General features: G+C 35.0%; 60 protein-coding genes (2 of these 60 running past the window's edge). 50 read left to right on the forward strand and 10 right to left on the reverse strand.

Annotated features, from left to right (window positions below):
* From ACFSTA_RS11720 to ACFSTA_RS11805, 18 genes are all read left to right on the forward strand, one after another.
* Nucleotides 1–801, forward strand: partial view of an AAA family ATPase gene (locus tag ACFSTA_RS11720; RefSeq protein ID WP_377556887.1) — the 3' portion only. Its footprint begins 330 nt before the window's first position; the window shows 801 of its 1,131 coding nt (coding positions 331–1,131); its start codon lies off the left edge, out of view; it ends in the stop codon at nt 799–801.
* Nucleotides 802–850: 49 nt separating this feature from the next.
* Nucleotides 851–2,026: a CpaF family protein gene (locus ACFSTA_RS11725; RefSeq protein ID WP_377557375.1), complete on the forward strand. Its 1,176-nt coding sequence runs from the start codon at nt 851–853 to the stop codon at nt 2,024–2,026.
* An 11-nt stretch (nt 2,027–2,037) separates the two neighbouring features.
* On the forward strand, nt 2,038–2,994 hold the full coding sequence (locus tag ACFSTA_RS11730) for a type II secretion system F family protein (protein WP_377556888.1): 957 nt from the start codon (nt 2,038–2,040) through the stop codon (nt 2,992–2,994).
* Nucleotides 2,995–3,001: 7 nt separating this feature from the next.
* Nucleotides 3,002–3,865, forward strand: a complete 864-nt coding sequence (locus ACFSTA_RS11735) for a type II secretion system F family protein (RefSeq protein WP_377556890.1) — start codon at nt 3,002–3,004, stop codon at nt 3,863–3,865.
* A gap of 48 nt (nt 3,866–3,913) precedes the next feature.
* Nucleotides 3,914–4,105, forward strand: a complete 192-nt coding sequence (locus ACFSTA_RS11740) for a Flp1 family type IVb pilin (protein WP_377556891.1) — start codon at nt 3,914–3,916, stop codon at nt 4,103–4,105.
* 27 nt (nt 4,106–4,132) lie between these two features.
* The gene (locus tag ACFSTA_RS11745; protein ID WP_377556892.1) at nt 4,133–4,744 is read left to right on the forward strand and encodes a TadE/TadG family type IV pilus assembly protein; all 612 of its coding nucleotides are present in this window, start codon (nt 4,133–4,135) and stop codon (nt 4,742–4,744) included.
* Between the two features lie 33 nt (nt 4,745–4,777).
* Nucleotides 4,778–7,018, forward strand: a complete 2,241-nt coding sequence (locus ACFSTA_RS11750) for a DUF5702 domain-containing protein (RefSeq protein WP_377556893.1) — start codon at nt 4,778–4,780, stop codon at nt 7,016–7,018.
* 33 nt (nt 7,019–7,051) lie between these two features.
* On the forward strand, nt 7,052–7,696 hold the full coding sequence (locus ACFSTA_RS11755; protein WP_377556894.1) for a DUF4352 domain-containing protein: 645 nt from the start codon (nt 7,052–7,054) through the stop codon (nt 7,694–7,696).
* A gap of 139 nt (nt 7,697–7,835) precedes the next feature.
* Complete coding sequence (locus tag ACFSTA_RS11760; protein WP_377556895.1) at nt 7,836–8,447, forward strand: hypothetical protein; 612 nt, start codon at nt 7,836–7,838, stop codon at nt 8,445–8,447.
* A 23-nt stretch (nt 8,448–8,470) separates the two neighbouring features.
* On the forward strand, nt 8,471–9,067 hold the full coding sequence (locus ACFSTA_RS11765) for a hypothetical protein (RefSeq protein WP_377556896.1): 597 nt from the start codon (nt 8,471–8,473) through the stop codon (nt 9,065–9,067).
* A gap of 43 nt (nt 9,068–9,110) precedes the next feature.
* Nucleotides 9,111–9,638, forward strand: a complete 528-nt coding sequence (locus tag ACFSTA_RS11770) for an A24 family peptidase (RefSeq protein WP_377556897.1) — start codon at nt 9,111–9,113, stop codon at nt 9,636–9,638.
* A 48-nt stretch (nt 9,639–9,686) separates the two neighbouring features.
* Entirely contained in the window at nt 9,687–11,270 is a 1,584-nt protein-coding gene (locus ACFSTA_RS11775) for a DUF6382 domain-containing protein (protein WP_377556898.1), read from the forward strand.
* Nucleotides 11,267–12,187: a PP2C family protein-serine/threonine phosphatase gene (locus ACFSTA_RS11780; RefSeq protein WP_377556899.1), complete on the forward strand. Its 921-nt coding sequence runs from the start codon at nt 11,267–11,269 to the stop codon at nt 12,185–12,187. Before ACFSTA_RS11775 ends, ACFSTA_RS11780 begins: the two co-directional genes overlap by 4 nt.
* A gap of 19 nt (nt 12,188–12,206) precedes the next feature.
* Entirely contained in the window at nt 12,207–13,100 is an 894-nt protein-coding gene (locus tag ACFSTA_RS11785) for a serine/threonine protein kinase (RefSeq protein WP_377556900.1), read from the forward strand.
* A gap of 25 nt (nt 13,101–13,125) precedes the next feature.
* Nucleotides 13,126–14,508 carry a type VII secretion protein EssB/YukC gene (locus tag ACFSTA_RS11790; RefSeq protein WP_377556901.1) on the forward strand — a complete coding sequence of 461 codons (1,383 nt, stop codon included), beginning with the start codon at nt 13,126–13,128 and terminating at the stop codon, nt 14,506–14,508.
* 611 nt (nt 14,509–15,119) lie between these two features.
* Nucleotides 15,120–15,803, forward strand: coding sequence for a YrrS family protein (locus tag ACFSTA_RS11795; RefSeq protein WP_377556902.1), 684 nt, complete (start codon nt 15,120–15,122; stop codon nt 15,801–15,803).
* Nucleotides 15,804–15,826: 23 nt separating this feature from the next.
* Entirely contained in the window at nt 15,827–16,516 is a 690-nt protein-coding gene (mtnN, locus tag ACFSTA_RS11800; RefSeq protein ID WP_377556903.1) for a 5'-methylthioadenosine/S-adenosylhomocysteine nucleosidase, read from the forward strand.
* Between the two features lie 79 nt (nt 16,517–16,595).
* Nucleotides 16,596–16,832 (forward strand): YrhC family protein, encoded by a 237-nt coding sequence (locus tag ACFSTA_RS11805; RefSeq protein ID WP_377556904.1) that lies wholly within the window; start codon nt 16,596–16,598, stop codon nt 16,830–16,832.
* 55 nt (nt 16,833–16,887) lie between these two features.
* On the opposite strand, the gene sigK is transcribed toward ACFSTA_RS11805, so the two are convergent.
* Nucleotides 16,888–17,592, reverse strand: coding sequence for an RNA polymerase sporulation sigma factor SigK (gene sigK, locus ACFSTA_RS11810; protein ID WP_377556905.1), 705 nt, complete (start codon nt 17,590–17,592; stop codon nt 16,888–16,890).
* A 903-nt stretch (nt 17,593–18,495) separates the two neighbouring features.
* On the opposite strand from sigK, the gene ACFSTA_RS11815 reads away from it, so the two are divergent.
* From ACFSTA_RS11815 to ACFSTA_RS11830, 4 genes are all read left to right on the forward strand, one after another.
* Entirely contained in the window at nt 18,496–19,038 is a 543-nt protein-coding gene (locus ACFSTA_RS11815) for a dihydrofolate reductase family protein (RefSeq protein ID WP_377556907.1), read from the forward strand.
* Nucleotides 19,039–19,508: 470 nt separating this feature from the next.
* Nucleotides 19,509–20,501, forward strand: coding sequence for a S66 family peptidase (locus ACFSTA_RS11820; RefSeq protein WP_377556909.1), 993 nt, complete (start codon nt 19,509–19,511; stop codon nt 20,499–20,501).
* A gap of 141 nt (nt 20,502–20,642) precedes the next feature.
* The gene (locus ACFSTA_RS11825) at nt 20,643–21,164 is read left to right on the forward strand and encodes a hypothetical protein (RefSeq protein ID WP_377556911.1); all 522 of its coding nucleotides are present in this window, start codon (nt 20,643–20,645) and stop codon (nt 21,162–21,164) included.
* A gap of 135 nt (nt 21,165–21,299) precedes the next feature.
* Nucleotides 21,300–22,019 carry a GNAT family N-acetyltransferase gene (locus tag ACFSTA_RS11830; RefSeq protein ID WP_377556912.1) on the forward strand — a complete coding sequence of 240 codons (720 nt, stop codon included), beginning with the start codon at nt 21,300–21,302 and terminating at the stop codon, nt 22,017–22,019.
* Nucleotides 22,020–22,411: 392 nt separating this feature from the next.
* Here the strand turns inward: ACFSTA_RS11830 and mnhG are convergent, their stop codons facing one another.
* The 7 genes from mnhG to sda all read right to left on the reverse strand — a co-directional run bounded on the left by mnhG (nt 22,412) and on the right by sda (nt 28,153).
* On the reverse strand, nt 22,412–22,780 hold the full coding sequence (mnhG, locus tag ACFSTA_RS11835) for a monovalent cation/H(+) antiporter subunit G (RefSeq protein WP_377556913.1): 369 nt from the start codon (nt 22,778–22,780) through the stop codon (nt 22,412–22,414).
* Nucleotides 22,761–23,075, reverse strand: a complete 315-nt coding sequence (locus ACFSTA_RS11840; protein ID WP_377556914.1) for a Na(+)/H(+) antiporter subunit F1 — start codon at nt 23,073–23,075, stop codon at nt 22,761–22,763. Before ACFSTA_RS11840 ends, mnhG begins: the two co-directional genes overlap by 20 nt.
* Complete coding sequence (locus ACFSTA_RS11845) at nt 23,072–23,548, reverse strand: Na+/H+ antiporter subunit E (protein ID WP_377556915.1); 477 nt, start codon at nt 23,546–23,548, stop codon at nt 23,072–23,074. The genes ACFSTA_RS11840 and ACFSTA_RS11845 overlap by 4 nt, the downstream gene beginning before the upstream one ends.
* 6 nt (nt 23,549–23,554) lie before the next feature.
* Nucleotides 23,555–25,039, reverse strand: coding sequence for a Na+/H+ antiporter subunit D (locus ACFSTA_RS11850; protein ID WP_377556916.1), 1,485 nt, complete (start codon nt 25,037–25,039; stop codon nt 23,555–23,557).
* On the reverse strand, nt 25,032–25,370 hold the full coding sequence (locus ACFSTA_RS11855; protein ID WP_377556917.1) for a Na(+)/H(+) antiporter subunit C: 339 nt from the start codon (nt 25,368–25,370) through the stop codon (nt 25,032–25,034). Before ACFSTA_RS11855 ends, ACFSTA_RS11850 begins: the two co-directional genes overlap by 8 nt.
* The gene (locus tag ACFSTA_RS11860) at nt 25,371–27,707 is read right to left on the reverse strand and encodes a Na+/H+ antiporter subunit A (protein ID WP_377556918.1); all 2,337 of its coding nucleotides are present in this window, start codon (nt 27,705–27,707) and stop codon (nt 25,371–25,373) included.
* A gap of 305 nt (nt 27,708–28,012) precedes the next feature.
* Nucleotides 28,013–28,153, reverse strand: coding sequence for a sporulation histidine kinase inhibitor Sda (gene sda / locus ACFSTA_RS11865; protein WP_377556919.1), 141 nt, complete (start codon nt 28,151–28,153; stop codon nt 28,013–28,015).
* Between the two features lie 391 nt (nt 28,154–28,544).
* On the opposite strand from sda, the gene ACFSTA_RS11870 reads away from it, so the two are divergent.
* The 11 genes from ACFSTA_RS11870 to ACFSTA_RS11920 all read left to right on the forward strand — a co-directional run bounded on the left by ACFSTA_RS11870 (nt 28,545) and on the right by ACFSTA_RS11920 (nt 37,869).
* A complete protein-coding gene (locus ACFSTA_RS11870) occupies nt 28,545–29,063 on the forward strand; it encodes a YqeG family HAD IIIA-type phosphatase (RefSeq protein ID WP_377556920.1) in 519 nt (172 codons plus the stop codon).
* Nucleotides 29,063–30,160 carry a ribosome biogenesis GTPase YqeH gene (gene yqeH / locus ACFSTA_RS11875; protein WP_377556921.1) on the forward strand — a complete coding sequence of 366 codons (1,098 nt, stop codon included), beginning with the start codon at nt 29,063–29,065 and terminating at the stop codon, nt 30,158–30,160. Before ACFSTA_RS11870 ends, yqeH begins: the two co-directional genes overlap by 1 nt.
* 12 nt (nt 30,161–30,172) lie before the next feature.
* The gene (gene aroE, locus ACFSTA_RS11880) at nt 30,173–31,030 is read left to right on the forward strand and encodes a shikimate dehydrogenase (RefSeq protein WP_377556922.1); all 858 of its coding nucleotides are present in this window, start codon (nt 30,173–30,175) and stop codon (nt 31,028–31,030) included.
* Nucleotides 31,017–31,307, forward strand: a complete 291-nt coding sequence (yhbY, locus tag ACFSTA_RS11885; RefSeq protein WP_377556924.1) for a ribosome assembly RNA-binding protein YhbY — start codon at nt 31,017–31,019, stop codon at nt 31,305–31,307. Before aroE ends, yhbY begins: the two co-directional genes overlap by 14 nt.
* A 21-nt stretch (nt 31,308–31,328) precedes the next feature.
* A complete protein-coding gene (locus tag ACFSTA_RS11890; protein WP_377556925.1) occupies nt 31,329–31,892 on the forward strand; it encodes a nicotinate-nucleotide adenylyltransferase in 564 nt (187 codons plus the stop codon).
* Nucleotides 31,885–32,457: a bis(5'-nucleosyl)-tetraphosphatase (symmetrical) YqeK gene (yqeK, locus tag ACFSTA_RS11895; protein ID WP_377556926.1), complete on the forward strand. Its 573-nt coding sequence runs from the start codon at nt 31,885–31,887 to the stop codon at nt 32,455–32,457. Before ACFSTA_RS11890 ends, yqeK begins: the two co-directional genes overlap by 8 nt.
* A gap of 4 nt (nt 32,458–32,461) precedes the next feature.
* The gene (gene rsfS / locus ACFSTA_RS11900; protein ID WP_377556927.1) at nt 32,462–32,815 is read left to right on the forward strand and encodes a ribosome silencing factor; all 354 of its coding nucleotides are present in this window, start codon (nt 32,462–32,464) and stop codon (nt 32,813–32,815) included.
* Nucleotides 32,816–32,817: 2 nt separating this feature from the next.
* Entirely contained in the window at nt 32,818–33,576 is a 759-nt protein-coding gene (locus ACFSTA_RS11905) for a class I SAM-dependent DNA methyltransferase (protein WP_377556928.1), read from the forward strand.
* Between the two features lie 140 nt (nt 33,577–33,716).
* Complete coding sequence (locus tag ACFSTA_RS11910; RefSeq protein WP_377556930.1) at nt 33,717–34,289, forward strand: helix-hairpin-helix domain-containing protein; 573 nt, start codon at nt 33,717–33,719, stop codon at nt 34,287–34,289.
* A 712-nt stretch (nt 34,290–35,001) separates the two neighbouring features.
* Complete coding sequence (locus ACFSTA_RS11915; RefSeq protein WP_377556931.1) at nt 35,002–35,568, forward strand: ComE operon protein 2; 567 nt, start codon at nt 35,002–35,004, stop codon at nt 35,566–35,568.
* Between the two features lie 18 nt (nt 35,569–35,586).
* Nucleotides 35,587–37,869, forward strand: coding sequence for a DNA internalization-related competence protein ComEC/Rec2 (locus tag ACFSTA_RS11920; RefSeq protein ID WP_377556932.1), 2,283 nt, complete (start codon nt 35,587–35,589; stop codon nt 37,867–37,869).
* A 140-nt stretch (nt 37,870–38,009) separates the two neighbouring features.
* Here ACFSTA_RS11920 and ACFSTA_RS11925 read toward each other — a convergent pair whose 3' ends face one another.
* Complete coding sequence (locus tag ACFSTA_RS11925) at nt 38,010–38,144, reverse strand: YqzM family protein (protein ID WP_377556933.1); 135 nt, start codon at nt 38,142–38,144, stop codon at nt 38,010–38,012.
* A gap of 309 nt (nt 38,145–38,453) precedes the next feature.
* On the opposite strand from ACFSTA_RS11925, the gene holA reads away from it, so the two are divergent.
* Complete coding sequence (gene holA / locus ACFSTA_RS11930) at nt 38,454–39,464, forward strand: DNA polymerase III subunit delta (protein WP_377556934.1); 1,011 nt, start codon at nt 38,454–38,456, stop codon at nt 39,462–39,464.
* A 59-nt stretch (nt 39,465–39,523) separates the two neighbouring features.
* Here holA and rpsT read toward each other — a convergent pair whose 3' ends face one another.
* Nucleotides 39,524–39,790 (reverse strand): 30S ribosomal protein S20, encoded by a 267-nt coding sequence (rpsT, locus tag ACFSTA_RS11935; protein WP_377556935.1) that lies wholly within the window; start codon nt 39,788–39,790, stop codon nt 39,524–39,526.
* Nucleotides 39,791–39,968: 178 nt separating this feature from the next.
* On the opposite strand from rpsT, the gene gpr reads away from it, so the two are divergent.
* The 16 genes from gpr to ACFSTA_RS12015 form a co-directional block, all read left to right on the forward strand.
* Nucleotides 39,969–41,069, forward strand: coding sequence for a GPR endopeptidase (gene gpr, locus ACFSTA_RS11940; RefSeq protein WP_377556936.1), 1,101 nt, complete (start codon nt 39,969–39,971; stop codon nt 41,067–41,069).
* Between the two features lie 117 nt (nt 41,070–41,186).
* The gene (gene spoIIP, locus ACFSTA_RS11945) at nt 41,187–42,347 is read left to right on the forward strand and encodes a stage II sporulation protein P (RefSeq protein ID WP_377556937.1); all 1,161 of its coding nucleotides are present in this window, start codon (nt 41,187–41,189) and stop codon (nt 42,345–42,347) included.
* Between the two features lie 12 nt (nt 42,348–42,359).
* Nucleotides 42,360–42,689, forward strand: coding sequence for a hypothetical protein (locus ACFSTA_RS11950; RefSeq protein ID WP_377556938.1), 330 nt, complete (start codon nt 42,360–42,362; stop codon nt 42,687–42,689).
* A gap of 752 nt (nt 42,690–43,441) precedes the next feature.
* The gene (gene lepA, locus ACFSTA_RS11955) at nt 43,442–45,250 is read left to right on the forward strand and encodes a translation elongation factor 4 (RefSeq protein ID WP_377556939.1); all 1,809 of its coding nucleotides are present in this window, start codon (nt 43,442–43,444) and stop codon (nt 45,248–45,250) included.
* Between the two features lie 66 nt (nt 45,251–45,316).
* Nucleotides 45,317–46,477 carry a radical SAM family heme chaperone HemW gene (hemW, locus tag ACFSTA_RS11960; protein WP_377556940.1) on the forward strand — a complete coding sequence of 387 codons (1,161 nt, stop codon included), beginning with the start codon at nt 45,317–45,319 and terminating at the stop codon, nt 46,475–46,477.
* A gap of 76 nt (nt 46,478–46,553) precedes the next feature.
* Nucleotides 46,554–47,585: a heat-inducible transcriptional repressor HrcA gene (gene hrcA / locus ACFSTA_RS11965; protein WP_377556941.1), complete on the forward strand. Its 1,032-nt coding sequence runs from the start codon at nt 46,554–46,556 to the stop codon at nt 47,583–47,585.
* Nucleotides 47,586–47,648: 63 nt separating this feature from the next.
* A complete protein-coding gene (gene grpE, locus ACFSTA_RS11970) occupies nt 47,649–48,212 on the forward strand; it encodes a nucleotide exchange factor GrpE (protein WP_377556942.1) in 564 nt (187 codons plus the stop codon).
* A gap of 32 nt (nt 48,213–48,244) precedes the next feature.
* The gene (gene dnaK / locus ACFSTA_RS11975; protein WP_377556943.1) at nt 48,245–50,074 is read left to right on the forward strand and encodes a molecular chaperone DnaK; all 1,830 of its coding nucleotides are present in this window, start codon (nt 48,245–48,247) and stop codon (nt 50,072–50,074) included.
* 147 nt (nt 50,075–50,221) lie between these two features.
* Nucleotides 50,222–51,349 (forward strand): molecular chaperone DnaJ, encoded by a 1,128-nt coding sequence (gene dnaJ / locus ACFSTA_RS11980; RefSeq protein ID WP_377556945.1) that lies wholly within the window; start codon nt 50,222–50,224, stop codon nt 51,347–51,349.
* Between the two features lie 57 nt (nt 51,350–51,406).
* On the forward strand, nt 51,407–52,345 hold the full coding sequence (prmA, locus tag ACFSTA_RS11985) for a 50S ribosomal protein L11 methyltransferase (RefSeq protein ID WP_377556946.1): 939 nt from the start codon (nt 51,407–51,409) through the stop codon (nt 52,343–52,345).
* Between the two features lie 9 nt (nt 52,346–52,354).
* A complete protein-coding gene (locus tag ACFSTA_RS11990; RefSeq protein ID WP_377556947.1) occupies nt 52,355–53,110 on the forward strand; it encodes a 16S rRNA (uracil(1498)-N(3))-methyltransferase in 756 nt (251 codons plus the stop codon).
* Between the two features lie 3 nt (nt 53,111–53,113).
* Nucleotides 53,114–54,469 carry a tRNA (N(6)-L-threonylcarbamoyladenosine(37)-C(2))-methylthiotransferase MtaB gene (gene mtaB, locus ACFSTA_RS11995; RefSeq protein ID WP_377556948.1) on the forward strand — a complete coding sequence of 452 codons (1,356 nt, stop codon included), beginning with the start codon at nt 53,114–53,116 and terminating at the stop codon, nt 54,467–54,469.
* Nucleotides 54,470–54,572: 103 nt separating this feature from the next.
* Nucleotides 54,573–55,244 (forward strand): deoxyribose-phosphate aldolase, encoded by a 672-nt coding sequence (gene deoC, locus ACFSTA_RS12000; protein ID WP_377556949.1) that lies wholly within the window; start codon nt 54,573–54,575, stop codon nt 55,242–55,244.
* 135 nt (nt 55,245–55,379) lie between these two features.
* Nucleotides 55,380–55,556, forward strand: coding sequence for a 30S ribosomal protein S21 (gene rpsU / locus ACFSTA_RS12005; RefSeq protein WP_019377991.1), 177 nt, complete (start codon nt 55,380–55,382; stop codon nt 55,554–55,556).
* Between the two features lie 14 nt (nt 55,557–55,570).
* On the forward strand, nt 55,571–56,017 hold the full coding sequence (locus ACFSTA_RS12010; RefSeq protein WP_377556950.1) for a GatB/YqeY domain-containing protein: 447 nt from the start codon (nt 55,571–55,573) through the stop codon (nt 56,015–56,017).
* A gap of 365 nt (nt 56,018–56,382) precedes the next feature.
* Nucleotides 56,383–57,671, forward strand: partial view of an NfeD family protein gene (locus ACFSTA_RS12015; RefSeq protein WP_377556951.1) — the 5' portion only. The gene runs 37 nt beyond the window's last position; 1,289 of the gene's 1,326 nt are visible here — the first part of the coding sequence; it begins with the start codon at nt 56,383–56,385; the stop codon falls past the right edge of the window.

The following is a 57,671-nucleotide window of genomic DNA, read 5'->3' on the forward strand; positions in this document are numbered from 1 at the left end:
TATGAGAACAATGAAGAGGCAGGAAAATTATTAGATCGAACGAATCAAACGACGATCATTTCCGTATATTCTCCAAATGGAGGTACTGGAAAAACAACGGTTGCTGTTAATTTGTGTAAGCAATTAGCTTTGCATGAATCGAAGGTTTTTTATTTGAATTTTGAAACATTTAATTCAACCAAGCTATTTTTAGCAAATGAGGAAGGAAATCCATCCTTGCAAATATATTACTATGTTAAAACGGCTTCGAATCAATTGCTCTCCAAAATTGAGCTATTAAAAAAACATGATCCTTATGCCATGGTAGACTATTTTGATATTGAAATAAATGCGGAGGAAATGCTCGAACTAACAAAATTAGATGTTAAAAACTTGATAAACGGTCTATTAGAAACAGGTGTTTACGATTATATTGTAATTGATTTGGATAGTACATTACATGTAAGGAATCGAACGGCGATGAATGAAAGTGATATGATCTTCTGGATTGTAGCGAATGACAATGTTGGCATTCTAAAAACGAGGTCCTTATTAGATGAGGAAGAAAAGCTTTTTGGAAGAGAAAACGTTATTAAGGATAAGATGTCAATGATTCTAAACAAGTTCAGCGGCAACCTCATAGGTGATTTCAACGAAATGGATCTAACGATAGATGGATATTTACCGTTCATCCATAGCTGGATGGAGCAGCAATCAAAAACAGATCTATTAGGTAATGATGCATTTAATCAAGAAGTTCAATCGATCATTAGAAGGCTAATTGTTACAGAGCGGGAAGGAATGAACAATAGTGGATTATGACAAGATTGTTAAAACATTAATCAAACAATTACGCGAAACGCTTGATTTAATGCACTCCATTTCTAACGATGAATTGATTGAATATGTTGAAGCTGCTGTTTTTGATTATGCAAAAGAAGAAAAGTTAAAATCCAATGAAATAAAGTATTTAGTGGAAAGAATTTTCAATGCTTTTAGAGGGTACGATGTTCTACAGCCTTTAATTGATGATAAGTCAATAACGGAAATTATGGTGAATAATCATAAAGAAGTGTTCATCGAACGTAATGGAGAGACAACAAAAGTCGGAATTGAGTTTGATAATGAACAAAAATTAGAAGATATCATCCAAGCGATTGTTTCTAGAGTAAATCGGGTTGTCAATGAGTCTTCACCAATTGTCGATGCGAGACTAAGTGATGGCTCTAGGGTTAATGTTGTTTTGCCACCTATTGCATTGAAGGGGCCAGTTATGACGATACGTAAATTCCCAGCTAACCCTCTAACAATAGAAGATTTAATTACGTATAAATCTATTTCACGAGAGGCTGCGAACTTCTTACAAAAACTTGTTGTTTCTAAATATAACATTTTTATTAGTGGTGGAACCGGTTCGGGTAAAACAACATTCTTAAATGTACTTTCCAACTTTGTTCCAACTGATGAACGAATCATTACTATTGAAGACTCAGCTGAATTACAAATTAAAAGTGTTCCTAACTTAGTTAGCATGGAAACAAGAAATGCGAACACAGAAGGAAAAGGAGAAATTACGATTCGTGATTTAATACGGACATCATTACGTATGCGGCCTGATCGAATTATCGTTGGTGAAGTTCGTGGCGCGGAAGCATTAGATATGCTACAAGCTATGAATACAGGTCATGACGGTTCCTTATCAACTGGTCACGCAAACTCAACAAAGGATATGTTAAGTAGGCTTGAGACGATGGTATTAAACGGAGCAGAGCTTCCGGTGAGCGTAATTCGAAATCAAATTAGCTCAGCAGTTGATATTATGATTCATCTTATGAGATTACGAGATAATACGAGAAAAGTTGTTGGCATTAGCGAGGTATTAGATGTTGAGGGTGGAGAGATTGTTCTTAACCCTATTTTTGAATTTGTTGAGGAAGGTGAGACCGAAGAAGGTGAAGTAATTGGTGAGTTACGAACGACCGGAAACTCTATCCTTAATAAATCAAAAGCACAGTTGGCAGGTATAACGGTAGGTAGTAGAGAATAGGCGGGGATAAAATGACTGATATAGTTATCTTAATTATATTAATTGGATTAATTATTACTTATATCTATGTTGTTGCGAAACGAAAAAAGAAAGAGAAGCAAATGCAATTAGAGCCTGCCGGATTAGAGAATATTAAACCAGATACTGAACTGGAGCTATTAAAGAAACAACATTTTATGGAAAAAGTAAAAGAGAAATCAAATAGAGAGATTGAAGCACATCTTGTTGACTATTCTGTATATAAGTTAACTATAAAAGAATTTTTATTTTATGCTATTTTGGCAGCTGTCGTTTTCTTTTTTATCGGTTATTTATTTTATGAGAGTTTCATTGTTGCTTTTATTTTTGCAAGTTTAGGATTTTTATATCCTAAGATTCAAAAGAAGAAACTTCTTGACCAACGAAAGGAAAAACTTAAAGTACAGTTTAAGGAAGCCATTGCATCCTTGTCTTCATCATTAGCTGCAGGAAGATCCATTGAGAATAGTTTTAAAGAAGTTGTAGCAGATTTATATTTACTGTATCCAGACCCTAACACGTATATAATTCGTGAATTTGAAATTATAAATCGTAGAATTGAAAACGGTGAAACGGTTGAAAATGCAATTCGTGATTTTAGTGTTCGCTCAGATATAGAAGACATTATTAACTTTGCTAATGTGTTTATCACCTGTAAACGTACAGGAGGAAATCTTGTAGAAGTTATTCGTAGAACCTCAGATATTATTGGAGAAAAAATTGATATACAGCAAGAGGTTTCTGTTATGATCGCTCAGAAAAAGTTTGAATCAAGAATTTTAAGTGTTGCACCATTAGGCATGATTTTACTTCTTAAATATAGTGCTGGCGATTATTTAGCACCTATGTATGAATGGTCTAGCAGTGGACCAATTATTATGACAGTTTGTTTAGCGATATTAGTTTTTGCTTTTTGGTTAAGCCAAAAAATAATGAATATTAAGGTGTGATTCAGTAATGGTCTTTTATATGATTCCAGCTTTAATAATACTAATTGTTATTTTTATCATTTCCTTACGTGTAGGAAAGCGCTATGAAGTAGTTATTGAACAATTTAAAGGGCAATACCCGTTACTTTTTTTGGCTCCAGTATCATTGTTTATCATGGATAAGTTCAAGATTATGGAAACACTTTATGGACAAATCGTAAAAGTTCAACAGAAGATGATCAGTTTATATGGAAATCGAACTGCGTTACAGCACACTAGAATGTATTTGGCACAATTAATATCAATTGTTCTATTGTGCGCTGTTGGTACATTGCTTTTTACGGCTTTGGCAGAAGGAGATATGGCTATCCTAATAGTCGGTTTGTTTTTCACATTGATTATGCCTTATGCCATGGTTAATAAGCTCTCCAGTCAAGAGAAAGATCGTAAAGATAAAATCTTAATGGAGCTTCCAGAAGTAGTTAATAAATTAATTTTGTTAATCAATGCTGGTGAAACCGTTCAGCAAGCACTTGTTAGATGTGTTACAACAGCTAATAATCCTAACTCCCCTTTAATTGTTGAGTTAACAGAAGCAGTAAACAAAATGGTAAGTAATGAACCATTTCACCAAGTACTCAATGATTTCAGTAAAAAATGTGGTATACAGGAAATCTCTATTTTTACAACTACGATCTTACTCAATTATCGCAAAGGTGGAAATGACTTAATTCTTGCTTTAAGAGAGCTTTCTCGTGAATTGTGGGAAAAGAGAAAGAACATCTCGAAAACAAAAGGGGAAGAAGCATCTTCAAAATTGGTGTTCCCTCTAATTTTAATTTTTGTAGCAGTAATGATTATCGTTGGTTATCCTGCAATTACCATTATGTAAAAGCAGGTTATCATATATTTTAATAAAAAGTACCCGGGAGGAAATAGAATGGCGAAACTTAATAATTTTATGTCGGAATTTTGGAATGATGAAGAGGGTTTGCAAACACTCGAAATATTATTAATTATTGCTGTAGTTGTCTTTATTGCACTACTATTTAGAGAAACCATCATTGATTGGGTAAATACGTTAATTGGATTTGGAAATGACAATATAAATGACTTTGATCCAGGTAATTAATCTTTACAAAATAGGAAGGTTATGACTATGAGAAAATTAATGAAACAATTTAGGATGGATAATCAAGGAAGCTTCACACTGGAAGCGACACTTATTTTTCCTATTCTTCTCATTTTAGTCCTGTTATTTGTATTTTTTAGTCTAGTAATCTATGAAAAAGTAACTCTACAATATAAAGCCAATCAAATCGCTACAAGAATGGCGCATACTTGGAGCAGTAGCACGATGAATATCGAAACTGGAGAACTCAATGAGTCGGATTATGTTATTAATAACGGGGATGGATTATATTGGCGCATTACTTCTAATAATGGTTTTAATAAGTTTGGCTTAAATTTAAGTGATAACGGAGTAGTGTCAAAGAAAAAAGATCGTGTCGGACAGTATGCGGCAAACGTTACGTTTGATAACGGGCTCTTTGTGCAAGAAATTGTAGTGTCACTAGATAAAAACCTTGCCCTTCCCAGTGTGATAGCAGATATATTAGGTGTAAATAAAGTGGGTGCAACTGCAAAGCATCCCGTTGTAGATCAAACGGAAGTCATTCGAAATACCGATTTTATGATTTATGGTTTTCAGAAGTTTACAGAATATGCAGCTCAATATATTCCTTTTTTCAATAGAGAAGATGAGAATTAAAGAAATATTGGAAAAGGGGAGGGGGAGGTATGGTTGAAATCTATAATAAAAAAGTTTTGGCATAAATTTTTTATTAATGAGCATGGAGCTGTTTCCATCTATTTAATTATCATAGCATTAATGTTGTTATTGTTTAATGCGGTTTTGATTGACTATGCACGAATATTAGTTGCAGAACGTCAAACAGAAGAAGCAGCGAAAACAGCATTACGGTCAACGATGTCCTCATATAATACTTCACTACAAAATAAAGGACTATTTGCTTTTGATGGTGATCAAGGTGGAGCAGAAAGTATTTTTGCTGATGTATTTCAAAAAAACCTATCTACAGGTGAAGGAGAACAATTTAATTTTTTAGGTTTGAGTCCAGTGGAGGTTGAAATTTCTTTAGATATACATTTAGAAAGAAGTTTAGCTAATAAAGATATTTTAAGATATCAAATTTTAGAAGAAATGAAGTATAAAGCACCAGTTGAGGTAGGTGAAGCGTTAATAAAAAATTTTTTATCGGTTTCTGAACAAGTAGAGCAGGCTTCTGATTACGCCAAAATCTCAAAGGAATTAAACGATGACGCAAAGGAACGAGAAGAAACTCTGGATGAAGCAGAAGAATTGATTAAGGAAGCAAAGAATTTATTAGACAGTATACATGGAGAGATACACAATTCTACTACTTCTACTTATCCAAATGTTCAAGTGATTGAAGACATTCTAGAGCATCATGTGAAATATACGGATGATTTGGAAGACATAGAAAATGCAGAGGAAGATTCAGGATCTGATGATGGTGATGGCGAATCGGGAGGAGATGAAGCAGAAGAGATAGATGTAGAGGAATTAAAAGAGCGTACACAAACATTTAAAAATCAATCCCTTAGCCTGTTAGATGACTTAATTGCAACATCTCGTGATGCTGTAGAGAAATTAGAAGAAGCGTTGGAATTGATTGAGGAAGCTGAAGAAACAAATTCAGACATGCAAGATAAACTGGATGATCATATCAATAATGGCTCAAGTGGTGATTATGACAACGCTAAGGATATAAGTGAAGACTTAAATGAAAGTACCGTGGGTGAAAACACGGAGGGAAGCTTAGATGACTATGTATATGATGAAGAATTATTTACAAATGTAAAGGATGCTGTTGAATCAGCAATTCGATCTTTAAAGGTTGAAAGTGGTCCAAGAACGGATGCATTAATTCCGAAACTAGAGAATGACTTTCGGCCAGCCATAGCAGACAATTTTGATCGTAATAAAGGAAGGATTATTAGGGATGTTGGTTTTTCCAGAGAATATCATAGCACCACAACAACTAAAGTCGAGGAAGCACTAGAACTCTTAGAAAATGGCCGATCAGAATATAAGGAAAATGAGGAAGAGATTGCAGAAAAGGAAGATGAAGCTGATGAAGGTATGGATGAGAGTAAAAGTCAGCTTGATGAAATAGAGGATGCTATTAATAACGCGGCTGGAGCTGCCGGAGACAACCAAAAATTAGCTGAACTTGGTCAAAAGGCTAATGAATATGGGGAAGCAATTGAAGCGAATAATAGTGAATTTTCCATGGAAGACAGGGATGACACTGCAGATGAGGCAATGTCATTTATTGATACATTGTTTAACAACTTGGGTGACCTGCTTCTAACTGCAAGGGATGAGGTATATATAAACGAATATATCTTAATGCGGTTTAACAGTCATGATTTTGATAAAAGCGGTTTTGAAGCAAATGCATTCGAAAATAACCAAGTGGAATATATTATTTATGGGAAAGAGCTTCATGGAATGAATTACTTTGCTGCGTTATCCGAAATCTTTGCTGTTCGATTTGCTATTAATTTGGCAGCAGGGTTTATGCAACCTGAAGCGCGCGGATTTGGTCCTTTTATTTGGGCTTATGCCCTATCCTACGCTTTTGGTGCGACAGCAAATGATATGCGAATTCTCACAAATGGTGATCCAATTGAAGTTTTCCCTATTCGTGGAAGAGGTAGCGAGATTTTGACAATGGATTATAAAGATCATTTAAGGTTATTTTTATTTGCCCACCCAGAAGGTGGTAAATTTCAAAGGTTAATGGCGGTGTTAGATAGTGAAACAGGTGAAAATCTGATAGAAAATCCAACGTATATTAGTGCACAAGCAACTTCTTCTATGAAATTATGGTTTCTTCCACAAATAATTGACCTTATAGAAAGCGCAAACGCAATTAGTGGTCGAATTGAAGGTAATACATTTTTTATAGAGAAAGAAGTAAATTTTTCATACTGAAATAACAACAATTTTGATAATGAGGTGTAATAAATGAAAAAAAATATGATATTAATTTCTATATTTCTTCTATGTTTTTTATTACTAGTTGCATGTAATGATGAAAATGATGCTGAAACTGAAACACAGGAACCAAATAACTCAAACGATGAAAATATAGAAGAAAATGAACCTGAAGAGACTGACGATGAGGAAGAAAAAACTGATAGCTCCGAAGGACCTAACGATATTGAAGCAGAAGATCAACTTGATTTGAATGTTGGAGACACAGGAACATTTGATACAACACTAGGAACCTATAATATGACAGTAAATACTGCTTCTTTAGTTGATGAAATTGATGAAAAAGCACCTGAATTTGATGCTTTTATTATCATTGACCTAACTATTAAGAATACTAGTGATCACTCTCTTGATCTAGATGATTTAATGGTTTCGATGGAAGTATCAAATCAAGTAGATGGTTCGGGCTTTACTGATACATCAGGAGGGTATGATAGTGTTGAAATGATTACTGGATCTATTGAACCTGGTGAAGAAGTAACAGGTCAATTTGTTACTGAAGTATATGATGTTGATGAATCTGAAGAATACTACTATAAAAAGAATGCTGGAAACGTTGCAGGCGGAAGTAGTAACCAAGTTATATGGACGATAAAAACAGACGAGGCAAGATAAGTATATTTTCATTGGAGTGCGGATCAACTCGATAAAATCCGATGAGTTAAATAAATAATCCATGTTGTATTGTCACTTTTAAGTGGCAATACAACACATACATACCCATATTTTATATATGAAGGGGATTTAGATAGCTATGAAAAGAAATTTTTCAATCTTTTACATATTATTAATTATCTTATGTTTGCTTGTTTCATGTAGTGGTGGGGGAGCAGTGCCAAAAGAACTGATAGAAGATGCAGAATCTGATCCCATTGAAATTAAAGATCAATATGAATTAAAAATAGGAGAAAGTGGCTTTACGGTAGATCGAAGAAATAGAAACGTATTGGAATTCACCTTAAATTCAGTAAAAGTTGCGGATGAAATTAACGGAAAACAAGCAGCTTCTGATAAAGATCCTGAGCGAGTGTATGTGATAGCTAATTTTACTGCTAAAAATCATGGAGAAATTGGAATTTCAACACAAGGCATTGAATACCCGGTCTTAGTGGATGGTTCCGATTTAGGTAATATTAAAAATGATGCCGTTACCCATAGAAATGATTTACTGGGGATTGGGGATCGAATTACACAATTTGATAGCTCGTTTAATGAGGTTGGACCATTAGAACCTGGTGATGAAAGAACGGGAGATGTCCTTATAGCTGCAGATCATCGTTCCGATAGTTATATTATTTATTTCGGCTATGATATGGAGTATAGGAATAAATTAACTTGGCATTTTGATGCGGAGGAAGCAAATTAATCCAATATATAACTTGGAAAGAGGTGATTAAAATAAAACATCTCATTCGAAAAGAAAATGGAAGCATTACATTAGAGGCGGCAATGATTCTACCATTCTTCTTGTTTTTCATACTATTTTTAACAATGATTATTCGATTAGCAGTTGCCGATATGGCTTTATATAAAGCAGCCTCCGAGACTAGTGAATTAGTAGTTGCTTACGCATATCCAGTTGCGGTAACCAAACAGGGTGCTACAGATTTTATTGATAATAAGATTAAATCGATTGAGAGCGAGACAGATGTCGATATAACAGGGGCTATTGAATGGACAAAACAGGGGCTGGATTTTTTTGGGGTAGATATACAAGGTTCGATAGAAAATCTATTTGAGGATGGCTTAAGAGATTTAATCGAACCGACTGTTCAAAACAAATTTAAGGAAGCAACGGGAGGTTGGAATTTTTTTAAGGAGGATAATTTAGAAGTAACCAATGTAGAAATCCCAAGTTTAGTTGGCGGTAGTGACGATTATCTGGAAATTAATGTTCAGTATACGTTTGATTTGTCTCTTCCTTTTGTAAATGAGGAAATTGTATTAAAGAAAACTTCCTATGAAAGGATTTGGAATGGATCGTAGAATCGGACGATAGATAAATAAAGAATTAGAACGGAGGGTGAGGATGTTCCAATTACATGACTATATCTTGTTTTTATTTTTAATCGTTGCATTCATTATTGATGTAAGATCTCATAAAATCCCTAATTGGTTGTCCGCTGGAGGTATGGTTATTGGTGTTTTATACCATTTAATCAGCGATGGTATCGAAGGATTAATCTTTTCTTTTTTAGGATTATTGATTGCCGGTGGAATTTTTCTTATTCTATACGTTTTTAAAGCATTAGGTGCAGGAGATGTAAAATTGTTTGCAGCAATAGGAGCGATCGTTGGGGTGCAAATGGTCTTATATATGATGATGTACGCTATCATTGTTGCGGGTTTAATTGCAATTATCATTTTATTATTCACGAAGACATTCTTGCGAAAAATGACTAGTGTTTTTTTTCATATTTTAGGTTCAATATTCTCAAAAGATTTTCGTCGTTTAGAAGAATTTAAAACGACGAAAAGTACTCGATTTCCATTTATGTATGCGGTCATACCAGCAGTTATGTTGACTTACTATTACGTTTACTTTGCTTACAGTTAATGCATGATCATGTAGTTTATTAAATCTCATGACAATAGGAGGAAAAAAATGGGGACTATTTATAACTTAGGATACGAACATGTACATCAAAATGGCCAATCTATTGTGTTTAAGGAAAAAGATGGTCAAAAGCTTACTGTAAATGATTTACATACGGTTCAATTAAAAATGATGCAATCAAATCGGATACCACACTTACTAGCGCTGACCGTTGAAAATATAGATCTTGCTACGAAGTTACACTACAATATTAACTCGAAAAATAGAGTGAGTACGTATTTTAGAAGCAACAGTACATCGATGAATGATTACTATCAATTATTTCTTTCAATAATAAAGGTGCTAGAAGATAGTAGTTCCTATATGTTGAATCAACAAAATTTCATCTTAAGATCTGATTTTATTTTTATTGGAGAGAATGCAAGTGATGTTTATCTTGCATATTTACCTGTAAAAGATTTAAAAAAGGACAGCTCAGTAACAGCGGACATGAAACAGTTATTGACTGATATTGCTGGTGAAGTTGAAGGCTTACAGGGTAATGAATTTAAGAGTATCTTAAACTATATAAAAAATCCTTCCTTTAGTCTTTCTGGATTAAAAAAGCTATTTTTAGATTTGATCTCATTAAGGTCGAATGTAAATCAGTTTCAATCATACGATCCGTACGGTTCTTCTAACAATGAAGGAGAAATGGATTATTCACAGCAAACACCACATCATTCTAGTGCTCATGTAACTAAAAACAGTGAACAAAAAAGACCGACTTCAACCAATATTGATGAAGTCGTTCCAAAAAGCCAAAAAACAAAAAACAAAAAAGCGAAAAAGCAGTTACCCGCATTAACATCAAGAGAAAAAGTGTATATGTTTGCTGGTGCATTCCTTGCGATTGGGTTAACTTGGAAATTGTATGATATGAATCCTACAACAGTTATTCTTGTAACATGTACTGGAATTTCTGTTCTTATATTGACTTGTTTAATTGTGTATGCAAAATTTTGGCGACCAGGTACTCCTGCAATTGAGATCCCAATCCAGGAAGAACCTGTAGAAGAGAAAAAACAACAACATGCACAAAAATATCAAGCACCACAAAGAAATCCCCAATCGGCTGTAGGGGAAAGACAAAATGTATACCATCAAGTTCCACCACAGCAAGAAAGACCTACATTTACACCTAATATTCCAAACTTTTCAACTCACCAATCTGTTGCAGCTTCAACTATGGACACACCATTACTTACACCAGAGTCGGATGACACGGTCTTATTAGAAGAAGAGGCGAATTTGGAACTTAACCAGACTGATAATGGTTTTCTAGCTTTACTACATAGAAGTAGTGAAGATGGTAAAGTGAATACCATTGTCATAAATAGTAATAACTTTTTAATTGGAAGAAATGCAGATTCTGTCCATTTTGCTGAAGAAGCAACTGGGGTTTCCAGAATTCATGCAGAAATAATAAAAATTGATCCTACAAGTTATGGCCTAAAAGATTTAGGATCAAAAAATGGAACAAAATTAAACGGAAATACATTGGTACCTTATAAAGTTTATGCATTAAATGAAAATGATGAATTTGTTCTAGGAAAAGCAAACTATATCTTTAAGTGGAGTTCAACTGAATGAATAAAAATTGGCATACAGGTATAGCCTCACATCAAGGTACCAAAAAAGCAAAAAATGAAGATTCCTATTTAACGAAAATGACCAAAGACAGCGTAGGTAATGAAATTGCGTTATTTGTAGTAGCAGACGGCATGGGAGGATATCAGGTTGGTGATACTGCCAGCCGTCTTGCCATTGAAGCAGTAGAACAATGGTGGGAGAAAAGAATTGATCGGATAGTAAAGAAAAAGAATGCTATCGCACAATTTATGAAAGAGGCAGATAAAGTATTCTCTCAAATTAATAAGACGATAATAACTACGAGTAATCATACTGGTAAGAGAATGGGGACGACCCTTACTTTACTGATATTATATATGGGCGAATATGGGATCATTCATATTGGGGATAGTAGAGTATATCTTATGAATGGGTTGAATCAAGGATTAGAACAGTATTTTCAACAATTACCGAAAGATATGCTTTATCATCAACAAACTGAAATTCTAGAAATTGAACCCGAATTATTTCAACTAACGGAAGACCATTCTTGGGTCGAAAAACAAGTATTGGAAGGAAAACTATCAAAAGAAGAAGCTAGAAACCACCCAAAACGAAATGTTCTCCTACAATGTCTTGGAATAGAAAAAGAGATTTCTCCTTACATTACAGTTGGTAAATATCAATCCAATGACATGTTTTTATTATGTAGTGATGGCTTTTATTCCTTATTCTCTAATAAGGAAATTAAGCATATGTTGTTAAATTTAGAGAAGGAGTATGGTAATTTGCAAGCAATCTGTGATTATCTAATTAATTTCTCTAATTTTTCAAATGCACATGACAATATTACGTTGATGCTTGTACGCCATTTATTTGTTGAAAATACTCGGTCCAAAAAGAGTATTTCGTGGTTGCCAATATTACGTAATGATTGATGGAATAAGGAGTTATTGTATGAATAAACACGGTATCCGTATTAAAAGTGAAGATGTGTTGGCTGAAAAGTACAGCGTATTAGATCATATTGCTTCTGGTGGGATGTCAGAAGTTTATTTCATTGAGGAGATGGATAAGTCAAGCCCGCAGCAGTGGGCTGTTAAGGTAGCAAACAAGGAAAACAAATTATCTCAAAAATTAGTGGATGAAACAAAAATATTAAGTGAACTGGATCATCCAAATATCCCCAAAATGATCGATTTTTTCACAACAGATGAGTATATCTTCCTTGTTATGGAATTCGCTGAAGGTGAAGTTTTATCAGAGTATATAAATAATCAAGAGCATAAACTCCCATTAGATAAAGTGATAGATATAGGGATACAGCTGAGTGATATATTAGATTACTTACACAACCATCCAGAAACAATTATTTATCGGGATATTAAACCAGGTAATATTATTTTAAATGAATCGGGAGAAATGAAATTAATTGATTTTGGGATAGCTAGAAAGTTCCAAGAAGATAAGCTTCGGGATACAGTGTTAGTTGGGACGGTTGGCTTTGCAGCACCGGAGCAATTTGAACAAAAGCAAACAGATCGTCGAACAGATTTATTTTCCTTGGGGGCGTTATTATATTACCTACTCTCAGAAGGAAAATATGTTTACGTAGCCCAAAAGCCAATTACTCATTTTGCAAAAAAATTGCCGAAAAGCCTGAAAAGGTGTGTGAATAAATTAGTTGAAATGGATCCTGAAAAACGTATACAGAATGCAAGTGAGGCAAAAGAACTCTTAATCAAAGCCAAAGAAGAAATAGATCGACGTGGTATGTCAACGAGGCTTAAATACATGATTGGAGTTTTTATCCTACTCATTTTCGTTGGAGTTCTCATTTTATTAGTTTAACTTTACTATGTAAGGAGGTTTAGGCATGCGGAATGAACATTATACTCTACCATTCGGTCGTTTAGTGGATAATGAAGAAGTAATCGTATACGAAATCACGAATGAACAAACAAATTTAAAAGAAGCGGAGCAACTAGATGAACTGAAAAGACTGGATGATTTATTTTTTCCATGTCAACATTCCATCGTAGATACCGAATGGCTAAAAATCTATTATAAAAGAGATAAAACTTATAAACCTTTACATGACATACTTCAGGAATCTGTACAAAGGAAACTTATTATTGTTGAGAATATATTAAAGATTCATAGGTTAGTAGGTACACAATACACGACTATGATCCATCCAGAAAATATATATGTAAATAATACTGGTGAAATTAAGTTTGTTCACCGCGGGATCCGAAACGTACTTCCTCCGATTGAATTCACTACTGATCAAAGCCTAAAAGACATGAAAGAACTTATTATTCTATTATTTACAGGAAAATGGTCTTTTGAATGGAGTGAATCCTTACATAGTGATCAAGGCTCATTTGCTGCTCAAATCAATAAAGCACGTACATTAAAGGAACTACACGAAATGACCATTGAGTATCAATCTCTTCCGCCGAAAGAAGAATCGAAATTTAAAGAAAAGTATGTTCAAGATGAGGTAACGAAGAAACCGAAACAAAAAATATCTATATTATCTGGAATGCTTATTGGTTTTTTATGTGGTTTAACAGTATTATATGTAACCCAAGTCTTGCCATTAAGTAAGGCGGCTTCGAATATGGATTCTTCTAATAAAGCAGAACAACAGTCTTTGGAAAATGACAAGATGGAGTTAGTAGAAACCCTTGAATACAATGAATCTGTTATCCAGGCGTATGAGTTTGCATTAAAAGATGAACCCGAAGAAGCCATACGTATTTTAGAATCCTTGGAAAAACTGGAATTGAATGAACGAGATTTATTAGTGTCACAATATATGAGATCTGGTTCAATTGAACATCTTTCTAACGCAGCTCAATTAAGCGATGCCAATCATCCAGCAATAGTGGATAAATTAGTGTCGCTTCAAACGGAAGAGGCAAATGATCTTATTTTACAACTTGATTCGAATGTTCCAGAAGTGGGGATTGAACAGGCATGGCTAAATGAATCCTATGAAGAAGTTATTGCACGATACGAACAAACGCCAGACAATAATCGAGCTAAATTACTGGCCGCAAGAAGTTATATTGAATTAGATGAGCCAAATGAAGCATTACAGTTAGGAGAAGAATTACAGGATGTTTCCGTACAAATCGCAAGTATTGAAAAACAAATGGAATTAGTTGAGTCGAATAATGATCTTAATGAAGATGAACGAGAGGAAAGATTAGAAGAACTGGAACAAGAATTAGAAGATAGAGCAAGATAGTAGAAATGCTATATTCACATCGTTTGTTGCACGATATATAAATTCGTAGCAAAACTAGAAGACACCGGGATATCACTAATAGGTGGAGTCTCATTGACTTCGCGTGAAGTTGGGCACTGGAAAAAACTTCGATAGAGGAATAAAAGGATGAGAGTTTTTAGGGTATAATGGAACGGACATGGAGTTCGTTATTGTATAAAATACCTTCATTTGTGACATTAAATAAGTTAATTGCTCTAACTCGTATAAGTTTGTTCGGTTAATATCGGAATAAATGTCATGTAGTTCCAATATTAACCGAATTTAAATAATGGATTGATCCATTTCTTTTCTACGCCCATCTCTTATTCGTTCTTGACCACTTACTTTCTCCAAGAAAAGCGACTGTTCGAAGCGGATAACAAGTTATTATTTGTTGTAAAATATCTATCAATTACTAGTTAAGATTAAGATAAATAGAAAAGACATTATATCATTTTTGGTTATGGTGTCTTTTTTTGTTTGGATTTATAAATTGTAAAAATGAGTTGGAAAATCGATAAAAAGTAATATATTTGTTTGCATATAAAATATGGTACTATAATAAAGTATAGATAGGGGAGGGAGATATCATGAGCAACTTTGATAGATATACAAGAGTTAATAAATTTGAAAAAAGAAGAAAAAATACCAAAGCTATTTCTGTCCTTCTATTATTAGGTGGGTTATTAATAGTCGTATTAGTAGGTTTCTGGATCTTCGGCGGTAACGATGAAGAGGAAGCTAGTAATGATGAAAATAATAATGAAGAAACGGAAAGCTCTATAATAGAAGAGGATAATGAAGAGGAAGATAGTGATTCTTCAGAGGACAATAACGCTACCGAAGACGGAGCAGATGAAGAGCAAACAGAAAATACCTATGAATCAAACACAGAGACTAATGAAGAAAATACCCATGAAGAAGATATTGAGACAGAGGAAGCAGACCCAGTATCTGATGATGAAAATGTAATAGATGCTTATACGGGTAATTGGCAACCAGTTGGAACAGAACAGGAAGGTCCACATACTACACAGTTTGTTGTGGATTCACAGGATTGGATGGAGATGGAAAAGGCGATAAGATTAGCCACAGGTTTAGTAGAGGAAAACATGATTACATGGTTTATCGGCAATGGTGGGGAACAAAAAGCAATAGGAACTGTTTCAAACAGTGCTAATACTGAATATTATCGCGTTTATCTCACTTGGGTAGATCATGAAGGATGGAAACCTACTCTAGTTGAGGTATTACAGGAAAATGACAAGGATTAATCTTAATCAGGAGGTACAGCATCATGACGTACGGTATTATTGGAGCTATGGATCAAGAAGTAGCAATTCTTAAAGAGAACATGACGGATATACAAGAAGAGACGATTGCGAATTGTTTATTTATGAAGGGGAAACTTTATGATAAAGATATCGTTTTACTAAAATCAGGAATTGGGAAAGTAAATGCTGCGATGGCAACGACAATATTACTAGAACGATATACGCCATCTCGCATTATTAACACTGGTTCTGCAGGAGGCTTTTCTAATGTTTTAGAAGTAGGAGATATTGTCATTTCTAATCGTGTTGTACATCATGATGTTGATGTTACTGCATTTGATTATGTTTATGGACAAGTTCCAGGGATGCCTGCAGCATTTGAAGCAGACCAAGCGTTAATCGATAAAGCAATGAATGCTGTCTCTGAACTAGAGGTACAAGCACAAGAAGGAATTATTGCAACAGGAGATTCATTTATGGATGATCCTGAGCGTGTTAAATTTGTAAGAGAAAAATTTCCGGAGATGATCGCTGCTGAAATGGAAGCAGCTGCTGTAGCACAGGTTTGTCACCAATATGATATACCGTTTGTTGTCATACGAGCATTATCTGACATAGCGGGTAAAGAATCTTCGGTGTCCTTTGAGGAATTTTTAGATATGGCCGCACGAAATGCTTCGGAGATCATTATATCCATGATCAAAAATAAGTAAAACGACGGCCATTGCCATCAATTACCTTCCTTTCCCTATTAAATAATGTGTTATGATGCGTTATAAGGGGGAAGGTAACTTGAATAGCAAGACGAAATTACAATCAAAATTAAAAGACTATCAGCGATTTATCATAACGTTAATCTTACTCAGTACGTACCTTTTTCTTGGTGGTGTAAATAATGTTTTTGTTTACCCTTCAGAAAATGGAGAAAAGTTATTATACCTTTCCGGAACGTTATTAATCGTGGGATTGGTATTTTCTATTCAATATGTGAAAATAAAGAGAATTATAACGGAAAATGAGCGTACGTAACATATACGCTCATTTTTTTATTATATATTCCATTCGTACACTACCTATTTGATTATTATGCTCTTCTTTCGTTACGGAAATATTCATGAAAAACTTTCATTAATGCTCTTTTCTCAATACGAGAAACATAGCTTCTGGAGATATTAAGTTTTTTGGCAATTTCTCTTTGGGTCATTTCCTTGTGGTCATTTAATCCATATCTATAGACGATGACTTCTTTTTCACGTTTATCAAGAATGGAAAAATAGTCCTGCATTTTTTCAATTTCCATATTTAATTGAATATACTCGATAACATTTTCATTCTCAGCTTCAAGAATATCGATTAAACTAATTTCGTTCCCTTCTTTATCCTGACCAATAGGGTCATGAAGGGAAACATCTTTCTTTACCTTCTTAAGCGCACGTAGATGCATCAAAATTTCATTTTCTATACACCTTGCTGCATAGGTTGCAAGTTTGGTTCCTTTTCCAACAGAGAAGCTCTCAATTCCCTTAATTAAGCCAATAGTTCCGATGGAGATGAGATCCTCCATATCTTCTCCCGTGTTTTCGAATTTCTTTACAATATGGGCGACCAACCGCAAGTTATGTTCAATAAGTTTATTTCTGGCAGTTTCACTTCCGTTTTGCATCTCTTCAATATATTTCGCTTCTTCTTCTGATGAAAGAGGTTGTGGAAAAGCATGATTCTTAACATAAGAAACAAAAAAAAGCGCTTCTTTTATTAATAATGCAAGGACACTTAATATTCCGGACAAACACTACACCTCCTAAAGCGTCAGTTGGGCTTATGCCTATATATCCACACTATGAAGCGAAAGTGGTATTTGTGTCTGTCCCATAAAACTATACGAGCAATTATTTATAATTATTTTTGCATGAATATAAAAAGGATCTTTCGCATATTTTGCTGCAGTATTTATATAAACTGCGACATAACTTTAGCGTTATTTACTTTCACACTTTTATTCAATCGAGTGTTAGAAAGCCGCTCCGTCAGAATACTTGAGCTTTCACTTCTAGCATATGTACGACATCTGTTCTAGCTTAGGTCGCTTTTACAGTGTCTACTTTGCCGTGGGCGCGGCCAGAAAAACCACTTCTTCCGAGGTCTTGGGACACATGCTCTTCCCACAGGACAAATGTTTTCGGTGGGCCGAGTAATCGCTGGCCCAAGGAATGCCTTGGCAGCAATACATCGCACGTAGAACATTGGTTTGTAATTTCGAGGATTCTTCGTATTCTACATCCGGTGATGATTATCTTCTAATTATGAATGGCGTTAGCCCATGCCTAAAAAACGGTATTCCTAAGAAGCGGATTCGGATACGGGAGGAAAAATAGTTAATAACGAAATAAATATTCTCTATAATCGCGCTAAAATATTCCACAGAAACACAATTAAATCACGTAGAATTGGTGTAAGGATAGAAAACCTTATACCAACTTTTCTTTTGCTTGTTTCTGAATATTGTATAAATATGATATGGTAAATAGAGCTTGTGAATATATGTACTGAAATTAACGAAGTAGTTCAATAAGAAGGGTTTTTTGGGTTTGGCGTGGAATAAGTTAATATATGTAAATTATTGATTAATAAGTTTGAGAGTACTGTTAAATTTATGTTGCGAACACAAATAAAGGATGAGGGAGGTAGTAAAATGGCGAAAGTTATTATTCATGCGACCATAACACTTGATGGCTTTATGGCCGATACTAACGGAGGCATTGATTGGATGTTCGGCTTTTCGTCTGTGGACGAAGATGAAGCGGTCGTTAGTAAAGTTATGAAAGAATTAGGCGCCGTAGTCGGTGGCGCTAACAAGACGCAGACCATCGAGGAAGGTGAGATACCGTACGGTGGTATGTTGAAGGTTCCGGTATTCGAAATGACTCATGAGGCTCATGAACCGGTCGAAAGGGACGGGACAACCTATACTTTTGTCGTAAATGACATTACGCATGCAGTCGAAGCGGCCAAAGCCGCCGCCGGTGATAAGAGTGTAGCGCTTTTGGGAGGTAGCATCTCCCGGCAGTGCCTAAAGCTTGGCCTAGTGGATGAAATCCAATTACATGTAGTACCCCTGCTGCTGGGTGACGGCATTTCATTATTTGGCGGGCTCGGACAGCGTATTAAGTTGGAGCGGATAGAAACAGATGCCTTTGCGAGCGAAACCCACCTACGGTACCGTGTCGTTAAGTAATTGCAACTTCATATTTTCTGTTTTATTATACCAAAACAGGTTATAAAGTTTGGTTTAAAAGGTTTAAGTTGGTATTTCTAACTCCGAAAGTTGAGTTAATTATTATAATTACTTTAATTGGTTTTTCTATGCTGTTCTATTAATCAAAAACCCTGTAATTGGATCTACTACTGAAAACATTCAAGTGATGAGCAAGGGTAAATCTTCTGAAGAACATTGGATAGTACTTTTCAGTAATAAGAAAATCTATATAGAAGATTTTAGTATATGGGCTTAAATCGAAGAAAATCCAAATTATGCAATAACATATGACTTATGGAATAGTCTTCATCTAACAGGTGCGGAGTTCTAAGAATGATTAACTCGCTTTTGTTGAACTTATTGTACTAACGGAGCAAATTGTTTAAAAAGTTAATGGACTATTAAGATACTTCATGAAAATAAATCTGTCGTGGAAAGGTTGTTATTCTTTGTTGAAACCTAAATCTTTGAAAAGAGGAGATACTGTTGGCATTATTACTCCATCGTCTCCAGCACCAGTTCTATATAAGGAAAGATATCAAAGAGGATTAATTCAGTTAGAGAAATTGGGATTTAATATAGTAGAGGGTTCTTGTACGAGGGAAATACAATCTTATCGTTCAAGTTCAATTAGAGCAAGAGCCGAAGAAATAAATGAGTTAATTTATAATGACGATGTAAAAGCAATTTTAAGCACAGATGGAGGGCTAAATTCTAATTCCTTACTACCTTATATTGACTACGAATATTTAAAAAACAAACCTAAAGTTGTAATGGGATACAGTGATGTAACTGCTCTTATATTAGGTATATATGCTAAAACAGGATTAACTACTTTTTATGGTCCTGCTATTATCCCTTCATTCGGTGAATTTCCTGAAATGGTACCAAAGGGAAAAGAGTATTTTGAAGATATAGTGAAATTAAAGAAGAGAGCTCCGTTCTCGCTAGAAGTACCGTTGGAAAGGTTAGATTGGAACTCACAAGATAGAGAAAAAGAAATGTTCAACAATGAAAGTTGGATTCCGCTGCGTGAAGGGATTGCCACAGGAAAATTGATTGGTGGAAATTTAAATACGATGACTGGATTCTTTGGTTCAGAATACTTTCCAAAATTAAAAGGAGCGATACTCTTTATTGAAGACGGCTATAAGGATATGGCTATTCAAGAACGTTCACTAAGTATGTTAAAGGTTGCTGGAGTTTTTGATGAAATTGCAGGTTTGGTAATTGGGAAACATGACCATTTCAATGATTTAGGTTCACCATTTTCACTCGATGAATTACTTATTGAAATAATTGGAGATACGAATATACCTATACTTTCTAATTTTGACATTGGACACACCTTCCCATCGCATGTATTTCCAATTGGGATTGAAGTGGTTCTAGATACTACTCAGGGAACAATTACATTCCTTGAAGATGGTGTCTTCGAATAATACAGCCTATTCAAGTAAAGGATGCAATAATTAGCTCAGAAAGAACAATCGGTTATTGAACTATAGAGGCAGATTAACTTAAAAAGAAATTTACATTAAACATTTAAACGTTAAATATTCGTAAAGGGGGGGATATATTTTATGACAGATAAGTATTCAGATAGACGTTTAAGCCCAATAATCATTTGGATATTATCTATAATCTTATTAGTTATCTCTATTCTTTATTTTGCCGAGCGAGAAAAGTATGCAAATGAGAAAGAAAAATTAGATAATAAAAACATGTACTTTTATCAATTAGAGGTTGAAAGTCCTTTGAGAGGTTTTTTGATCTATTTTGGACTACGAGAAGCAGAAGAAGTAGACTGGGATGAACAAATAATCCAAGAAATCGCGTCAAAATTTCGTGAACTAGAGGAAGGAATAGACCGTATAAGCGCTCCTAATATAGAAGGAATTCCTGAAGAAACTCTGGCAGTATTTCAGACTCTGCAAGATAAGATTAAGTTGATAAGTGTTCAAAGTGAAAAAACTGTAGATGAAAATACTAAAGAAGAAATTATGAATTTTACTAAAGCCATCTATACGTGTGAAGTAGATGAATACAATAGGAGTTGGGAGCAAATAACCTCTGAGATAAAATGTCTAAATAAAGAAATATGAACTATCTATTGATAATGTGTAGTACCAATCTAAAGTTTTTGCTAATTGTACGAACGGTCAGGTTAGTTGAGTCCTGATTGATCTTTGTTCAGCAATCGGGCCATATTGTTGAACATGTGAATTGGAGGAATTCTTATGGGGGAAATAATGGAGTTAAAAAAAGCTATTGATTTTTTTGTTCGTGGTGAGTTTTATTGTAGCCGTCAACCTGCGAGCCAATTATATGATTACGATTCTATAAAACATCTTGCATTTGGTACAACTGTTGCTGGCAGAACTGATGAGTTTTTCGTTTATAATGCAAATCCTGCTCCCGTTATGGAAACCATAAATAAACATGGCATCAAAAAAGACTATTGGCTTACTGTATTTTCTGATGAAAAACCATATAGTTATGATAAGCAGGGATATACCATAAAAAGTACAGATATTCTTATGATTTTAAATCTGGATAGCTGGTCTTTTGAAATAGAAAACAAGATTATAAAGCGTGTCAAAACCGAAGAAGAAGCTCGACGCATCAATCATTTTTTCGATAAGACTGTGATCGATCTTACAAAATTAGATGATCCAAATTTGCATTATTACGTTTGTGAGGAAAACGGGCATCCGGTATCTCATGGAAGCTATTTACTATTAGATAATAAGGTATGTTTTTTGGATAATGTATTTACTTCAAAAATTCATAGGGGCAAAGGAATGGCTGAAGCACTTTGCCGAAAAATGCTTATTGATGCCAAGCAGGAAGGCGCTGTCAAGAGTGTACTTGCTTCCAGTCAAATGGGGCATCCTTTATACCTAAAATTGGGTTATCAAGATGTATCAAAAATGTGGGTGTTTGAGAAGCAAGCCTAAACATAAGGGCACGATTGTTTAATAAAAATCTCTTTACTTCTCCAGCGAAATGATACGATTGATGAAAAAGTAGCAGTTGTTCATTTATTTTCAGACAGTACTTTATATTGAGGCATTTCTTAAAAGTGATAAGCTCATCAAGCATATATTTAGAGAGGATGAATAGACTATTGCGTAGCTAATTGTCCTTTTTTCTTGTGTAATTCAAAGTTTTTAACAAGTTAATTAACAAGGGAAACAGTGTAATTTTATTAGTGTCTAATTATTACTAGACGGTTGCTAATTTACCTTCAATTTTTCATGTGAATTCGCAAAAAATCCTGCTTAATTCCACTTATAGCAATAAAAATAGAGAAGCTAATTAATTTATAATAGCTTCTCTAAAAGTAATGTTATTTATGTTTTTCTCTCATTGCTTCTTCATATTCATCTCTTCTATTTTTAGTAATAGGCTTTACTCCTACTTTATGTGCCGCTCGTGAAATCATATGAGCAGAAACAGGGGCTGTTAATAAAGTGAAAACTAACGCTAATAATAGTTTACCACTCACAATATCATGTTCAATAAATAGGAAGAGGAATGCCCCAATTAAGATTCCTGCTAATCCCAACGTAGAAGCTTTTGTAGCAGCATGTAATCTTATATAAATATCGGGAAACCTAGCAATACCAATTGAACCAGATAGAATGAAAAAGGTACCTAATAGTAAAGAGATGATTATGATGATATTTACGATGATATTAATCCAAGTCTCTATCAATAATAACACCCTTTTCTAAGTATTTGGCGATTGCTACTGTCCCCAGAAAAGCTAGGATTGCAATTAGCAAGATGACATCATTCAAGTTTGGTGTTACCAAATAGATGGCAACTAATGCGGCAACTGCCATAAGGTTAATCCCAATGGTATCTAGCGCTACAGCTCGATCTGGACTAGTTGGTCCATCAATCATTCGATAAAGCAATAATAAAAGTGAAATCGAAATGGCAATAAAGCAAATAACTAATGATACTTCGAGCATTGATTCCGTTGCACGGTATAATGTTTCCGTCATCTTGTCACCTCCATAATTGCTCTTTCAAACGTACTTTTGATTGCGTGAATGGATTCCTCTACATCATCTATGTGAATCGAATGGATAAAAATATGGGAATTATCTTCTGATATAGCAACCGAAAGAGTACCAGGTGTTAATGAAATTAAATTTGCCAGAAGCGTAATTTCCCAATTTCCTTTTAATTCTGTTGGTAATGCAAAGATTCCAGGTTCGATATCTGGTTTAGGTTGATAGACAATTTTAATAATATCAAAATTAGATAGGATTAATTCTTTAATAAATAAGAGAATTAATCGGATGATTTTACCTACTCTGCGTAAATAAAATGTACCTGGTATGAAGCGATTAAGTAAGAGCAATAAGAGAATTCCCCAAAGATACCCGGCAATAAAGCTAGGTGCTGAATAGGATTCACTTAAAAACATCCACATAAAAGCAATGACTAAATTGATAACAATCTGAAAGGCCATAATTAGTTACTCCTTTAACACAGAATCAATATAAAGTTGTGGATCAAGTAAATAGGCTGAAATAGAATCTATGGATGGATAAATTAATTCTGCTCCTACTCCTAAAAGTACTGAAAACGCTAATAGGAAAATAATAGGTGCGATCAATCCATTTATTGGCTTCTTATTATCATATTTACCTGATTCATCTTTTTCACCCCAAAATCCACGAATAAATATTTTCATGACAGAGTATAAAATCAACAAACTAGTAAGTAGGGTTATAATTACTATTGTTATTTCATCGTTAGATACTGCTCCTTTTATCAATAGAAGCTTACCTATAAAACCACTAAACGGGGGAATTCCGGCCAATATGATCGCTGAGATAAATAACAACCATCCAAGGCCAGGGTAATAATGTATTAAACCTCCCATTTTACGTAAATCAGAAGTTCCAGCAACGTACGCTATAGCACTTACAATCAAAAATAATGCCGTTTTAATAATCATGTCGTGAATTAAATAATAAATAGATCCACTGAGTGCATCTTGATTAAACACACCTATTCCCATAATGATAAAACCAATTGCCGGAATAATGTTATAGGCAATAATTAATTTAATATTATTGGTTGATAACGCCCCAATAACACCAAAAAGCATAGACAAACCAGCAATCCATATGAACATTTGGTGTGTTATATCAATCTGATGTACAAAAATTAACGAGAAAACACGTAGAATCGAATAAATTCCTACTTTAGTTAATAATGCTGCAAATAACGCAGAGACTACTGCATTAGGTACAATATAGGATTTTGGCATCCAATAGTAAAGAGGGAATAGTGCTGCCTTTGTAGCAAACACAAAAAACAATAGAATAGCAATTGTTGTTAAGATTCCTCCCTGCTCCATTTCTTGAACTCTTTCAGCTATTTGCGCCATATTAACAGTACCTACAGTTCCATAGATAAATGCAACTGCGGTAACAAATAAAATAGATGAAAATAAATTTATCAAAACATATTTAATGGATTCTCTTAACTGAATTTTGTCTCCACCTAATACGATTAATGCATAGGAAGCCATTAACAGAACTTCAAAGAAAACAAATAAGTTAAATAAGTCGCCAGTTAAAAATGCTCCAGACACACCTGAAATGAGAAAGAAATAAAAAGCGTAAAAATAGTGTTGTTCTTGTTTTAAAGTTAAAGAATGTGGAGCATAAAAAGCACAGGCAACAGCAACAATGTTTGTAGTTAAAACAAGTATCGTTGCGAGTGGATCAGCAACAAGTACAATCCCATATGGTGCAACCCAACCACCAGTTTCTAAAATGATCGATCCTTCCGTAAATACAATCCACGAAATATAGGAAACAACACCTAAGCTAATGATGGATAATATTTTTGTTAATGTCCGTGAAATTGCTACTTTAGCGTTAAATAAAGCAACAACGATCCCTGCTATTAATGGGATAATTATTGGTAATACTGCTAAGTTACTCATTTTCTGTACCCCTTAATTTTTCCATATTATCTGTATCGTTTTCTCTCGCTGTACGATATGCAAGTACTAATAATAAACTTGTAATTCCAAAGCTAATAACAATGGAAGTAAGAATCAAGGCTTGTGGTAGGGGATCGGTATAATCTTCGATAGCCCCATCTAGAATAGGTGGCATTCCAGTTTTCAATTTTCCCATCGTTAAAATAAACAAATGTGCGCCATGTGATAAAAGAACGGTACCAATGACAATACGGAGGAATTGCTTTTGTAATAAGTTATACACTCCTGTAGTCATTAGCACGCCAGATAAAATTGCAATGATAATTTCCATTTATTTTTCTGCCTCCTTATTATGACGTAATTTTATGAGGCTAAAGATTGCAAGTGCTGCAATACCTAATACAGCAATTTCAAATAATGTATCCAGGCCACGCATATCCACCAAGATTACGTTTACGATATTATGGCCACCACCCAATTTATACGCAGTCTCGATAAAGTAGTCTGATATAGGGTCGAAACCTTCCGTACTATGTGCTGAAATGGCTATGATAGTCATTAATGCACCAAAAGCAATCGAGATTGCCCCATTTCTCAACTTTGAACCCATTGATTCGTCTCGCTTCTGTAACTTTGGTAAGTGATAGAAGCAAAGTAGGAATAAGGCAACAGATACAGTTTCGATTACCAATTGAGTAAGTGCTAAGTCTGGTGCACGATAGATTACAAATAATGTTGCTACACCATAACCAACTACACCAGTAATTAGAATAGCTCCTAATTTAGATGTTGTGAAGATCGTTGCTAATGCACCTATAATGATAACAGCAACAACAGCAACTTCTATAAATGTAATTTCAGCAAGGTTACTGTAATCGATACGGAAGCCATTTGTTCCTAGCATGACGAAAAATGTTACAAGTACAATAGCTACTAATATAATGGACATATAATATTTTAACGAGCCAGTCATATAAGTATTCGTCAGCTTTGCTGAGTATAAATCCACGTTTTTAACGAGCGAATCATACACCTTATTCATGCTCATTTTCCCTGGTAGTACATGATACACATTACTCCACTTTTTACGAGTAAGGTATAGAACCGTTCCAATTCCTACTACAGCTAATGACATATACAGTGGAGGTATAAAACCATGCCAAAAATAAATATCTTTTATGGCTACAGCACTGTTTACCGATTCCGCTGCATGGATTAAGAAAGTACCATTGACCATATTTGGGAAGAGACCAATCAAGATAACTCCAAGCACTAGAATGATAGGTGATATTAACATACCGATTGGAGCCTCATGCGGTTTTATTTTTAATTTGTCTAACTGCTTCGGACCTGTAAACACACCGAAGAAGAAATACATGGAATATACAAAAGTAAAGATACTTCCTAATACTGCTAAATATGGAATCAAAGGTATTAAAACATCTGCGATAGGATTAGTAATTTCATTTAAATGAAGTATTGATTCAAAGAACATCTCTTTACTATAAAATCCATTTAGAAATGGTAGTGGTATACCCGCCATCGAAAACGTTCCAAATAGAGCAAGTGTCGCCGTGATGGGCATAATGGTTAGTAATCCACCAAGCCTACGGATATCCCTCGTACCTGTTTCATGATCGATAATACCTGCGAGCATGAATAAACTCCCTTTAAAGGTTGCATGATTTAATATATGGAATACAGCTGCAAATACTGCTGCTTTCGTACCAAAACCTAACATAGCCATGATCATACCTAACTGACTTATCGTTGAAAAAGCTAGTATTCCTTTTAAGTCGGTTTGTCTTACTGCCATGTAAGAAGCCCAACATAGTGTTGTAATCCCAACGATACTAACAATGATAAAGAACCATTCGTATGTTGCAAAAATAGGTGAGAAACGTGCTACTAAAAAGATACCAGCCTTAACCATTGTTGCCGAATGTAAGTATGCACTAACTGGTGTAGGTGCTTCCATTGCATCAGGTAACCAGATATGAAAAGGAAACTGAGCTGATTTAGTAAATGCACCTAAAAGAATCAATCCCATAATTAATGGTAAATAATTGCTATTTAAAATTACATCCGCCTGGGCAATCATGGCTTGAATACTCGTAGTACCTGTAATAACAGTAAGAAATACAAAGCCACCCAACATACTTAGTCCACCGAAAATTGTAATGAGCATGGATTTTTGTGCCCCATATCTAGAGCGTTCTCGATAATGCCAATACCCAATTAATAGAAATGATGAGATTGATGTAAGTTCCCAAAAGGTGTATAAAACAAATACATTATCAGATAAAACGACTCCAAGCATGGCAGTCATAAACATAAGTAAATACACGTAAAACGACCCTAATCGTTCCGATACGTGTAAGTAATAAATGGAATAAAATACAACTAGTGAACCAATACCACTAATTAATAATACAAATAATAAACTTAGTCCGTCTAAGTAGAAATCAAAATTGATACCTAATGAAGGAATCCAGTTATACTCCTGCCTAATAGGGGTGAAATCATTTCCAACAAAGCGGATAAAATATAGAAAAATACTAAAGGGGATAAAAAAAACAAATATGCCTGTATGTATTTTATGCTTAATTTTGCTTAGTGACGGAACGAAAATAGCAAAAATAAGTGGTATTAATGCTGCGAATATCATCGAATGGAAATCCTCCTTAAAATGATTAACTTTGGCTTTATACATGATATAGCTAGAAAATTAAGGCTGTTGTCGAAAATGGTTATTGGGGTGATTGTATATTTTATCCATTTAGTGACGAAATAAATGTAAAAAAGGAAACATCGTTTCATAGCAAATTTGGGCAACTACTTTATGAATTAGAATACCATAATATCGCATGAGACAAAAATAAAAAATCCCTATCACGCAAAGAATGATAAGGGAATTTCAGTTTCTTCCTATATAATATATTCGTAAAAAATTTATACCGTTTTTAACTGATTCTAACTAGAGAATTTAATTCTATGTAATAATCCACGACGATAGATTTCCTCTTTAATAAGTGAGACAAATTCAGGGCTTAAATTTAATTCATTTGCTTTATGATAGGATTCGAGTAATAATTCGTCTGACAAATGCTCCATAAATGCAGCCCTCCTAAAAATATTTTTTGCTCGGTTTTAAATAATGTAATAATAAAGTACCATGATTTGGTTTGTTGTACAAGATATCAGTTATCTACATCAGCCTGTAGATAACCTGTGAATAAAATGGGTGTATCATCTTTGGACCTTGATAAATCAGTGTGGAAAATGTGCATAAAGTTATCCACAATGCAAAAAATGATGCAATTTGTCGAACGATTTTACAAATTTTTTAGTGAATCTGCAAATTTCTCGGTATTCTAATACATATACTAACTATTTTTGATATCTATAAAAAGTTATTATAGGATGTATTTATATTGTATAATTACCCATGGTGTCTAATTTTAAACAGAGGAAGAAAATCTAATAACTAATTGAGGTGTAAGACTTGCTAAAACGATTTTTGCCGAATGAACATGTTAAAAGTATTTTTGAAATTAACCCGGAAGCCTTGAAAGAAAAAGGAATAAAAGGCGTTATTACCGATTTGGATAATACACTAGTTGCATGGGATGTTAGAGAGGCAACTCCAGAAGTGAAAGACTGGTTTAAACAAATGAAAGATCAAGGCATTAAAGTAACAATTGTATCGAATAATAAAGAAGAGCGAGTAAAGTTTTTCTCTGAACCACTAGAAACCCCTTATGTATTTAGTGCACGAAAGCCTTTGCGAAAAGCTTTTAAAGTTGCAGCTAAAGAAATGGGCTTACAAAGAGATGAAATGGTGGTTATTGGTGATCAGCTATTAACAGATGTTTTAGGTGGGAATTCTGCTGGATTTCATACCATATTAGTAGTTCCTATCGTGAAAACAGATGAAAAAATAACTAGAATCAATCGATCAATAGAGCGAAGAATACTAAATTATTTTCGTAACAAAGGCAAAATCACATGGGAGGAAAAATAATGGAACAAATAGATTGTCAAGGTTGTGGGGTAACTGTTCAGACAACAGACCCTGAAAAAATAGGTTATACTCCTGCGTCCTCTCTAAATCGAGAAAACGTATTATGCAAACGTTGTTTCAGACTTAAACATTATAATGAAATCCAAGACGTTTCGATGACAGATGACGACTTCTTAAAAATGGTCAGTACGATTCGCGATACAAATGCACTAGTAGTACATGTAATAGACATTTTCGATGTGAATGGTTCAATGATTAAAAGCTTGCCACGAATTGTTGGTAATAACCCAATCTTGTTAGTTGGTAATAAAATGGATTTATTGCCAAAATCTACAAATCACCGTAAACTAAAACAATGGTTACAATCATCTGCTAAAGAGGCTGGTTATAAAGTAAAAGATGTGTCCTTGATTTCATCCATTAAAGGCCATGGTATGGATGAATTGACAGAACTTATCGAAATTTATCGAGATAATCAAGATGTATACATTGTTGGAACGACTAATGTCGGTAAATCTACTTTTATCAATCGATTAATTAAACAATCTGTCGGTGAAAGTGATGTGATTACAACTTCTTATTTTCCGGGTACAACCTTAGGTTTTATTGAAATACCAATAGATGATCAGCATTCCTTAATCGATACACCGGGTATTGTAAATAAACAACAAATTGCTCATTATATTTCTGATCAGGATTTAAAATTAATCACGCCTAACAAAGAGATTAAACCTCGGATTTATCAATTAAATGATAAGCAAACATTATATTTTGGTGGACTCGCACGTTTAGATTTTATAAAGGGAAGCAAGCAATCATTTGTATGTTATTTTTCAAATCAACTACCCATTCATCGGACAAAGTTGGAAAATGCAGATTCTCTGTATGAAAATCATCTAGGTGAAATGCTTGCACCTCCCAATGAGGAAACGATAGAGAGTTTACCGAAATTAACAACAAGCACATTCCGTATCCAAGGTGAAAAGACAGATATTGTATTCCCTGGACTTGGGTGGGTGAGTGTAGAGGGAGATATTACCGTTATAGCTCATAGCCCAAAAGGAGTTCATGTGTCTATAAGAAAGTCGTTATTATAGGAGTGGGAAAGAATGAATTATCGTTTAGGACTTATTGGTTACCCAATCGAACATTCCCTTTCGCCATGGATACATAATCAATTTCTTGAAAAAACTAGCCTAAATGGCAATTATTCGGCCTATGAAATAGCACCACAAGAATTTGAACAGAATATTAAGGATTTTTTTTCCTTAGACCTACTTGGCTTTAATGTCACCATACCATATAAACAGAAAATAATTCCTTATTTGGATGAGCTGGATGAATATGCTGCTCAAATTGGAGCTGTAAATACCGTGAAAAATAAAGATGGTAAATGGATTGGTTATAATACAGATGGCCAAGGGTATATTCGTTCTTTAAAAGGGAAGTTTCCGATGCTATTTTCGGATAATAACCGTCGCATTCTTCTCATCGGAGCTGGTGGAGCTGCTAGGAGTATATATTATGCACTAGTAACCGAGGGATTTTTAAATATCGACATTACGAATAGAACATTAGAGCATGCTCGTGATATAAAAGGCATGAAGAGTGGATTAACAACTACCGAGGTTCTTAGTATACCAGATGCAGAAAGAAATCTAGATCAGTATGATTTAATAATACAAACGACAAATGTAGGAATGTCACCTGAAAAAGATGTATCCATTGTAATGTTGAACCATGTGAATCCATCGACTATCATTAGTGATATTGTATATCGACCTATTTTAACGAATATGTTAGAGCAGGCAAAAGTAAAAGGGGCTTATTTACATTACGGCCATACGATGCTTTTATATCAAGCACAATATGCATTTGAGATTTGGACAAATAAGAAAGTAGTTGTAGAAGGTATGGAAGAACAATTAAAAACTATTTTGGAGGGAAAACATTATGTTAACAGGTAAACAAAAAAGATTTTTAAGATCTGAAGCCCATCATTTAAAACCAATTTTTCAAGTAGGGAAGACTGGAGTAAATGAAAATATGATTGCACAAATAAGTGAAGCTTTAGAAAAAAGAGAATTAATTAAAGTTAGTATTTTACAAAACTGTTTAGAGGATAAAGACACGGTGGCAGAAGAGTTACGGACTGGAACGCATAGTGAGGTTGTACAAATTATCGGTAACAATATAGTATTATATAAAGAATCGAATGAAAATAAACAGATTAAATTACCATAACAGTCTGTAAGGGAGTAGGTTATGAAACGAATTGGGATATTAGGTGGTACGTTTGATCCACCACATATAGGTCATTTAGTGATAGCCGAAGAAGTAAGAATGGCTCTTCACTTAGAGGAGATTTGGTTTATTCCAACTTATGAACCTCCGCATAAACAAGAGGCTTCCATAGAAGTAAATAAGCGGCTAGCGATGCTAGAATCGGCTATTAGTGATAATACGTCGTTTCACATTAATACTATAGAAATAGAACGTTCTGGCAAATCTTATACGTATGATACGATTAAATCGTTAAATAATCGCTATTCCGATACGGAGTTCTTTTTTATAATTGGTGGAGATATGGTTGAATATTTGCCACATTGGCATAAAATAGATGAATTAATGCGTATGGTTAAATTCGTAGGTGTGAAACGGCCAGGATATTCTTTAACTACACCCTATCCGATACAGGAAGTAGAAATTCCGATGATTGATATTTCTTCATCATTAATTAGAGAACGGTTATATAAAAATGAATCAATCAGGTATTTAGTACCTGATTCTGTTTACACTTTTATTAAGGGGAATCATTTGTATGAATAGGAATGATGCTATTTCAATTGTCGAACCGCATTTAACGAAAGAAAGGTTTGATCATACGTTACGGGTTACTGAAACGGCGATTTCGTTAGCTAAGAAATATGGAGAATCTGAAGAAAAAGCTGAGCTTGCATCTATTTTCCACGATTATGCAAAATATAGACCATTGGATGAAATGAAAAGATGGATTATCAATAGTAACTTACCGAAGGACTTACTATTGTATCACCATGAGTTATGGCATGGACCGGTTGGCTCTATTCTAATTGAACGGGAATACGGAATACGAGATGAATCTATTAAAAATGCCGTATATTACCATACAACAGGAAGACCACATATGACCAAGTTGGAAATGATTGTTTTTGTGGCGGATTATATTGAGCCAGGAAGAAGTTTTTCTGGCCTTGATGAAGTCCGAGAAATGTCTCAACATGATTTAATTAAAACGGCTTGGATGGTTTCTCGAAATACAATTAATTTTTTGATGAGTAAACAAAATCGCATTTATCCTGATACTTTTCATGCATATAATGATTTAACGAGACAATTAGACGGAGGGAATTAATTAGATGGAAATCAAAGAAATATTACATTTAGCTGCTGAAGCATGCAGTGATAAAAGAGCAGAAAATATTGTAGCACTTGATATGGATCAAGTTTCATTAGTTGCTGACTATTTTTTAATTTGCCATGGTACAAATGAACGCCAGGTTCAAGCAATTGCTCGTGCTGTGAAAGAAAAAATGGATGAACATGATATTTCAGTAAAAAGGTTAGAAGGGTTAGAACAGGCTAGATGGGTTTTAGTGGATCTAGGTGACATAGTATGCCATATTTTCCACAGAGATGAACGGATTTATTATAATTTAGAAAGACTTTGGGGAGATGCTTCTCAAGTTCCGTTGACGATAGGACAAGATTAACGATGTCTTATCAACAAATGGCGATTTTATATGATAAATTTATGCAGGATGCCCCGTATGATTTATGGATATCATTCACTGAAGAAGTAATTAACCAATATGGAAAGAACGTCTCTCAGATAGCAGATCTAGGGTGTGGTACTGGTGAGATTACTAAGAGATTAGCACAAAAAGGCTATCATATGACTGGTGTAGACTACTCTGCAGAAATGCTTACTATTGCCGAACAAAAGGCTAGTGAAGATCGACTTTCTATTCGCTTGATACATCAAGATCTGAGGGAACTAGAAGGGCTAGCAGACATCGACGCTGTTGTTAGTTATTGTGATGTAATTAATTACATCACAGAGACAAGTGACTTGGAAAAGGTGTTTCAAAATATAGCTGATTGCCTAATAGATGGTGGTTTATTAATTTTTGATATGCATTCAATGAATCATGTTGAGGAAAATTTGGTAAATCATACCTTTGCAGACGTAACAGAGGATAGTTCATACATCTGGTATTGTACAGAAGGGGAACAACCTGGAGAGATGTACCATGATTTAACTTTCTTTTTATTAGATGAAGGTACTCATAAATATACCCGATTTGATGAGACGCATCATCAACGGACGTATCCAATACATTTTTATGTAGGATTGTTAAAAAAATTAGGTTTTATAAATATTAATTTTTATGGTGATTTTTCCTTAAAAAGTGAAAATTTGCATGAAAATAGTGAAAGAATTTTTATAACTGCCGAAAAGGGATCGAGATAATACCAATATCTCGATCTTTATTTATTTCAAGAGAACTCGACAATTGAAAGAATTTTATATATAATTCCTTATAATCTCCCTTACTAATTTCCGTTGTTCCATTCCCCCCCTAAAAGGATGTGACTCCTCTGTTTGAAATAATGAAGAAATATTCATTTTTTATTCTTATTGGCTTCGTCATAATCATTGTACTAATATCCACTTCTAAGTTTTCCAAAGATGAACAGGAAGCGTATATACCGATTACTGCCGATACTCCCAATGAACCAATAGAATCTCTAGAAGAAATACAAAACGAAAGTGAAATTGTAGTCGATATTAAAGGTGAGGTGTTTAACCCTGGAGTATACAAAATGACAATTAATTCACGTGTCGAAGATGTTGTCAAAATGGCAGGTGGGTTTTCTGAAAACGCCGATCAAACTGTAGTCAACCTTGCCCAAAAGGTTCATGATGAAATGATTATCGTTGTTCCAGAGGTCGGAGAAGAACAGACTACTATTACAAAGGACAATGAAGGAAAAATTAGAGTTAATTATGCATCAATCGAAGAAATTCAAACCTTGAACGGAATTGGGCCATCAAAAGCACAAGCAATAATTCAGTACCGAGAAGAAAACGGGTTCTTTGGAAGTGTAGAGGATCTATTAAACGTATCTGGCATTGGAGAAAAAACTTTGGAAAACATTCAAGATGAAATTATAATCCCTTAACAGATTGACGATTTTAAGCGGATAAAGGTAAACTATATGTAATTGATTTTGGCTCTTTTTTAATAGTTTGTTGTTATTTTATATAGACTGCGAAGTAACTTATAATGAAAAACGTGGTGAAATCTGAGATTAAATGTACTGCACCAAATCTCGCTCCAGAAATACACTTCGCTTTCCGCGGACTAACGATAAGCCTCCGTGCTCGCAAAACAAGTGCACCTGCATCTTCTAGTAATGTTTCGCACTAGGCTTCCACGACGCAAGGGAAAAAAGAAGTTTACTCAAGTAGTTCCTTCGCTCCTGTGGGGTCTTATCGACTTTGCTTGGAGTAGGGGTATAACGGAGCGGACATGGCGTACGTTATTTCGTAAAATTATCTCATTTGAAAATGTTATCGGACATCAAGTACGTTATATGCTCTAATTCGTACCAGAATACCAGTCATTCCGGTTAATAACGGAACAGATGTCCTTTAAAGCCCTTTATTACCCAATTTTGTCATAAATAAGGGAAGAATTGTCCGTTTCCATACTTCTCCTATCCATGTATTTTCTTTGCCTCTTCGCGTTCCCTATGGAAAGCGACTGCCCGGAGCGGAAAACACATTGCAGTTAATGCGCAGTTTACATCAACTTCGAATTAGATTAAACATGAAATGCAACAGCTTTTAGAAAACAGTCTTGATTTTTAATACTTAGAAGGTGGTCTAACCATGCAAAGAATATCCTGGGATCAGTATTTTATGGCACAAAGTCATTTATTATCTTTACGTAGTACATGTACACGATTGATGGTAGGAGCCACCATTGTACGAGACAAGCGCATTATCGCTGGAGGTTATAATGGTAGCGTATCTGGAAGTGTTCACTGTGTAGATGAAGGTTGCTATGTCATTGATGGTCATTGCGTAAGAACGGTTCACGCAGAGGCAAATGCACTATTACAGTGCGCAAAGTTTGGGGTTCCTACTGAAAACGCTGATGTTTATGTAACCCACTTCCCGTGTTTACAATGTAGCAAGCAATTAATACAAAGTGGAATTCGAACAGTTTATTATTCGGAGGATTATAAAAATCATCCATATGCTATTCAACTATTTGAAGAGGCTGGAGTAGAGACGATAAAGGTGGAGTTGGATTATTTAACAGTAGATACGAATTATCAAGAAAAAGAGAATTATGTACAAGACCTACTTGAAAAAATACAAACCCTATCACAGGATGAACATGAAGTACAAGAACTTCGAAGTAAGGCTGAGGATTTGTTCAAATTTAAATGAAATATTAGGTGTTAACAAATGAAAGGTAAATGGTATATTGCAGCTATTTCTATTGCTATTAGCGTGTTAACCATCCACTTGGACAACAAATATTTTTTTGTCGGTCTCGTTGTATGGTTACTTATTTTATATTTCATGAAGCGGTTAGGGAAAATACCAGTTCTTGTCTCCTTAACCCTTTCCCTGTTTTTTATTTTTTATATTCCCCCCCTGAATGAAACTTCCCATGAAATTCCTCCGAAAAACATAGAAGTTACCGGTGAAATTACAAGTCCAATTGAAATGAAGGAACAATATATTAATTTTCGGTTCAAAGAAGCATCTACAAAACAATCGATACTGATTACTATTTTTCCGGATCAAATTGTTACAAATGAAGAGAGTGCGATGCTCCTACATGGTGCTACATGTAGGGTATTTGGTAGCTTGGGGCTTCCAGATAAAAGTAGCAATCCTGGTCAATTTGATTATAGAAGTTATTTAGCAACCCAAGGTATAACCTATCAGCTGATTGTAGAATCCATCGAGGATATTTCTTGTCAAGGCTCTTCTCCTTTCATAAGTAAGATTTTTCAATGGAAAGTCTTATTACAGGAAGGGTTATCCGAATTATATAGTACAGAAACATATGCGTGGATTAATGCCTTAGTTCTTGGTAATGATGATTTTATTGCTGAAGATACAATTGAGATTTTCCGCAAATGGGGGCTGTCTCATTTACTAGCTATATCCGGTCTTCATATCGGTCTAGTCGTCGCCTTAATTTATTTCGTTTTAATCAAATTAAGTATACTAACAAAAGAAAAAGCACAGTGGACGATAACATTCGTTTTGCCACTATATGCATTACTTGCTGGTGGACAACCCTCCGTATGGCGCGCATCTTTAATGGTGCTGATGATTGTTCTGTTGTCAAAACTTAAACGGGTGTATAGTTCGATTGATATTATCAGTATGGTCTTTATTTTATTGATTATTTTTGATAAATATATCGTCTATCATATCGGTTTTCAGTTATCCTTTCTCGTTACCTTTACTATTTTATTATCGAGAGAATGGTTATTAGAAACCCAATCATTGTTTTTTCAAATGTTAAAAATTAGTTTTATCTCTCAAATCGTCATCATACCATTGCAATTTTTATACTTTTCTTCAGTACAACCATTAGCAATATTATTAAATGTAATTGTTGTTCCCTACTTTTCTTTTTTTGTTATTCCATTTATGTTTATCCTCGTATTCTTCTCGCTTTTTCCATTCGTTGCTAAGATATTCGACCAATTATTTATTTTCGTTCATGAAAAATTATTTGTGTCCTTCCTTGAAGTGATTGATCACTATGTTTATTTCCCTTGGATTAACGGTTCATTTCCACTTAGCATTGCCGTTGTTTTTTATGCGCTTGTTCTCTTAATGATGAAAAATATTCAACTACATAAATCAATGCTAGCATTTCGTTATGGCGTGCTCCTAACAGTATTAATTATGTATGTCATATGTAGGCCGTATTTTTCTCCAAATGGTTCTGTTACCATGCTTGACATTGGACAAGGTGATGCCATTGTTATTGAACTTCCGTATCGCGAAGGTGTTATTTTAATCGATGCAGGAGCTAATTTTACGTTTGACCAGATGGAACCTGGGGAAAAGGTATTTACACAAATCATAAAACCTTTTTTGCATACAAAAGGAATTGTGAAATTGGATGCTATATTTATTTCACATGAAGATGTTGATCATTATGGTAGTGTAGGATATCTTCTTGAAGAATTCATTGTTGAACAAATATTTATTAGCCCGTATTTTGAGCTCCCGCCATCTGAATTATTAACTTGGAAAAAACTTGGGACGGAGATAAATAGAGTACAGAAGGGTGAGGAGGTAATTGTTGGAGAAAAATCGTTCTATGTTCTTGAACCTTCTGAAAACAAAGGTTCTTCTAATGAGAATTCTTTAGTCATTTACTCAGAATTTGGCGGGCAGAATTGGCTGTTTACGGGTGATATAGGCAAAATAACGGAAGAAAATATGATGAAAAACTATCCGGAGTTGGTAGTTGATATTTTAAAAGTAGCGCACCACGGTAGTCATTCATCAACGGACAAATATTTCATAGAGACTATCGAGCCTGATTATGCATTGATATCGGTAGGAAAAAACAACCGATATGGTCATCCTGCAAAAGAAGTCCTTCAAACTTTAGAAGAAGCCGATGTAACAATATTACGCACGGATCTAGATGGAGCTGTTTTTTTTCATTTTGGTCATGAGAGTGGAACGTTTTATAAATACGTACCATAAGATACAAGTAGATAAAAGGAAGTGCGAACTTAGATAGGTGAGTAGGCTGCTGCACGTAGTAAGTAAATATAAAAAGAGACTGTAAATACTCAGTCTCTTTATTATCGTATAGTCTCTTGATTAGGTAATGAACATATGTATTATTGACCAATAACGCTAATTACTACACCGATTGCAAAGATAAGAACAAAGAAAATTAGAGAAAAAGAAAAACCTTTTATGGAATCCACTACATCATTATTTTTAGATTGTACGTTTTTTTCAAATTCGTTCATTTCTACCCCTCCTATATCAATTATAGTATAAAACAAATGCCTTAAAAAATCCACAGAGATCTAAAAAAGACACAGAAAATTAAATGTCACCATAATTAGAAAGAGTTAACAACTATACTTTTACTTATATCGGAAAAGCTATAGATAAAGAAAACATCGTTTGAAATGCAGTTCCTAGGGCTGGGTTTTAAACGTTTATATAGATTAGAGAGGGAATCCCACCATAGTTTCCCTCTCAAGATTTTTCTTGCTATTCCAAAGTGTACAGATTACCATTAAATATGTATATACAGTAATGGAGTGAATAGCATGAGTTATTTAGAAGCGATTGAGAAATTAAAAAAGAAAGACCTACCCAATATTTTATTATTATATGGAACAGAAGCATATTTTATCCAAAAAATAAAAGATCAGGTATTAAAAAACATCGATGAAGATAATTTATCTACATATGATTTAAGTGAGACTCCTATTCAAGAATTAATCGGGGATGCCGAGACCTATCCTTTCTTTGGAGATAAAAAGGTCATTATTGCAAATAATCCTGTATTCTTAAAAGCCAAACCGGATAAATTAACATTTGAACATGACTTAGATGTATTACAAAGGTACGTAGAATCGCCTGTAGATTACTCTGTTATCTTATTTATTGCCCCTTATGAAAAATTAGATGAACGGAAGAAATTAACGAAGACTTTGAAGAAAAATGCTTTAGTTGCAGAATGTAATCCAATTAAAGAGTTTGAACTATCTAAGTGGATAAAAAGTTTAGCTAATCAATACCAAATGACAATAGCTGAAGATGCATATGAAATAATGGAATCTGAAATATCGACAAACCTTAATTTATTGGAAAATGAGCTCGCAAAATTAGCCTTGTATGTAGGTGAAGGCGGAGTTGTTACAAAAGATGTTGCTGAGGATTTGATTTCACATACGATAACCAGTTCTTCACTAAGATTAGTTGATGCAGTTATTGAAGGGAATTTACAAAAAGCAATTTCGATATTTAAAGACTTAGAAAAGATGAAAGAAGAACCGATTGCAATGATTGGGCTATTAGCTTTTCAATTTCGGACAATACTACGCGTTAAATTGCTAAAGCATAAAGGATATACACAATTTCAAATGCAAAAGCAGATTGGTGCACATCCCTATGTGATTAAGGTAGCGCTTAGTAGAGAGGCAAAATTCACTACTGAAAAACTTCAGTTTATTATTGATAAATTAGCAACTGCAGACGCTGTTATGAAACAGGGAAGAATGGAAAAAGAACTTGCCTTTGAGTTGTTATTATATGATTTAATTCATGTAGCATAATAAATACCACTAAAAAAACGATCCTAACAAAGGGATCGTTTTTTCTTTCAATCATGAAATTATGCACCTAATCCATTAACTTGTTTTGTTAAACGAGCTTTTTGGCGATTACCATTGTTTTTATGGATAAGTCCTTTTTGTACTGCTTTGTCAATTTTTTGTGTTGTTTCACGTAATGCAGCTTTTGCATTTTCCACGTCATTTGCTTCAACAAATTTTTCAACTTGCTTTATTTGTGAACGCATATCAGATTTCGCTGATTGATTTTGTGTACGTTTTTTATTATTTACTTCTACACGTTTAATTGCTGATTTGATGTTAGCCATTCTTTGTTTCACCTCCTAAAAGGGCTATTTCTCCCTTATATGGACAAGAGTCATTTTATCAGAGGTGGGGCATGTTTTCAATAGAAATGTTATCATCCGTCTTAAATTGTATGTTTTTGGTGAAAATGTGAATCCTATTATAATAGCCAACTTATTAAATTTAGGAGGATATTTTTCTATGGAAAATAAGGAGCAAACATACGAAGTTCGTACGGATTTGGCCGTTGAAGCAAAAGATATGTACGTGGAGAAGGAAGATCAAAAAAAGGAAGATCAGATTAAAGGAGTAAAAGTAAAAGAACGACATGAAAATGATATAAAAATTAACTATGTTGATATAGATGCTGAGGGGGCGGAGTTACTAGGTAAGAAAGCGGGTTCGTATGTAACGATATATGCTGACGGAGTAAAAAGGCAAGATACGACTAGACAAGAAAATGCTGCCAAAATATTAGCCGCTGAACTGGAACAACTATTAAAAAAAAATAATATACCACAAGATGGCACCGGTTTAATTGTTGGACTTGGAAATTGGAATGTTACACCAGATGCATTAGGGCCAATGACTGCTGACAAGGTGTTAGTTACCAGCCATTTGTTTCAATTGGAACATGAATCGGTTGCAGAAGGTTATCGTCCCGTCGCGGCAGTAACTCCAGGCGTGATGGGAGTTACAGGAATTGAGACTAGTAACATTATCTTTGGAATAGTTGAGAAGTTTCAGCCGGACTTTATCATTGCAATTGATGCATTAGCTTCTCGCTCCGTTGAACGAGTTAATGAAACCATTCAATTATCTGATTCCGGTATTCATCCAGGATCTGGCGTAGGAAATAAGCGGAAAGAATTAAGTAAGGAAACTTTAGGTGTACCAGTACTTGCTATCGGAGTGCCAACGGTTGTCGACGCGGTAACCATCACTAGTGATACAATTGATTTTCTATTAAAGCATTTCGGTAGAGAGTTAAAAGAAAAGGATAAACCATCCAGAGCATTAGCTCCTGCTAGTATGACATTTGGTGGTAAAGAATTTACCGAGGAAGATTTACCAGATGAGGAAAAACGAAAGACTTTCTTAGGAATTGTTGGTGGATTATCGGAAGAAGAAAAACGTACCTTGATTAAGGAAGTGTTGACACCTATTGGCCACAACCTCATGGTAACTCCCAAAGAAGTGGATGGATTTATGATTGACATGTCCCACGTCATAGCGAATGGTATTAATGCTGCATTACATGAGAACGTTAATGTAGATAATTTTGCTTCATATACGAGATAAGTAATAGAGGAACTCTTTTTCCTCTATTATTTTTTTCATTTTAGAAGATTTGGTTCTACCTTCAAAAGAACTGTCATAGTTTTAACTATAGACAGTGCTTCTCGAGAGGGTGGAACAATGCTTTTAGGCAATAAGGGACTTTATACCAATAATAAAATAAGTCAATGGATTAAAAAAAGCGGTATGTATTTAGTATGTATTGTCATATTATTTGTCTCTATCGGTGTTCTGACTACATTATCACCAGCGTACCGATTTTCGTCAGATTTAATAACAAGATGGACAAGTGAAGTTGATAGCTCTACTTTTTTATATTTATTAGGGATGGAGAACCGCGCATTTAAGGCAGGTTATCCGGATGATTATCATACGCCAAACATTTCAGCAACTCTATTACAAGTAGCTACAAGTTTAAAACCACAGGACCCTAGAAGCTTATTAGGTAATGAATTGCCTGGATTTTCCATCTTTGACAAAAAAATATTGGTGGCAGGCGAAGGGTCTAATTATACAAATATGCCTATTGAATCTTCACCACCTCTTGAAGATGTATTAGAGGATCGACACGCAATTATAGATGAAGAGGAAGAACAACCGGAAGAAAAAGAACCTTCCCAAATAACTGAGGAGGATGTTGTTTTTCTCTATAATACACATAATTATGAATCTTTTTTACCACATTTACCTGATGTCACAGAAGCAGATTCAGCACATCATAATGAGGTGAATATTACGAAGGTAAGCGATCGGTTGGCACAATCTTTAAAAGGATACGGAATTGGAACCTATGTTGACAAGACAGATAATATGAAGTTGTTAGATGAAAAAGGTTGGGAGTACTGGCAGTCCTACGAGTCATCACGAGAGATTGTTCAGGAAGCCTTTGCATCCCATCAAGGAATTCAATATGTCTTCGATATACATCGTGACGCAGCTGGTCGTAGTCATACTACAAAAGAAATTGATGGAAAATCCTATGCGAGAATATACTTTGTAGTTGGAGAAGACTACGAAACAAATGAGAAAAATATTGAACTTGCAAATCAATTACATTCTTTGATGGAGGAAAAATACCCTGGGATTAGTAGAGGTATATATCCAGCAGGCGGACCTGGAAACAATGGGGTTTATAACCAAGATCTACATGAAAATGCGATATTGTTGGAGTTTGGTGGTGTAGAAAATAATCTTGATGAGTTAAATCGTACGGCAGATGCATTAGCTGAAGTGTTTAGTGAATTTTACTGGAGTAAGGCAGAAAAAGTAAATGCGAATTAGGAGGAATATTCGATGAGAAGCATAGTCGTTTTATTATTATTGGTCATTTGCTTTCTAGCTGGTACTTTGTTCGGAATAAATCGTGGTGATACGGCTTTAGTTGGCGATGCAAGAGAGGAACAAATTGATACGTTTGAAGTGGAAGGTGACAGTGATCAGGTACAAGCTGAAGCGGAAGAAAAGGAAGCACCTTCACCTGAAGTAAGTACGACAGAAGTAATGGACATGAAAGAATCGGTTAATTTCACACAAAAGACAGCTTCGTTTTTAGAATCGGGTGTTAAAGTCTTCTATGATGCAGTTGTGACTATCCTATATCAAATTTCACAGTTGTTTTATTAATTATTCTGAATCCCATGAGATAGAATTGGGATTCTTTTTATTTGAATTCCCATTATGTATCGTTTGTTGCAAAGTTGATGTAAAATGCGCATTAACTTAATATGTTGGTTGGTGTCTTTACCTCGCTCCAGAAATACACTTCGCTTTCCGAGGGCGGCTGGTGAGCCTCCTCGTGCTGGCGCACTGTGGGGTCTCACCGATGCCTTTCCTCCCGCCGGAGTCTTCGTGTATTTCTTCCGCTAGAATAGTGCGTTTCAATTTCTTGGCGTGTATTCTGTTCCATTAGAAAGAGTTCCACAAAACGTTTATAGCATGGGCTTAACACTATTCCTAAGCAGAAGATAACCATCAGCGAGGTATTCTGCCGGAGCGGTTTTGTAGCAAACTATATTGAATTAGACTGTCCAAGTAAATCTATGCATAAGTTATGTCGCAGTTTATATATTATTAGCAACAAAGTTTACGAAAACACTCTAAAGGAAAAATCCAAACTAATTCGGATTCTACGTAAACTACGAATTAAGATTCATTATTGAAAAAGCAACTGTCTTATAGAAAGCAGTCTTTTTGAATGAGGAATCGATCAGATTCAACAGCTAAATTTGTTAGATGGATTAGTGCTTCTTGAAAGTAATCCTTTCTATTGCTATAATCATCCTAGTTGTAGACAAAAATATAAAGGTTTTTTAAAGAGAAAAATTTTAACCTTTTATCACTTATGGGTAAAAGACATGTAGGAGTTGGCATTACGTATGGTTAGAAAACAAAAGAATGTACGTAACTTTTCGATTATCGCTCATATTGATCACGGAAAATCAACGTTAGCTGATCGAATTTTAGAACAAACAAAGGCATTAACACAACGTGAAATGAAAGAACAGTTTCTTGATGCAATGGATCTGGAGAGAGAACGCGGAATTACAATTAAGTTAAACGCCGTTCAATTACAATATTTGAGTAAGAGCGGGGAAGATTATACTTTTCATTTAATAGATACTCCGGGCCATGTGGATTTTACATATGAAGTATCACGAAGTCTTGCTGCATGTGAGGGGGCTATACTAGTAGTTGATGCTGCCCAAGGCATTGAAGCACAAACACTTGCTAATGTTTATCTTGCACTGGATAATGAACTAGAAATAATTCCCGTTATTAATAAAATTGATTTACCAAGCGCAGACCCAGAACGAGTGAAAAAAGAATTAGAAGAGGTTATTGGTATCGATCCAGATGACGTTATTTTGGCATCTGCAAAATCGAATATAGGTATTGATGATATTCTTGAGAGAATTACACAGGCAATTCCTGCTCCAGAAGGGGATCCAGAGGCGCCTTTAAAAGCACTTATATTTGATTCATTATACGATCCATACCGTGGAGTAATTGCATACGTATGTATTAAAGAAGGCTCTGTAAAAGTTGGCGATAAGATTAAAATGATGGCGACTGAAAAAGAATTTGAAGTAAATGAAGTCGGTGTCTTTACTCCAAAGCCAGTTGGTAAAGATGAGTTAACCGTTGGTGATGTTGGTTATTTAACGGCATCTATTAAAAATGTGAGTGACACTCGTGTTGGGGATACAATCACCTTAGCAAAAAATCAAGCGGAATCCGCGTTACCTGGATACAAAAGATTAAATCCTATGGTTTTCTGTGGTTTATACCCGGTTGATGCCAATAAATATAATGATTTACGAGAAGCGTTAGAACGTCTTGAGTTAAATGATTCTTCTTTACAGTATGAAGCAGAAACATCACAAGCATTAGGATTCGGATTCCGTTGTGGATTTTTAGGACTTCTCCATATGGAAATCATACAAGAGCGTATTGAACGTGAATTTAATATTGATCTAATCACCACAGCACCTAGTGTTATTTATGAAGTCGAGCAAACGGATGGTGAGGTCATTAACATTGATAACCCATCATTTATGCCAGACCCACAACAAATTAAAGAAGTCCGTGAGCCTTATGTAAAGGCAACTATAATGGTTCCTAATGATTTTGTTGGTGCAGTAATGGAAATAGCACAGAAAAAAAGAGGGCAATTTATAGATATGGAGTATCTGGATGATATTCGAGTGAATGTTATTTATCATATTCCACTTTCAGAAATTGTTTATGACTTTTTTGATCAATTGAAATCACAAACAAAAGGGTATGCTTCTTTTGATTATGATTTAATAGGCTACCGAGTATCAAATCTTACGAAAATGGATATTTTGCTTAATGCAGAAACAATTGATGCATTGTCATTTATCGTACATCGTGATTTTGCCTATGAACGAGGAAAACAAATTGTTGATAAATTGAAAGATTTAATTCCTAGACAACAGTTTGAAGTACCTGTACAGGCTGCAATCGGGAATAAGATTGTGGCACGTTCTACAATTAAAGCAATGCGCAAAAATGTATTGGCAAAATGTTACGGTGGGGATATATCCCGTAAACGTAAACTTTTAGAGAAACAAAAAGAAGGAAAAAAACGAATGAAGATGGTTGGTTCGGTTGAAGTACCTCAAGAAGCATTTATGGCTGTACTACAAATGAATGACGATTAATTCATGAAAATGGGAGAACTTTATGATAAAGTTTTTCCTTTTCTTTTTAGGAATAGGGAGGAAATGATGATGATCAAGTCAGTATATATCCATATACCATTTTGCCAGCAAATCTGTCATTACTGTGATTTCACAAAATTCTTCTATAATGAACAATTAGCAGATGAATATATGGAGGCTTTACGACAGGAAATAAATACGAATGTTAGTGGAACAAATAATAAAGTACGCACTATTTTTATTGGTGGGGGAACACCAACAGCTTTAAATTTGAAACAGTTACGTTCATTGCTAGAAGTAGTGAACGAGAAATTTGATGTATCCCAATGTGAAGAATTTACGATCGAGGCTAATCCGGGAGATTTTGATGAAGAAAAGGTTAAATTACTAAAGAGTTATGGGGTAAATCGAATTTCATTAGGTGTACAAGTATTTGATAATAATATGCTTGAAGAGTTAGGAAGAATTCATAAAGTAAAAGACGTCTATCAAACAATTGATTTATTAAAGCAGTACGGGTTTGAAAATATTAGTATAGATCTTATTTATTCACTCCCAAACCAAACAGTAGAAGGTTTCCAAAAAACGGTTGAGGAAGCTTTATCTTTTCAATTACCACATTATTCATCGTATTCCTTGCAAATAGAACCGAAAACAATTTTTTATAACCGTTTTAAAAAAGGTAAACTTCATCGTCCTGCTCAAGAGGAAGAAGTACTCATGTATGAGGTATTGAAAAAATCAATGATAGAAAATGGATTAAACCAATATGAAATTAGTAATTTCGCTAAAGAAGGCTATGAAAGCAAGCATAATTTAACATATTGGAATAATGATTATTATTACGGATTCGGAGCAGGAGCAAGCGGTTATTTACCTGGTAAGCGAACAATTAACATTCGACCACTACCTGCATATGTAAAACAAGCGATGAAAGATGGGAAACCTGTATTACATGCAGATGAGATCGGGTTGAAAGAGCGAATTGAAGAGGAATTGTTTTTAGGTTTACGTAAACTGAAAGGAATTAATAAGGAAAACTTTGAACGTAAATACGGTTTTTCTTATGACAAGCTATATAGAGATAAAATAAGCCTGTTAAGTCATAAAGGATGGATAAAAGAAAAGGACGGATACCTTCGACTTACAGAAGAAGGAGTCTTGTTAGGGAATAATGTTTTTGAGTACTTTCTTTTAGAAGACAGTGAACTAGAACATGTTCATTGACAAAAAAAATAGGATTTGATAACTTAATATTAGAATTAGCACTCGGGTCGTATGAGTGCTAACAGAGGTGATCATCATGTTAACAAATAGGCAATTGTTAGTGTTACAAGTCATTATTGATGATTTCATCGAATCTGCCCATCCTGTAGGGTCGCGAGTGATTTCTAAAAGAGATGATATCACTTTTAGCGCTGCGACAATTCGAAATGTAATGGCAGATTTAGAAGATATGGGATACTTAGAAAAAACACATTCATCTTCAGGGAGAGTACCGTCAGAAAAAGGCTATCGCTATTATGTGGATCATGTAATTGCTCCCAACATTAATAATGGGAATCTTAATATTATGAAACACATTATACAGGATGAGTTTATTGAATTTGAAAAACTTGTACAAAAATCAGCGGAGGTATTATCTGATTTAACAAGTTATACTTCGATTATCCTTGGTCCAGAAATATATGATACGAAATTAAAGCAATTACAGATCGTACCGTTATCAAAACAAACGGCGGTTGCGATATTAATTACGGATTCCGGGCATGTTGAGCACCGGTCATTTTCCATTCCGGCTGAAATTAATGCATCAGATTTAGAAAAAATGGTGAACATTTTAAATGAAAGAATGCAGGGTGTTTCGTTGGTGCATTTACCTGATGTATTAAACACGGAAGTATTCTCACTAATGAAGCTATATTTGACTGATTTCGAGAAATCATATGACTATTTAAAATCTGCATTCTTTGATGAAAAACCAACCAAGTTATATATTGGTGGTAAAACGAATATTTTGATGCAGCCAGAATTTAAAGATGTAGATAAAATTCGATCTTTTTATTCCATGATGGAGAACGAGAGTGAAGTTGTTAATTTATTAAAGAATCCACAACATGGGATTCAAGTATCTATTGGTCATGAAAATAAGCTAGATGCAATTAAGGATTTCAGTTTAATTACTGCATCTTACCATTTAGGTGATGACCAGATGGGGACTATTGCACTTCTTGGACCTACAAGAATGGAATATCGAAAGGTCATTACATTACTAAATGCTTTATCGAATGAAATGACAGAGGCATTGTATTTATGGTATAAAAACAATGGCTAGAATCCTAAATGTGATAATATGTTTCTCGGAGCAAAGTATTTTTTTAAGATGGAGGTTGCAATAATGGAGGAAAATAATAAAGAAACAATCCCGGAAGAAACAACTTCAGAAAATGAACAAGAGGAAGTTACTGTAGAAGATGTAGAAACAAATCCATCCGGAGATGAACTGGAAGAGTTGAAAACTCAACTAGAAGTATTGCAAAAAGAAAAAGACGAGTTATATAGCCGCATGCTTCGAAACCAAGCTGAGTTCGATAACTTTAAAAAACGAACACAGAAAGAAAAAGAAGCGGACCGTAAGTATAAATCACAAGATTTAGTAAATGAATTATTACCAGCACTGGATAACTTTGAAAGAGCTTTGCAAACCGAAACTACGGAAGAAAATAAAGGATTTGTTGAAGGTATTTCCATGGTGTATAAACAACTAACAGAGGCTATAGCTTCACAAGGTGTAGAAGTTATTGAAACAGTTGGCAAAGAATTCGACCCGACATATCATCATGCTGTAATGCAGGTTGAAGAAGAAGAGTTCGACTCTAATACGGTAGTAGAAGAATTACAAAAAGGTTATGTATTAAAAGATCGTGTTATTCGACCAGCAATGGTTAAAGTAAATAAATAATAAATGGAAAATGTAGTAGGAGGAAATAGATTATGAGTAAAATAATTGGAATTGACTTAGGTACAACAAATTCATGTGTAGCTGTTATGGAGGGTGGAGAAGCGGTTGTAATTCCGAATCCAGAAGGAAATCGTACATCCCCTTCAGTCGTAGCATTTAAAAATGGTGAAAGACAAGTTGGTGAGGTGGCAAAGCGTCAATCCATTACGAATCCAAACACCATTCAATCTATCAAACGACATATGGGTACAGACTATAAAGTGAAAATTGAAGATAAAGAATATACGCCACAGGAAGTTTCGGCAATTATCTTGCAATACATTAAATCATATGCTGAAGACTATGTTGGGGAAAAAGTAGAAAAAGCAGTTATTACTGTTCCTGCATATTTTAATGATGCGGAACGTCAGGCAACAAAAGATGCTGGTAAAATTGCAGGATTAGAAGTAGAACGTATTATCAACGAACCTACTGCAGCAGCATTAGCCTATGGTATTGACAAAGAAGATCAAGACCAAACAATACTAGTATACGACTTGGGTGGCGGAACATTTGACGTTTCTATCCTAGATATCGGTGACGGTACATTTGAAGTGGTTTCTACTGCTGGTGATAATCGTCTAGGTGGAGATGACTTTGACCAAGTGATCATTGACCATATGGTTGCAGAATTCAAGAAAGAAAATGGTATTGATTTATCTAAAGATAAAATGGCTATGCAACGTTTAAAAGATGCTGCAGAAAAAGCTAAAAAGGATCTATCTGGTGTAACACAGACACAGATCTCTCTACCATTTATAACTGCAGGAGATGCTGGCCCATTACATTTAGAAATGAATATAACACGTGCTAAATTTGAAGAGCTTTCTTCTGATTTAGTAGAACGTACTATGGTACCTACACGTAAAGCATTATCTGATGCTGGTTTAAGTTCCAATGATATTCATAAAGTTATTTTAGTAGGTGGTTCAACACGTATACCTGCAGTACAAGAGGCAATTAAACGTGAAACTGGAAAAGATCCTTCTAAAGGTGTAAATCCAGATGAGGTAGTTGCATTAGGTGCAGCAATTCAAGGTGGGGTACTACAAGGTGATGTAAAAGACGTACTATTACTAGACGTTACACCACTTTCACTAGGAATTGAAACAATGGGTGGAGTATCTACAAAATTAATCGAACGTAATACAACTATCCCAACAAGTCATTCTCAAGTATTCTCAACTGCTGCTGATAATCAGACAGCTGTAGACATTCACGTACTACAAGGTGAAAGAGAAATGGCTCAAGACAATAAAACGCTTGGACGTTTCCAATTAACTGATATTCCACCAGCACCACGTGGAGTTCCTCAAATCGAAGTATCATTCGATATTGATGCAAATGGTATCGTAAATGTACGTGCAAAAGATATGGGAACAAATAAAGAGCAATCTATTACGATTAAGTCTTCTTCAGGTCTATCAGATGAAGAAGTAGATCAAATGGTTAAAGATGCAGAAGAAAATGCTGAAGCAGATAAGAAGCGTCGTGAAGAAATTGACCTTCGCAATGAAGCAGATCAACTCGTATTCACAACAGATAAAACAATCAAAGACTTAGGTGAAAAAGTCTCAGATGAAGAAAAAACAAAAGCAGAAGCTGCAAAAGAAGAATTGAAAACAGCGCTAGAATCAAATGATTTAGAAGAAATCAAAGCGAAAAAAGAAGCTTTGGAAGAACAAGTACAACAATTATCTGTTAATCTTTATGAGCAAATGGCACAGCAACAACAAGCTGAACAAGGTCAAGAAGGACAAAAACAAGATGATGATGTTGTAGATGCTGATTATCAAGAAGTGGACGATGAAGATAAAAAATAATAGGTAGTAAATATGAAAAAGTCAAAGTCAGGACCTTCTTGACTTTGACTTTTTTTCTGGAATGTCTATTTGGTTCATTTGCCATCAACGGATGGTAGATGGTATGATAAAATTTATGCAATAGTGTAGCGGGAGAGTGATTTACAAGTGAGTAAGCGCGATTTTTATGAAGTACTAGGGTTGGATCAAGGTGCTTCAAAAGACGAAATAAAAAAGGCTTATCGAAAACTAGCAAGACAATATCATCCAGATGTTAATAAAGAAGCGGGTGCCGCTGATAAATTTAAAGAAGTTAAAGAAGCTTACGAAACATTAAACGACGATCAAAAGCGTGCTCAATATGATCAGTTTGGTCATGCTGGTATGAATGGTCAAGGTTTTGGTGGCTTCGGTGGAGGAGCACAAGACTTCGGTGGCTTTGGTGATATTTTTGATATGTTCTTTGGTGGTGGTGGTCGTAGACAAGACCCAAACGCACCACGACAAGGGGCAGATCTTCAATATACAATGGTTTTAGATTTTGAAGAAGCAATTTTTGGAAAAGAAACAGATATCTCCATACCGAAGGAAGAAAATTGTGATACTTGCCATGGTTCCGGAGCTAAACCAGGCACAAAGACTAAAACATGCTCTCATTGTAACGGTTCTGGACAACTGAATACAGAACAAAACACACCATTTGGAAGAGTAGTTAACCGAAGAGTTTGTCATCACTGTAACGGTTCTGGAAAAATCATCCCAGAAAAATGTAATACTTGTAGTGGGACAGGTAAAGTGAAAAAGAACAAAAAAATTCATATCTCTATACCTGCTGGGATTGATGAAGGCCAACAAATAAGAGTTTCTGGCAAAGGAGAACCAGGTGCCAATGGTGGACCTGCTGGTGATCTATATGTTGTCATCCAAATTCGTGAACATGATTTCTTTGAGCGAGAAGGAGACCATATTTATTGTGAATTACCTTTAACCTTTGCACAAGCAGCATTAGGTGATGAGGTAGAAGTCCCTACTGTCCATGGAAAAGTAAAATTGAAGGTTCCTGCTGGGACGCAGACAGGTAAAACTTTCCGCCTAAAAGGGAAGGGAGCACCGAATGTTCGAGGATATGGCCATGGGGATCAACATATCATAGTACGTGTGATTACACCTACAAAACTAACAGAGCGCCAAAAAGAATTATTGCGTGAATTAAACGAGTTAGGTGGTAGCGATATAACAGAAGAGCAAGACAACTCTATATTTCAACGATTTAAAAAAGCTTTCAAGGGTGAGTAGCGGTGTTTTTTAAAACACCGTTTACATATTTCTAAATGATGAAATGAGTGAAACAATTTGAAGTGGACGGAAATTTGTATTCATACAACAAATGAAGCGGTCGAACCGATTTCGAATATCTTACATGAAACTGGTGCGAGTGGCGTTGTTATTGAAGATCCAATGGATTTAATAATAGAAAGGGACACCAATTTTGGGGAAATTTATGAACTGAGTTCTGAAGATTATCCAGATGAAGGGGTATTTATTAAAGCATATTTACCTATTTCAAGTTTTCTTGTTGAGACAGTTGAAGAAATAAAGCATGCAATAAACAATTTAATTACGTTTGATATCGAACTTGGTCATAACCAGGTTACTCTAAGCGAGGTACATGAAGAAGATTGGGCTACTGCCTGGAAGAAATATTATAAGCCTATTCATATTTCAGATAGGATTACGATAACTCCTACCTGGGAAGACTATAGTCCGAAGCGAAAAAACGAATTAGTTATTGAACTTGATCCAGGAATGGCCTTTGGTACTGGTACTCACCCTACCACGATACTAAGTGTTCAAGCATTAGAGACCTACCTCAAGCATGGTGATACGGTAATTGATGTAGGTTGTGGGTCAGGGGTATTAAGTATTGCATCTGTGTTATTAGGAGCCGACAAAGCATTTGCATATGATCTAGATGAAGTTGCAGTAAAAAGCACACTATTGAATGCAAAGGTTAATAAAGTACATGAAAAAATCGAAACCAAACAAAATAATTTGCTTCATCAAGTTAACCAAAATGCAGATGTTATTGTTTCAAATATATTAGCAGAGATCATTGTTCAATTTATATCAGATGCTTGGAAAAACCTAAAACATGAAGGTCTTTTTATTACATCTGGGATCATTCAGTCAAAAAAACATACTGTACTTGAAGCCTTACAAATTCAAGGATTTGAAATCATCAAAATAAATGAGCTAGAGGACTGGGTATCTATTATAGCGAAGAAAAAGTAGGTGTTTCAGTTGCAAAGATATTTTTTACCGGCAGAGGATTGGAAAGACCAATACGTAATCATTCGTGGTGACGATGCACATCATATTACCCGAGTTATGCGAAATCGAATAGACGATCAGCTTATTTGTAATCATCCGGACTCGGAATCAGCTATTTGTAGAATAACAGAAATAGAGAATGGAATCGTTATTGCTAAGATCGAGAAATGGTTGGATGAGGATGTCGAATTACCAGTTGATGTGACAATTGCGCAAGGCTTACCTAAAGGTGATAAGCTAGACTTAGTGATTCAAAAGGGAACGGAACTGGGAGCACGCAGCTTTATTCCATTCAAAGCAGACCGCTCTGTCGTAAAGTGGGACAAAAAAAAGGAAGAGAAAAAGTTAGATAGGTATAGAAAAATTGTAAAAGAAGCTAGTGAACAAAGTCATCGTACTGAAATACCCTTAATCCATCCTTCCATGAATCTTGTTGAATTAATAAAAGAAAGTGCAAACTATCAAGTGAAAATATTCGCCTATGAAGAAGAAGCAAAAGGAACCGACTATCTTTCATTTAGCAAGGTTGTTAAACAGTTTCATGAATCCGATCGGGTTTTAGTATGTATTGGACCAGAAGGTGGTTTTTCACTGGATGAAGTAGAAACGTTGAAAGAAAATGACTTTATCCCGGTACGTCTGGGTCCAAGAATATTACGGACGGAGACGGCTCCATTATACGTATTAGCTAGTATATCGTATCACTTAGAAGAATTGAGGTGCTGATAAATGCCAACAGTTGCATTTCATACATTAGGTTGTAAAGTAAATCATTACGAAACAGAAGGAATTTGGAATATGTTTAAAGATCATGGTTATGAACGAGTGGACTTTGAACATCATTCAGATATTTATGTTATTAATACATGTACAGTTACAAATACAGGAGATAAAAAAAGCAGACAAATCATCCGACGTGCGATTCGTAGTAATCCAGAAGCTGTAGTTTGTGTGACTGGTTGCTATGCACAGACGTCTCCTGGTGAAATAATGGAAATACCCGGTGTAGATATAGTAGTTGGTACGCAGAATCGAAAAAAAATGATCGAATATATTGAGGAACATCAAAAAACGCGTGAACCAATTAATGGTGTGGCAAATATTATGAAAAACCGTGTATTTGAGGAAATGGATGTTCCGGAATTTACGGATCGGACAAGAGCTTCTCTAAAGATACAAGAAGGATGTAACAACTTCTGTACCTTCTGTATTATCCCTTGGTCTCGAGGATTACTTCGTTCCAGAGATCCGCAAAGTGTAATTAATCAAGCTCAAAAATTAGTTGCTGCGGGTTATAAAGAGATTGTATTAACAGGAATCCATACGGCTGGCTATGGGGAAGATATGAATGATTATAATTTTGCAAAACTCTTAAATGACTTAGAAACCAAAGTCGATGGTTTAATGCGTATCCGTATTTCATCCATCGAAGCAAGTCAGATTACCGATGAGGTTATTGAAGTGCTTGACCGATCTGAAAAAATTGTTCGTCATTTGCATATCCCGTTACAATCTGGTTCTGATTCCGTACTAGATAGAATGAGAAGGAAATATACGTCTGCATATTACTTTGAAAAGGTAGAAAAAATCAAAAAAGCATTACCTGATTTAGCAATTACTTCAGACGTTATTGTTGGTTTTCCAGGTGAAACAGAGGAAGAGTTTATGGAAACATACAATTTTGTTAAAAAAGTCGGTTATGCTGAACTTCACGTATTTCCATTTTCAAGACGAACTGGGACCCCGGCTGCTCGGATGGAAAACCAGGTGGAAGAGGATGTTAAAAACGAGCGTGTTCATCAACTAATTGATCTTTCAAATCAGTTGGCAAAAGAATATGCCTCTAACTATGAAGACGAAGTGCTTGAAGTCATTCCAGAAGAAAACGTCCAAGATCAAGACAATCTTAATTTGCTTGTTGGATATACAGATAATTACTTGAAAGTACAATTTACAGGCACGCCAGATATGATTGGTAAAATTGTTCGAGTGAAAATAAATAAATCAGGTTATCCATTAAATGAAGGTACATTTGTTAGAATAATGGATCATGCCACACATTCTCTTATAAAAGCAAATGCCTAGTCAGATTATTGACTAGGTTTTTATTATATTTAATTAGATTTTTATAATTAGACATGCTATGATATTCTAGAGGTACGTACAACACATGGAAAGGAAGAATATCATGAATATGGATCTTGCAAAATATATAGATCACACACAGTTAAAACCTGACACACCAAAAGAAAAGATATCTCAAATCGTGGAAGAAGCAAAAGAATATGAATTTGCATCAGTTTGTGTAAATCCCCACTGGGTATCCTACTGCTACGATCGTCTGAAGGATACAAATGTTAAAGTTTGTACGGTAATTGGATTTCCTTTAGGTGCTACAACCACTTCAACGAAAGTTTTTGAAACGAAACAAGTAATTGATGAGGGCGCTACAGAAGTAGATATGGTTATTAATGTTGGAGAATTGAAATCAAATAATGATGACTTTGTTAAAGAAGATATTAAAGCTGTGGTAGATGCTGCAAAAGGAAAAGCTTTAACGAAAGTAATTATAGAAACATCATTGTTATCTGAGGATGAAAAAGTTCGTGCTTGTAAATTGGCTAAAGAAGCAGGTGCTGATTTTGTGAAGACATCAACCGGATTCTCAGGTGGTGGAGCAACTATTGAAGATATTGCTTTAATGCGTAAAACTGTTGGGCCTGATATGGGTGTTAAAGCTTCAGGTGGAGTTCGTGATTTAGAATCTACAAATGCAATGATTGAAGCAGGAGCAACACGCATTGGTGCAAGTGCCGGAATTGATATTGTTAAAGGAAATAAAGGGACATCTGATTACTAATATTACTCTAATATGATGACTTTTATGAAATAATCAGTTGACAATAATTGTGTATATATTATAATAAAAAAAGGCATATGATTGTTACATATGCCTGTACAAACTGTTTTATGCTTCGGAGGGAGGGAAATTAGCATGTCAAATACAACTCGCGTTCGTAAAAACGAGTCTCTTGAGGATGCTCTTCGTCGCTTTAAGCGTAGTGTGTCAAAAAGTGGTACACTACAAGAATATCGTAAGCGTGAACACTATGAAAAACCTAGCGTTCGTCGTAAAAAGAAATCTGAAGCTGCTAGAAAGCGTAAATTCTAAAGAAGGTGCAATGAATGTCACTATTAACACAACTCAACAATGAAATGAAGCAAGCAATGAAGAATAAAGACAAAGATTCTCTTAGTGTTATTCGCATGGTAAAAGCTTCATTACAGAATGAATCGATTAAGCTTGGTAAAAGTGATCTTTCTGATGACGAAGAATTGACGGTTTTATCAAGAGAATTAAAACAAAGAAAAGATTCCCTCCAAGAATTTAAATCAGCAGGACGCGATGATCTCGTTGAGAAACTTGAAACGGAAATCAATGTTTTACAAGAATACATGCCGAAACAACTTTCAGAAGAAGAGTTAGAGGCAATTGTTCAAGAAACGATTCAGGAAACTGGTGCATCTTCAAAATCAGATATGGGTAAAGTGATGAGCGCAATTATGCCGAAAGTTAAAGGTAAAGCAGATGGCGCTATAGTGAATAAACTAGTTTTAAAGCATCTAAATTAAATACCCAAAAAAACATAAAAATCCTTGTCATATTGACAAGGATTTTTTATATGATGGGATACATACCAAAAATAGGGTGAATCTTATGATCTACTCCATTTCCGTTCCGATAGATCCCCAACAATTAAAAGTAATAAGCCCCACACTTAGATGTGCCCTGATTTTTCGCTCCCATACGGTAAGTGTAGAGGAACGGAACGTATGTCGAAGCTTATATTAAATTGCAACAAACGATGAGAGAGGATAAGTTAAAAATATCTTCCTAGGAATTGTTATGTTACAATTTATAGTGAATTTTAAAGAAAAATGAAACGTAAATATACAGTTATTCGTATATACTATTGACGAAGGGGAGGTGAACATAATTGCTAGCTAAAAAGTCTGTCACTTACATAATTACGATAATTGTTTTTTTAAGTTTTATTTATTTAAATGACAGTTCAACTTTAAAAGCAGATGGTGAAGGGAAATTGGTATACATAATCCCTATCGAAAATGATGTTGAGCGTGGATTAGAGGCATTCATGTCTAGAATGACCAAGGAAGCAGTGGAAGAGGGAGCCGATCATATCATATTTGAGATTGATACTCCTGGAGGTCGGGTAGATGCTGCCGAAAGTATAGGTAAAATGCTACAAGACTTAGAGATTCCGACAACTTCTTATATAACTTCTAGAGCCCTTTCCGCAGGTTCCTATATCGCTCTAAATACGGACAATATTTATATGAATCCTCAGGCGACAATGGGAGCAAGTGGTATAATCACACAAGATGGTAATGCTGCAGATAAAAAAGCACAATCTGCTTGGCTAAAGGCGATGACGGGTGCAGCAGAATCCAAAGGTAGAGATCCACTATATGCACAGGCGATGGCGGATGAAACGATTGATCTTCCGGAATACGATGCACCAGAAGGAGCCTTTCTAACATTAAGCCCTAATGAAGCAGTAGAGGTTGAATATGCACAAGGAATAGTATCTCATAGAACGGAATTATTACATAAACTTGGTTTGTCTGACGCTAATGTGGTTGAATCAGAACCTACTTTTGCGGAAGAGGTTGCAAGGTTTGTAACTAGCCCGGTAGTTGTTCCGATTCTATTATCTTTAGCTAGCTTAGGTCTAATCGTAGAGATATATTCGCCAGGATTTGGAGTTCCTGGTACAATGGGATTAGTATCTTTACTGCTATTTTTCTACGGTCATTTTGTGGCAGGGTTGGCAGGAATGGAAGCGATCATCTTACTCATATTAGGAATTGGATTAATTGTTGCCGAATTCTTTGTTCCAGGTGGTATCTTAGGGTTGTTAGGTATAGGTTCTATGGTTGGTTCCTTGTTGATGGCAGGTGCTGACATTGGGCATATGACAATGAGTATCGGAATTGCTTTTCTTGTTGCGATTATCGCTTCGGCAATCTTAATACGTCGTATTGGAATGGATAAAGGAGTTTTCCGGCATATCATTTTAAAAGATAGAACAACAACGGAACTTGGTTATGTTTCAAAGGAAAATCGTTTAGACCTTATAGGTCTAGAGGGTGTGACAGTGAGCCCTTTACGGCCAGCTGGTAAGGCAATTTTTGATGATGAACGAATCGACGTAGTATCAGAAGGTAGTTTTATCGCAGAAAATAAATCGATAAAAATTGTAAA

The sequence above is a fragment of the Ornithinibacillus salinisoli genome, from assembly GCF_042684965.1.
Taxonomy (GTDB): domain Bacteria; phylum Bacillota; class Bacilli; order Bacillales; family Amphibacillaceae; genus Ornithinibacillus; species Ornithinibacillus salinisoli.

Excerpts from the sequence above, each read along its gene's own strand:
- ACFSTA_RS11770 (WP_377556897.1), top strand. The coding sequence starts at position 9,111 with ATGTTCCAATTACATGACTATATCTTGTTTTTATTTTTAATCGTTGCA.
- hrcA (WP_377556941.1), top strand. The coding sequence starts at position 46,554 with ATGTTAACAAATAGGCAATTGTTAGTGTTACAAGTCATTATTGATGAT.
- ACFSTA_RS11915 (WP_377556931.1), top strand. The coding sequence starts at position 35,002 with ATGCAAAGAATATCCTGGGATCAGTATTTTATGGCACAAAGTCATTTA.
- rpsU (WP_019377991.1), top strand. The coding sequence starts at position 55,380 with ATGTCAAATACAACTCGCGTTCGTAAAAACGAGTCTCTTGAGGATGCT.
- ACFSTA_RS11925 (WP_377556933.1), bottom strand. The coding sequence starts at position 38,144 with ATGAACGAATTTGAAAAAAACGTACAATCTAAAAATAATGATGTAGTG.
- ACFSTA_RS11855 (WP_377556917.1), bottom strand. The coding sequence starts at position 25,370 with ATGGAAATTATCATTGCAATTTTATCTGGCGTGCTAATGACTACAGGA.
- rpsT (WP_377556935.1), bottom strand. The coding sequence starts at position 39,790 with ATGGCTAACATCAAATCAGCAATTAAACGTGTAGAAGTAAATAATAAA.
- ACFSTA_RS11950 (WP_377556938.1), top strand. The coding sequence starts at position 42,360 with ATGAGAAGCATAGTCGTTTTATTATTATTGGTCATTTGCTTTCTAGCT.
- mtaB (WP_377556948.1), top strand. The coding sequence starts at position 53,114 with ATGCCAACAGTTGCATTTCATACATTAGGTTGTAAAGTAAATCATTAC.
- gpr (WP_377556936.1), top strand. The coding sequence starts at position 39,969 with ATGGAAAATAAGGAGCAAACATACGAAGTTCGTACGGATTTGGCCGTT.
- ACFSTA_RS11825 (WP_377556911.1), top strand. The coding sequence starts at position 20,643 with ATGACAGATAAGTATTCAGATAGACGTTTAAGCCCAATAATCATTTGG.
- ACFSTA_RS11745 (WP_377556892.1), top strand. The coding sequence starts at position 4,133 with ATGAGAAAATTAATGAAACAATTTAGGATGGATAATCAAGGAAGCTTC.
- lepA (WP_377556939.1), top strand. The coding sequence starts at position 43,442 with ATGGTTAGAAAACAAAAGAATGTACGTAACTTTTCGATTATCGCTCAT.
- rsfS (WP_377556927.1), top strand. The coding sequence starts at position 32,462 with ATGGAAATCAAAGAAATATTACATTTAGCTGCTGAAGCATGCAGTGAT.
- ACFSTA_RS11845 (WP_377556915.1), bottom strand. The coding sequence starts at position 23,548 with ATGGCCTTTCAGATTGTTATCAATTTAGTCATTGCTTTTATGTGGATG.
- ACFSTA_RS11785 (WP_377556900.1), top strand. The coding sequence starts at position 12,207 with ATGAATAAACACGGTATCCGTATTAAAAGTGAAGATGTGTTGGCTGAA.
- ACFSTA_RS12010 (WP_377556950.1), top strand. The coding sequence starts at position 55,571 with ATGTCACTATTAACACAACTCAACAATGAAATGAAGCAAGCAATGAAG.
- ACFSTA_RS11840 (WP_377556914.1), bottom strand. The coding sequence starts at position 23,075 with ATGACGGAAACATTATACCGTGCAACGGAATCAATGCTCGAAGTATCA.
- mtnN (WP_377556903.1), top strand. The coding sequence starts at position 15,827 with ATGACGTACGGTATTATTGGAGCTATGGATCAAGAAGTAGCAATTCTT.
- ACFSTA_RS11740 (WP_377556891.1), top strand. The coding sequence starts at position 3,914 with ATGGCGAAACTTAATAATTTTATGTCGGAATTTTGGAATGATGAAGAG.
- ACFSTA_RS11815 (WP_377556907.1), top strand. The coding sequence starts at position 18,496 with ATGGCGAAAGTTATTATTCATGCGACCATAACACTTGATGGCTTTATG.
- ACFSTA_RS11910 (WP_377556930.1), top strand. The coding sequence starts at position 33,717 with ATGAAGAAATATTCATTTTTTATTCTTATTGGCTTCGTCATAATCATT.
- ACFSTA_RS11850 (WP_377556916.1), bottom strand. The coding sequence starts at position 25,039 with ATGAGTAACTTAGCAGTATTACCAATAATTATCCCATTAATAGCAGGG.
- spoIIP (WP_377556937.1), top strand. The coding sequence starts at position 41,187 with ATGCTTTTAGGCAATAAGGGACTTTATACCAATAATAAAATAAGTCAA.
- ACFSTA_RS11760 (WP_377556895.1), top strand. The coding sequence starts at position 7,836 with ATGAAAAGAAATTTTTCAATCTTTTACATATTATTAATTATCTTATGT.
- ACFSTA_RS11755 (WP_377556894.1), top strand. The coding sequence starts at position 7,052 with ATGAAAAAAAATATGATATTAATTTCTATATTTCTTCTATGTTTTTTA.
- ACFSTA_RS11790 (WP_377556901.1), top strand. The coding sequence starts at position 13,126 with ATGCGGAATGAACATTATACTCTACCATTCGGTCGTTTAGTGGATAAT.
- ACFSTA_RS11860 (WP_377556918.1), bottom strand. The coding sequence starts at position 27,707 with ATGATATTCGCAGCATTAATACCACTTATTTTTGCTATTTTCGTTCCG.
- ACFSTA_RS11905 (WP_377556928.1), top strand. The coding sequence starts at position 32,818 with ATGTCTTATCAACAAATGGCGATTTTATATGATAAATTTATGCAGGAT.
- sda (WP_377556919.1), bottom strand. The coding sequence starts at position 28,153 with ATGGAGCATTTGTCAGACGAATTATTACTCGAATCCTATCATAAAGCA.
- ACFSTA_RS11775 (WP_377556898.1), top strand. The coding sequence starts at position 9,687 with ATGGGGACTATTTATAACTTAGGATACGAACATGTACATCAAAATGGC.
- ACFSTA_RS11830 (WP_377556912.1), top strand. The coding sequence starts at position 21,300 with ATGGGGGAAATAATGGAGTTAAAAAAAGCTATTGATTTTTTTGTTCGT.
- deoC (WP_377556949.1), top strand. The coding sequence starts at position 54,573 with ATGAATATGGATCTTGCAAAATATATAGATCACACACAGTTAAAACCT.
- hemW (WP_377556940.1), top strand. The coding sequence starts at position 45,317 with ATGATGATCAAGTCAGTATATATCCATATACCATTTTGCCAGCAAATC.
- ACFSTA_RS11730 (WP_377556888.1), top strand. The coding sequence starts at position 2,038 with ATGACTGATATAGTTATCTTAATTATATTAATTGGATTAATTATTACT.
- ACFSTA_RS11920 (WP_377556932.1), top strand. The coding sequence starts at position 35,587 with ATGAAAGGTAAATGGTATATTGCAGCTATTTCTATTGCTATTAGCGTG.
- ACFSTA_RS11780 (WP_377556899.1), top strand. The coding sequence starts at position 11,267 with ATGAATAAAAATTGGCATACAGGTATAGCCTCACATCAAGGTACCAAA.
- yhbY (WP_377556924.1), top strand. The coding sequence starts at position 31,017 with ATGTTAACAGGTAAACAAAAAAGATTTTTAAGATCTGAAGCCCATCAT.
- yqeK (WP_377556926.1), top strand. The coding sequence starts at position 31,885 with ATGAATAGGAATGATGCTATTTCAATTGTCGAACCGCATTTAACGAAA.
- ACFSTA_RS11735 (WP_377556890.1), top strand. The coding sequence starts at position 3,002 with ATGGTCTTTTATATGATTCCAGCTTTAATAATACTAATTGTTATTTTT.
- aroE (WP_377556922.1), top strand. The coding sequence starts at position 30,173 with ATGAATTATCGTTTAGGACTTATTGGTTACCCAATCGAACATTCCCTT.
- ACFSTA_RS11725 (WP_377557375.1), top strand. The coding sequence starts at position 851 with ATGCACTCCATTTCTAACGATGAATTGATTGAATATGTTGAAGCTGCT.
- grpE (WP_377556942.1), top strand. The coding sequence starts at position 47,649 with ATGGAGGAAAATAATAAAGAAACAATCCCGGAAGAAACAACTTCAGAA.
- holA (WP_377556934.1), top strand. The coding sequence starts at position 38,454 with ATGAGTTATTTAGAAGCGATTGAGAAATTAAAAAAGAAAGACCTACCC.
- ACFSTA_RS11795 (WP_377556902.1), top strand. The coding sequence starts at position 15,120 with ATGAGCAACTTTGATAGATATACAAGAGTTAATAAATTTGAAAAAAGA.
- yqeH (WP_377556921.1), top strand. The coding sequence starts at position 29,063 with ATGGAACAAATAGATTGTCAAGGTTGTGGGGTAACTGTTCAGACAACA.
- ACFSTA_RS11890 (WP_377556925.1), top strand. The coding sequence starts at position 31,329 with ATGAAACGAATTGGGATATTAGGTGGTACGTTTGATCCACCACATATA.
- dnaK (WP_377556943.1), top strand. The coding sequence starts at position 48,245 with ATGAGTAAAATAATTGGAATTGACTTAGGTACAACAAATTCATGTGTA.